Source organism: Campylobacter cuniculorum DSM 23162 = LMG 24588 (genome assembly GCF_002104335.1).
Classification (GTDB): domain Bacteria; phylum Campylobacterota; class Campylobacteria; order Campylobacterales; family Campylobacteraceae; genus Campylobacter_D; species Campylobacter_D cuniculorum.
Map to the genome: position 1 here is coordinate 1,499,459 of NZ_CP020867.1, position 56,526 is coordinate 1,555,984.

General features: G+C 30.2%; 65 protein-coding genes and 2 tRNA genes (2 of these 67 only partly in view). 31 read left to right on the forward strand and 36 right to left on the reverse strand.

All coding sequences use genetic code 11. The features are described from left to right. The 3 genes from CCUN_RS07320 to nspC all read right to left on the reverse strand — a co-directional run. Window positions 1–180 carry the 5' portion of a twin-arginine translocation signal domain-containing protein gene (locus tag CCUN_RS07320; protein WP_027305160.1) on the reverse strand. 3 nt of this gene lie to the left of the window's left edge, so only the first 180 of its 183 coding nucleotides appear in the window; its start codon is at window positions 178–180; its stop codon lies off the left edge, out of view. Next, complete coding sequence (locus CCUN_RS07325; RefSeq protein ID WP_027305159.1) at window positions 155–856, reverse strand: TorD/DmsD family molecular chaperone; 702 nt, start codon at window positions 854–856, stop codon at window positions 155–157. The genes CCUN_RS07320 and CCUN_RS07325 overlap by 26 nt, the downstream gene beginning before the upstream one ends. 434 nt (window positions 857–1,290) lie before the next feature. Next, on the reverse strand, window positions 1,291–2,439 hold the full coding sequence (gene nspC, locus CCUN_RS07330; protein WP_027305158.1) for a carboxynorspermidine decarboxylase: 1,149 nt from the start codon (window positions 2,437–2,439) through the stop codon (window positions 1,291–1,293). Between the two features lie 78 nt (window positions 2,440–2,517). Here nspC and CCUN_RS07335 point away from each other — a divergent pair, with 78 nt between their 5' ends. The 9 genes from CCUN_RS07335 (at window position 2,518) to msrA (ending at window position 9,600) form a co-directional block, all read left to right on the forward strand. Further along, window positions 2,518–2,739, forward strand: a complete 222-nt coding sequence (locus CCUN_RS07335; protein ID WP_027305157.1) for a MoaD/ThiS family protein — start codon at window positions 2,518–2,520, stop codon at window positions 2,737–2,739. Between the two features lie 3 nt (window positions 2,740–2,742). Further along, entirely contained in the window at window positions 2,743–3,180 is a 438-nt protein-coding gene (locus tag CCUN_RS07340; protein WP_027305156.1) for a molybdopterin synthase catalytic subunit, read from the forward strand. A 9-nt stretch (window positions 3,181–3,189) separates the two neighbouring features. Beyond that, window positions 3,190–4,383, forward strand: coding sequence for a molybdopterin molybdotransferase MoeA (locus CCUN_RS07345; RefSeq protein ID WP_035175625.1), 1,194 nt, complete (start codon window positions 3,190–3,192; stop codon window positions 4,381–4,383). Window positions 4,384–4,403: 20 nt separating this feature from the next. Further along, window positions 4,404–4,868 carry a MerR family transcriptional regulator gene (locus CCUN_RS07350; protein WP_051521673.1) on the forward strand — a complete coding sequence of 155 codons (465 nt, stop codon included), beginning with the start codon at window positions 4,404–4,406 and terminating at the stop codon, window positions 4,866–4,868. Window positions 4,869–5,079: 211 nt separating this feature from the next. After that, window positions 5,080–6,258, forward strand: coding sequence for an MFS transporter (locus tag CCUN_RS07355; protein ID WP_027305154.1), 1,179 nt, complete (start codon window positions 5,080–5,082; stop codon window positions 6,256–6,258). A gap of 57 nt (window positions 6,259–6,315) precedes the next feature. After that, on the forward strand, window positions 6,316–6,795 hold the full coding sequence (locus tag CCUN_RS07360) for a (R)-mandelonitrile lyase (protein ID WP_084483655.1): 480 nt from the start codon (window positions 6,316–6,318) through the stop codon (window positions 6,793–6,795). Window positions 6,796–6,812: 17 nt separating this feature from the next. Then, window positions 6,813–7,697, forward strand: a complete 885-nt coding sequence (locus CCUN_RS07365; RefSeq protein ID WP_232087686.1) for an aldo/keto reductase — start codon at window positions 6,813–6,815, stop codon at window positions 7,695–7,697. A gap of 83 nt (window positions 7,698–7,780) precedes the next feature. Continuing rightward, window positions 7,781–8,908, forward strand: coding sequence for an NAD(P)-dependent alcohol dehydrogenase (locus CCUN_RS07370; RefSeq protein WP_051521675.1), 1,128 nt, complete (start codon window positions 7,781–7,783; stop codon window positions 8,906–8,908). 182 nt (window positions 8,909–9,090) lie between these two features. Then, the gene (msrA, locus tag CCUN_RS07375) at window positions 9,091–9,600 is read left to right on the forward strand and encodes a peptide-methionine (S)-S-oxide reductase MsrA (protein ID WP_084483656.1); all 510 of its coding nucleotides are present in this window, start codon (window positions 9,091–9,093) and stop codon (window positions 9,598–9,600) included. Between the two features lie 813 nt (window positions 9,601–10,413). Here the strand turns inward: msrA and ruvX are convergent. The 4 genes from ruvX to ilvC are packed head-to-tail and all read right to left on the reverse strand — an operon-like array spanning window position 10,414 to window position 13,741. After that, window positions 10,414–10,797, reverse strand: a complete 384-nt coding sequence (gene ruvX / locus CCUN_RS07380) for a Holliday junction resolvase RuvX (protein ID WP_027305150.1) — start codon at window positions 10,795–10,797, stop codon at window positions 10,414–10,416. After that, window positions 10,794–11,570 (reverse strand): DNA-processing protein DprA, encoded by a 777-nt coding sequence (locus CCUN_RS07385; protein ID WP_027305149.1) that lies wholly within the window; start codon window positions 11,568–11,570, stop codon window positions 10,794–10,796. Before CCUN_RS07385 ends, ruvX begins: the two co-directional genes overlap by 4 nt. After that, a complete protein-coding gene (locus CCUN_RS07390; RefSeq protein ID WP_027305148.1) occupies window positions 11,560–12,717 on the reverse strand; it encodes a divergent polysaccharide deacetylase family protein in 1,158 nt (385 codons plus the stop codon). Before CCUN_RS07390 ends, CCUN_RS07385 begins: the two co-directional genes overlap by 11 nt. A gap of 1 nt (window position 12,718) precedes the next feature. Beyond that, on the reverse strand, window positions 12,719–13,741 hold the full coding sequence (gene ilvC, locus CCUN_RS07395) for a ketol-acid reductoisomerase (protein WP_027305147.1): 1,023 nt from the start codon (window positions 13,739–13,741) through the stop codon (window positions 12,719–12,721). 113 nt (window positions 13,742–13,854) lie between these two features. Between ilvC and CCUN_RS07400 the strand changes: the two genes are divergently transcribed. Then, a complete protein-coding gene (locus CCUN_RS07400; protein ID WP_027305146.1) occupies window positions 13,855–15,780 on the forward strand; it encodes an RNB domain-containing ribonuclease in 1,926 nt (641 codons plus the stop codon). A 3-nt stretch (window positions 15,781–15,783) separates the two neighbouring features. Beyond that, window positions 15,784–16,749, forward strand: a complete 966-nt coding sequence (locus CCUN_RS07405; protein WP_027305145.1) for a DNA polymerase III subunit delta — start codon at window positions 15,784–15,786, stop codon at window positions 16,747–16,749. A gap of 1 nt (window position 16,750) precedes the next feature. Here CCUN_RS07405 and hypA read toward each other — a convergent pair whose 3' ends face one another. The 14 genes from hypA to CCUN_RS07475 form a co-directional block, all read right to left on the reverse strand. After that, the gene (gene hypA, locus CCUN_RS07410) at window positions 16,751–17,095 is read right to left on the reverse strand and encodes a hydrogenase maturation nickel metallochaperone HypA (protein ID WP_027305144.1); all 345 of its coding nucleotides are present in this window, start codon (window positions 17,093–17,095) and stop codon (window positions 16,751–16,753) included. Beyond that, window positions 17,095–18,069, reverse strand: a complete 975-nt coding sequence (gene hypE / locus CCUN_RS07415) for a hydrogenase expression/formation protein HypE (RefSeq protein WP_027305143.1) — start codon at window positions 18,067–18,069, stop codon at window positions 17,095–17,097. Before hypE ends, hypA begins: the two co-directional genes overlap by 1 nt. A 97-nt stretch (window positions 18,070–18,166) precedes the next feature. Next, entirely contained in the window at window positions 18,167–18,658 is a 492-nt protein-coding gene (locus CCUN_RS07420; RefSeq protein ID WP_051521672.1) for a class I SAM-dependent methyltransferase, read from the reverse strand. A gap of 346 nt (window positions 18,659–19,004) precedes the next feature. Next, window positions 19,005–20,093: a hydrogenase formation protein HypD gene (gene hypD / locus CCUN_RS07425; protein ID WP_027305142.1), complete on the reverse strand. Its 1,089-nt coding sequence runs from the start codon at window positions 20,091–20,093 to the stop codon at window positions 19,005–19,007. Continuing rightward, on the reverse strand, window positions 20,077–20,358 hold the full coding sequence (locus tag CCUN_RS07430) for a HypC/HybG/HupF family hydrogenase formation chaperone (RefSeq protein ID WP_027305141.1): 282 nt from the start codon (window positions 20,356–20,358) through the stop codon (window positions 20,077–20,079). Before CCUN_RS07430 ends, hypD begins: the two co-directional genes overlap by 17 nt. Further along, a complete protein-coding gene (hypB, locus tag CCUN_RS07435) occupies window positions 20,358–21,098 on the reverse strand; it encodes a hydrogenase nickel incorporation protein HypB (RefSeq protein WP_027305140.1) in 741 nt (246 codons plus the stop codon). Before hypB ends, CCUN_RS07430 begins: the two co-directional genes overlap by 1 nt. Window positions 21,099–21,138: 40 nt before the next feature. Then, window positions 21,139–23,337, reverse strand: a complete 2,199-nt coding sequence (gene hypF, locus CCUN_RS07440; RefSeq protein WP_027305139.1) for a carbamoyltransferase HypF — start codon at window positions 23,335–23,337, stop codon at window positions 21,139–21,141. Then, a complete protein-coding gene (locus CCUN_RS07445; protein ID WP_027305138.1) occupies window positions 23,318–24,838 on the reverse strand; it encodes a hypothetical protein in 1,521 nt (506 codons plus the stop codon). The genes hypF and CCUN_RS07445 overlap by 20 nt, the downstream gene beginning before the upstream one ends. A gap of 58 nt (window positions 24,839–24,896) precedes the next feature. Continuing rightward, complete coding sequence (locus CCUN_RS07450; RefSeq protein ID WP_027305137.1) at window positions 24,897–25,544, reverse strand: M48 family metallopeptidase; 648 nt, start codon at window positions 25,542–25,544, stop codon at window positions 24,897–24,899. Then, window positions 25,520–26,836 carry an MATE family efflux transporter gene (locus CCUN_RS07455; protein WP_027305136.1) on the reverse strand — a complete coding sequence of 439 codons (1,317 nt, stop codon included), beginning with the start codon at window positions 26,834–26,836 and terminating at the stop codon, window positions 25,520–25,522. Before CCUN_RS07455 ends, CCUN_RS07450 begins: the two co-directional genes overlap by 25 nt. A 26-nt stretch (window positions 26,837–26,862) precedes the next feature. Further along, window positions 26,863–27,822, reverse strand: coding sequence for a UDP-3-O-(3-hydroxymyristoyl)glucosamine N-acyltransferase (lpxD, locus tag CCUN_RS07460; RefSeq protein ID WP_027305135.1), 960 nt, complete (start codon window positions 27,820–27,822; stop codon window positions 26,863–26,865). Then, complete coding sequence (gene ilvN, locus CCUN_RS07465; RefSeq protein WP_027305134.1) at window positions 27,819–28,283, reverse strand: acetolactate synthase small subunit; 465 nt, start codon at window positions 28,281–28,283, stop codon at window positions 27,819–27,821. The genes lpxD and ilvN overlap by 4 nt, the downstream gene beginning before the upstream one ends. Next, a complete protein-coding gene (locus CCUN_RS07470; protein ID WP_027305133.1) occupies window positions 28,280–29,980 on the reverse strand; it encodes an acetolactate synthase large subunit in 1,701 nt (566 codons plus the stop codon). The genes ilvN and CCUN_RS07470 overlap by 4 nt, the downstream gene beginning before the upstream one ends. A gap of 137 nt (window positions 29,981–30,117) precedes the next feature. Further along, a complete protein-coding gene (locus CCUN_RS07475) occupies window positions 30,118–31,503 on the reverse strand; it encodes a replicative DNA helicase (protein ID WP_027305132.1) in 1,386 nt (461 codons plus the stop codon). Between the two features lie 354 nt (window positions 31,504–31,857). Here CCUN_RS07475 and rpsB point away from each other — a divergent pair, with 354 nt between their 5' ends. The 8 genes from rpsB to argS are packed head-to-tail and all read left to right on the forward strand — an operon-like array spanning window position 31,858 to window position 39,123. Continuing rightward, a complete protein-coding gene (rpsB, locus tag CCUN_RS07480; protein WP_027305131.1) occupies window positions 31,858–32,655 on the forward strand; it encodes a 30S ribosomal protein S2 in 798 nt (265 codons plus the stop codon). Next, window positions 32,655–33,731, forward strand: coding sequence for a translation elongation factor Ts (gene tsf, locus CCUN_RS07485; RefSeq protein WP_027305130.1), 1,077 nt, complete (start codon window positions 32,655–32,657; stop codon window positions 33,729–33,731). The genes rpsB and tsf overlap by 1 nt, the downstream gene beginning before the upstream one ends. A 2-nt stretch (window positions 33,732–33,733) precedes the next feature. Beyond that, on the forward strand, window positions 33,734–34,369 hold the full coding sequence (locus tag CCUN_RS07490; RefSeq protein WP_027305129.1) for an ABC transporter ATP-binding protein: 636 nt from the start codon (window positions 33,734–33,736) through the stop codon (window positions 34,367–34,369). Beyond that, window positions 34,356–35,123 carry a flagellar biosynthetic protein FliR gene (fliR, locus tag CCUN_RS07495; RefSeq protein WP_027305128.1) on the forward strand — a complete coding sequence of 256 codons (768 nt, stop codon included), beginning with the start codon at window positions 34,356–34,358 and terminating at the stop codon, window positions 35,121–35,123. The genes CCUN_RS07490 and fliR overlap by 14 nt, the downstream gene beginning before the upstream one ends. Before the next feature lie 52 nt (window positions 35,124–35,175). Further along, complete coding sequence (locus tag CCUN_RS07500; RefSeq protein WP_027305127.1) at window positions 35,176–36,675, forward strand: coiled-coil domain-containing protein; 1,500 nt, start codon at window positions 35,176–35,178, stop codon at window positions 36,673–36,675. Further along, the gene (gene gmk, locus CCUN_RS07505) at window positions 36,672–37,286 is read left to right on the forward strand and encodes a guanylate kinase (protein WP_027305126.1); all 615 of its coding nucleotides are present in this window, start codon (window positions 36,672–36,674) and stop codon (window positions 37,284–37,286) included. The genes CCUN_RS07500 and gmk overlap by 4 nt, the downstream gene beginning before the upstream one ends. A gap of 1 nt (window position 37,287) precedes the next feature. Next, window positions 37,288–37,521 carry a twin-arginine translocase TatA/TatE family subunit gene (locus tag CCUN_RS07510; protein WP_027305125.1) on the forward strand — a complete coding sequence of 78 codons (234 nt, stop codon included), beginning with the start codon at window positions 37,288–37,290 and terminating at the stop codon, window positions 37,519–37,521. A gap of 9 nt (window positions 37,522–37,530) precedes the next feature. After that, on the forward strand, window positions 37,531–39,123 hold the full coding sequence (gene argS / locus CCUN_RS07515; RefSeq protein WP_027305124.1) for an arginine--tRNA ligase: 1,593 nt from the start codon (window positions 37,531–37,533) through the stop codon (window positions 39,121–39,123). A 668-nt stretch (window positions 39,124–39,791) separates the two neighbouring features. Here argS and CCUN_RS07520 read toward each other — a convergent pair. From CCUN_RS07520 to CCUN_RS07530, 3 genes are all read right to left on the reverse strand, one after another. Next, a tRNA-Ile gene (locus CCUN_RS07520) sits at window positions 39,792–39,868 on the reverse strand. 30 nt (window positions 39,869–39,898) lie between these two features. Next, window positions 39,899–39,974 (reverse strand) — tRNA-Ala (locus CCUN_RS07525). Between the two features lie 369 nt (window positions 39,975–40,343). Then, a complete protein-coding gene (locus CCUN_RS07530; RefSeq protein ID WP_027306006.1) occupies window positions 40,344–40,988 on the reverse strand; it encodes a putative metalloprotease CJM1_0395 family protein in 645 nt (214 codons plus the stop codon). 113 nt (window positions 40,989–41,101) lie between these two features. Here CCUN_RS07530 and CCUN_RS07535 point away from each other — a divergent pair, with 113 nt between their 5' ends. Next, entirely contained in the window at window positions 41,102–41,464 is a 363-nt protein-coding gene (locus CCUN_RS07535; protein WP_027306005.1) for an HIT domain-containing protein, read from the forward strand. Window positions 41,465–41,529: 65 nt separating this feature from the next. Continuing rightward, the gene (locus tag CCUN_RS07540) at window positions 41,530–42,102 is read left to right on the forward strand and encodes a YceI family protein (protein WP_027306004.1); all 573 of its coding nucleotides are present in this window, start codon (window positions 41,530–41,532) and stop codon (window positions 42,100–42,102) included. A gap of 14 nt (window positions 42,103–42,116) precedes the next feature. On the opposite strand, the gene CCUN_RS07545 is transcribed toward CCUN_RS07540, so the two are convergent. Beyond that, a complete protein-coding gene (locus tag CCUN_RS07545; protein ID WP_027306003.1) occupies window positions 42,117–43,064 on the reverse strand; it encodes a hypothetical protein in 948 nt (315 codons plus the stop codon). 383 nt (window positions 43,065–43,447) lie between these two features. On the opposite strand from CCUN_RS07545, the gene CCUN_RS07550 reads away from it, so the two are divergent. The 10 genes from CCUN_RS07550 to CCUN_RS07595 all read left to right on the forward strand — a co-directional run bounded on the left by CCUN_RS07550 (window position 43,448) and on the right by CCUN_RS07595 (window position 51,737). Further along, window positions 43,448–45,025: an ABC-F family ATP-binding cassette domain-containing protein gene (locus CCUN_RS07550; protein ID WP_027306002.1), complete on the forward strand. Its 1,578-nt coding sequence runs from the start codon at window positions 43,448–43,450 to the stop codon at window positions 45,023–45,025. Further along, the gene (locus tag CCUN_RS07555) at window positions 45,018–45,350 is read left to right on the forward strand and encodes a hypothetical protein (RefSeq protein ID WP_085296675.1); all 333 of its coding nucleotides are present in this window, start codon (window positions 45,018–45,020) and stop codon (window positions 45,348–45,350) included. The genes CCUN_RS07550 and CCUN_RS07555 overlap by 8 nt, the downstream gene beginning before the upstream one ends. Window positions 45,351–45,401: 51 nt before the next feature. Next, window positions 45,402–45,740 (forward strand): hypothetical protein, encoded by a 339-nt coding sequence (locus tag CCUN_RS07560; RefSeq protein ID WP_027306000.1) that lies wholly within the window; start codon window positions 45,402–45,404, stop codon window positions 45,738–45,740. A 57-nt stretch (window positions 45,741–45,797) separates the two neighbouring features. After that, the gene (locus tag CCUN_RS07565) at window positions 45,798–46,709 is read left to right on the forward strand and encodes a replication initiation protein (protein WP_027305999.1); all 912 of its coding nucleotides are present in this window, start codon (window positions 45,798–45,800) and stop codon (window positions 46,707–46,709) included. 45 nt (window positions 46,710–46,754) lie between these two features. Continuing rightward, a complete protein-coding gene (locus CCUN_RS07570) occupies window positions 46,755–46,997 on the forward strand; it encodes a hypothetical protein (RefSeq protein WP_027305998.1) in 243 nt (80 codons plus the stop codon). Window positions 46,998–47,300: 303 nt separating this feature from the next. Beyond that, the gene (locus tag CCUN_RS07575; RefSeq protein WP_035175878.1) at window positions 47,301–48,365 is read left to right on the forward strand and encodes a coiled-coil domain-containing protein; all 1,065 of its coding nucleotides are present in this window, start codon (window positions 47,301–47,303) and stop codon (window positions 48,363–48,365) included. A 1-nt stretch (window position 48,366) separates the two neighbouring features. Then, window positions 48,367–49,341, forward strand: a complete 975-nt coding sequence (locus CCUN_RS07580; RefSeq protein ID WP_027305997.1) for a type IV secretion system protein — start codon at window positions 48,367–48,369, stop codon at window positions 49,339–49,341. Between the two features lie 16 nt (window positions 49,342–49,357). Then, window positions 49,358–50,068: a TrbM/KikA/MpfK family conjugal transfer protein gene (locus CCUN_RS07585; RefSeq protein ID WP_027305996.1), complete on the forward strand. Its 711-nt coding sequence runs from the start codon at window positions 49,358–49,360 to the stop codon at window positions 50,066–50,068. Further along, window positions 50,028–51,233 (forward strand): toprim domain-containing protein, encoded by a 1,206-nt coding sequence (locus CCUN_RS07590; protein ID WP_157258360.1) that lies wholly within the window; start codon window positions 50,028–50,030, stop codon window positions 51,231–51,233. The genes CCUN_RS07585 and CCUN_RS07590 overlap by 41 nt, the downstream gene beginning before the upstream one ends. A gap of 303 nt (window positions 51,234–51,536) precedes the next feature. Continuing rightward, window positions 51,537–51,737, forward strand: coding sequence for a hypothetical protein (locus tag CCUN_RS07595; RefSeq protein WP_027305995.1), 201 nt, complete (start codon window positions 51,537–51,539; stop codon window positions 51,735–51,737). A gap of 1,241 nt (window positions 51,738–52,978) precedes the next feature. On the opposite strand, the gene CCUN_RS07600 is transcribed toward CCUN_RS07595, so the two are convergent. The 11 genes from CCUN_RS07600 to CCUN_RS07650 all read right to left on the reverse strand — a co-directional run. After that, a complete protein-coding gene (locus CCUN_RS07600) occupies window positions 52,979–53,191 on the reverse strand; it encodes a hypothetical protein (RefSeq protein ID WP_027305994.1) in 213 nt (70 codons plus the stop codon). Beyond that, entirely contained in the window at window positions 53,188–53,667 is a 480-nt protein-coding gene (locus CCUN_RS07605; protein ID WP_027305993.1) for a Panacea domain-containing protein, read from the reverse strand. The genes CCUN_RS07600 and CCUN_RS07605 overlap by 4 nt, the downstream gene beginning before the upstream one ends. Before the next feature lie 115 nt (window positions 53,668–53,782). Next, window positions 53,783–54,121, reverse strand: a complete 339-nt coding sequence (locus CCUN_RS07610; protein ID WP_027305992.1) for a hypothetical protein — start codon at window positions 54,119–54,121, stop codon at window positions 53,783–53,785. Then, window positions 54,114–54,524: a hypothetical protein gene (locus CCUN_RS07615; RefSeq protein WP_027305991.1), complete on the reverse strand. Its 411-nt coding sequence runs from the start codon at window positions 54,522–54,524 to the stop codon at window positions 54,114–54,116. Before CCUN_RS07615 ends, CCUN_RS07610 begins: the two co-directional genes overlap by 8 nt. 15 nt (window positions 54,525–54,539) lie before the next feature. Next, window positions 54,540–54,719 carry a hypothetical protein gene (locus CCUN_RS07620; RefSeq protein ID WP_027305990.1) on the reverse strand — a complete coding sequence of 60 codons (180 nt, stop codon included), beginning with the start codon at window positions 54,717–54,719 and terminating at the stop codon, window positions 54,540–54,542. Beyond that, window positions 54,719–54,991 (reverse strand): hypothetical protein, encoded by a 273-nt coding sequence (locus CCUN_RS07625; protein WP_027305989.1) that lies wholly within the window; start codon window positions 54,989–54,991, stop codon window positions 54,719–54,721. Before CCUN_RS07625 ends, CCUN_RS07620 begins: the two co-directional genes overlap by 1 nt. 15 nt (window positions 54,992–55,006) lie before the next feature. Continuing rightward, window positions 55,007–55,258, reverse strand: a complete 252-nt coding sequence (locus CCUN_RS07630) for a hypothetical protein (protein ID WP_027305988.1) — start codon at window positions 55,256–55,258, stop codon at window positions 55,007–55,009. Window positions 55,259–55,383: 125 nt separating this feature from the next. Next, window positions 55,384–55,647, reverse strand: coding sequence for a hypothetical protein (locus CCUN_RS07635; RefSeq protein WP_027305987.1), 264 nt, complete (start codon window positions 55,645–55,647; stop codon window positions 55,384–55,386). 1 nt (window position 55,648) lies between these two features. Beyond that, window positions 55,649–55,855 carry a hypothetical protein gene (locus CCUN_RS07640; protein WP_027305986.1) on the reverse strand — a complete coding sequence of 69 codons (207 nt, stop codon included), beginning with the start codon at window positions 55,853–55,855 and terminating at the stop codon, window positions 55,649–55,651. Window positions 55,856–56,007: 152 nt separating this feature from the next. Next, complete coding sequence (locus tag CCUN_RS07645) at window positions 56,008–56,193, reverse strand: hypothetical protein (protein WP_027305985.1); 186 nt, start codon at window positions 56,191–56,193, stop codon at window positions 56,008–56,010. Between the two features lie 10 nt (window positions 56,194–56,203). Continuing rightward, window positions 56,204–56,526 carry the 3' portion of a hypothetical protein gene (locus tag CCUN_RS07650; RefSeq protein WP_027305984.1) on the reverse strand. It continues 289 nt past the right edge of the window, so 323 of the gene's 612 nt are visible here — the last part of the coding sequence; the start codon falls outside the window, past its right edge; it ends in the stop codon at window positions 56,204–56,206.

The following is a 56,526-nucleotide window of genomic DNA, read 5'->3' on the forward strand; positions in this document are numbered from 1 at the left end:
TTGAGCCTTTATATAGTATTTTTCCCAATTTGCACTTCTTTGAAAAAGCACTTCTTTTTTCTTGCTTTTACCCTTGATTAAATCTTTTTTTTCTTCCTTACCCAAAGCTAAAGTGCTAAGTGCTGAAGCACCTGCAAGGGCTAAGGCAGATTTTTTAAGAAATTCTCTGCGATTTTTCACGATTCCTCCTTTGTTTGTTTGCTTCTCTTCTTAAGAATTCTGAACGCGATAAGTCATTTTGAACTTTTTTAGTATGAGACTTTAAAGGTTTATTAAGCTCAAAACAAAATCGTTCAAATTCTATAAATTTTATAGCTATATTAGAAATTTCTTTATAGAGTTTAGAATTTTTATGGGTTAAAACAAGTTCTAAAAACTCATCTATACCCTTGTTGATAACATTTTCAAAAAGCTCTTTGGCAAGCCCGGACTCATCAATTCTTAAAAATTCACTCATCAATAAAAAACAAAAACCTATGCTATCCTCGCTTTCTTTAAAAAGCATTTCATTGCGTCTTATTTTACTCTTCATCAAAATTTGTCTTACGCAAAGCAAGGCTTTTGAATTTTCAAAGCCCTCTTCAATATAAGAAAAAGTCGTAGGAATAGCGTCTTTAAGGCTTAAAAAAAGGTTTTCATATTCTTGACTTAAACATTGCGTAGAATTTAAATCTTTCAAATTTTCAAGTAAAATATCGAAATTTTGAGCTAAATTTTCATCAAAAAGACATTCTCTCATCAAGCTTAAGTATTTTTTTATATTCTTAAATCTCTCTTGAGAAAATGAGAAGGTAAAAAATTCTCCTAAACATTGATAATAAAGACTTCTAGCTGATTTTAATTCTTCTAAATTCATCCGCTCACCTCAATGCATTTTCAAGCTCTTTGATATATTATGCAAAACAAACTTAATATATGCTCTAAAACTTCATAAAACTAAATTCTATGATATTATTATTTGATTTAAAATAAACTGAATTTTTGTGTATTTTTTAAGATATAATAAATCTTAAATACCTTAAAATAGTCATTTAATTGTTTTTAAAGATTGATTTTTTTAAAAAAATAAAAATCAATAAAGCTCTGTAAAAAAATCATTTTATGTAATATATAAATAATATTAAAATCCATTAAATCACTATAAAACTAAGTTTTTCCAAATCGTATTAAAATGAGTAAAAATACTAAAATTATGCTTTATTTTTTTATTAAATTTTAAACAGAAAATTTTTTAATCCATTCATAATTTACTTTATTTCAAAAAGCTTTATAAAAATCTTAAATAAAGCTTTAATTTCTCCTTGCATAATCCTCATAAGAAAATTGTTTTATCAATTCAAGCTCACCTTTTTGATTTAAAAGCATTAAATTTGGGAGTTTTACTCCATTAAAAGTTGTATTTTTGACGATAGAATAATGAATTTGATCTAAAAATACAATTTTATCGCCGATTTGAAGCTCTTCTTTAAAAGCATATTCACCCATAATATCACCAGCCAAACAGGTATTTCCACCTAGTAAATAAGCCTTTTCGCCTTGTTTTAATTCTGAAATTTTTTCATTCTCTCTTGTAGCTAAAATTCTAGCACCTAAAATCTCGCTCGTATAAGGCATTATAATAGTATCTGGCATATGTGCCTCGCTTGAGGTATCTAAAATCGCAATTTGTTTTTCATTTTCAATCAAATCAATCACACTTGCCACCAAAACCCCGCACTGCCAACCCACTGCTTCACCCGGCTCTAAATACACTTGTACTCCATATTTATCAGAAAAATTTTTACAAAGTTCGATAAGTTTTTGTGTATTATAGCCCTCTTTGGTGATATGATGTCCCCCGCCGAAATTGACCCATTTGACCTTTGAAATATAAAATTTGAATTTATCTTCAAAAACCTTTAAAACCCTCTCCAAAGATTCCGCACTTTCCTCACAAAGACAATGAAAATGCAAACCTGAAACCGCATCTAAATTCGCGTTTTTTAAATCTTTGTCTAAAATTCCAAGTCTTGAGTATCTCCCACTTGGATTATAAAGTTCTTTTGGAGCTACTGAAAATTCAGGATTTAAACGGAGTCCTAAAAACTTATTTTTTGCCTTATTTTTAAATTTTTCAAATTGATTTAAAGAATTAAAGATAATATGATTTGAAAGCGAAATGATTTCATCCATCTCATCCTCTTTAAAAGCAGGAGAGTAGGTATGAATTTCCTTATCCATAAATTCTTTAGCCAATTTCGCTTCCCAAAGCCCACTACAGCTACAACCGCTAAGATATTCTCCTACAATTTTCAAAGCTCTTGAAAATGCAAAACCCTTAAGAGCTACAAGCACTTTAGCCTCGCTTTTTTCACTTATTTTGGCTAAAAGTTCGCAATTTTTTCTTAATTTATCCTCTTCTAAAATATAAGCAGGAGTTTGTTTTAAATGCTCAAACATGATTTTAATCCTTAAATTTATCTCAATTTTAAAAATAAACATTATAATAATATCAAAAAATTTTTAAAGGAAATTACAATGGTAAAAATCGAATTTTTAGGACCAATTAATAAAGAAAACATAGAAATTCAAGCCCATTCTTTAAAAGAACTTAAAGAATTTTTAAAGCAAGATGAGAGTTTGCAAGAATGGCTTGGTCTTTGTGCGGTGGCTTTAAACGATAAAATCATTTTTGATGAAAATCAACCCCTAAAAAGTGGAGATAAAATAGCACTTTTACCTCCTGTTTGTGGCGGATGATTGATGTTTGAACTCTACAAGGGAAATTTAGATATAGCAAAAATTTATAGTCGATGGTATGATTATGCAAAAGACCAAAATTGCGGAGCTTTGATTACTTTTTGTGGGATTGTGCGGGCTGAAGAGGATATTGAGGCTTTGAGTTTTGATATTTATCAACCCTTGCTTAAAACTTGGTTTGAAGAATGGCAAAAAAGGGTGGAAAAGGATAAGATTAAATTAATGTTTGCCCATTCTATTGGTGCGGTTAAAATCCATCAAAGTTCTTATTTGGCTGGAGTGTTAAGCAAACAAAGAAAATTAGGACTTCAACTCATCAACGATTTTGTGGAGGATTTTAAAGCAAATGCTCCAATTTGGAAATATGATATCATCGAAGGTAAAAAAATCTACGCGAAAGAACGTTCTTGCAAACTTCGCGGTGCAGGAATTTTAAACTAAGGATTTAAAATGGCTTTAATGTCTTATGAAAAAAGTTTAGAAATTTTAAAATCTCATCTTAATCCCTATGAAAAGATAGAAAAAATTGCTTTAACGCAATGCTTAGGACGCATCTTAGCACAAGAAATTAAAGCTCCTAAAAATCACCCTGAATTTAAGACTTCAGCAATGGACGGCTATGCCCTTAAATTTGAAGATCAAAGTAAGGCTCTAACCCTTTTAGGAAGCACTCCTGCTGGGACTATGCCACAATTTTGTATCAAAGAAGCACAATGTGTTAAAACCTTTACAGGTTCATTGATGAGTGAGGGAAGTGATACCTTAGTTCCTGTTGAAAATGTGGAGATAAAAGGGAATCAAATTTGCGTCAAAGAAGCTGTAAAAAAAGGTTTTGCGGTAAGAGAAATTGGAGAAAATTACAAAGAAGGCGAAATTTTACTCAAAAAAGGCACAAAGCTTGATTATAGTGAGATTGCTCTTTTGGCTGAACTCGGTTTTTTTCATATCAGTGTTTTTATCAAGCCTGTTGTTGGGATTTTAAGCAGTGGAAATGAAATCAAAGATTTAGGAGAAACTTTAGAAAATCCTGCTCAAATTCGCTCTTCAAATCATATTGCTTTAGCAAATTTAGCTCAAAAATTAGTTTGCAAAAGTGTGGTTTTTCCTCTTTTAAAAGACGATGAAAAACAAAGCAAAAAAGCCTTAGAAAATGCCTTAGAAAGTTGCGATATTTTAATCACCACAGGGGGCGTTTCTATGGGGGATTTTGATTTTTTGAAAAAAGCTGTAAGAGAATATGCAATCATCATCGACAAAGTGGATATAAAACCCGGAAGGCATATAAAAATTGCCTCGTTTAAAAATAAATTCATCGTTGCTTTGCCGGGTTTTCCATATTCTGCTATGGTCATGTTTAATCTTTATGTCAGAGAAATTCTAAATTTTTGGCTTTTACAAAAAAAAGATTATATTTGTCAAGCTTTTTTGTGTGATTCTTATATGAAAAAAACGCCTTATTTAGAATTTGTTGCTTGTAATATTTATTTTGAAAATGGACGTATTTTAGCAAATTTAAAAGGTAAAAAAGACGGCTCAAGTGCAATCATTAATAATCTTAACCACAAATCCGCCTTAATGATGGTGCCAAAAGAATGCACAAGTTTAAAAGATGGGGATTTAGTGGATATAATTTTTATGCCTTAATTTAAAATCAAGGAAAGAAAATGCTTTATACGATTAAACAAGTGAGTAAGATGACTAAAATTAGTGAACATACTATAAGATTTTGGGCAAAAAAGGGACTTTTTACCCATTTGCAAAGGGATAAAAACGGCGTGAGGTATTTTGATAAACAAGATTTGCAACTTGTCTCTTTGGTGCATTGTTTTAGGGAATTAGAGCTTGGTTTAGATGAGATTAAGCATTATCTCAATCTATGCTTATTAGGCGATGAAACCTTAGAACAAAGGTGTGAATTTATTAAAAAACAAAGGGATAAAGTTAAGAATATCTTGCAAGATTACTCAAAAATTTTAAAAAGATTAGACGATAAAGTTAAAATTTATGAAAAAGACATAGAAAGAAAACGAGATAGTTTCAATCCTTATAATAAAAATTATGTGGGTAAGGATTTTTACAGAGGTGAAAATCAAAATTATAAAGGAAAAAATTTCAATAAAAAAACTTAAAATATCATTTTATCTTCATATTTTTCTTCATAAAATCACTCTTTTTTTGTAATTTTTTTGTAAAAAAACTTGACTTAGAGTCGCTCTAATGTTGTATAATTCTAGCTTTTAAAAAAGGATTGAGAATTTTTTACTTAATTTTTAAAATATTCTTAATTTTATTTCGTGCGATTTCACAAAGCGAAAACAAAAAATTGAGTAGGGAGAAAAAATGCCACACAAAAATAATAATCTTTTATTATTTATCCTCTGTTTGGGTGTCTTTGGAATTCTTAGCACAGAGCTTGGAATGATGGGTATTATACCTATAGTTTCGCAAAAATTTAACATTTCCACTGCTGATGCAGGTTGGACTTTGAGTGTTTTTGCTTTAACAATAACCCTTTGTGCACCTATTGTTCCTTTACTTTGTTCAGGTTTTAATAAAAAGAAATTGATGGTCGTATCTTTAGCTGTTTTTTCACTCAGTTCTTTAGCCTGTATTTTTGCTAAGGATTTTTGGCTTTTACTTGTTTTAAGGGCAAGTGCTGCATTTTTTCATCCTATTTATATCGCTTTGGCTCTTAATATCGCAAACAGCTGCGTTGATGACCCAAAAGAAGCACCAAAGGCTGTGGCAAAGGTTTTTGCAGGAGTTTCTGCGGGTATGGTTTTAGGTGTGCCGATTACAAGTTATTTAGGCGGAGAATTTTGCTTTGAAGCGGCGATGGGCTTTTTCTTTGTTATTAACACCTTAACTCTTTTCGCAACGATATTTTTCGTGCCTCAACTCCAAAGAAGTCAAAAAATTCAATTCGCTCATCAATTTAAAATTTTAAAAGAGCCTTTATTGTGGAGTTCTATCATTGCTGTGGTTTGTTTAAATGGTGGGATATGGGGATTTTATGGCTATGTGTCTGATTTTTTGTATCAAATTTCAAATATGGATTTTACTCATATCAGCACAACGCTTTTTATTTACGGGACCTCAAATATCATTGGCAATATCATCGCAGGAAAGACTTTGGTAAAAAATGCAGATTTTACGCTTAAATTCACTCCTTTTATAATGATTTTATTCTATGCTGTGATTTTTATGAATGCAACTGAAATTTGGATTTTAATCGCTGTGATATTTTTGCTTGGAATTTTAGGCGGGATTATGAATAATGCAGCACATTTTATGATTGCTCATCCTTACCCACATGCTGCTGAATTGACAAATGGTTTATTTTTATCCGTAGCGAATATAGGGCTTTTTGTTGGGACAAATGTCTGTGGATTTTTTATCACTTTTTGGAACACAAGATATATTGCTATTGCGGCGATTTTACTGATTTTAGCTGGAATTTTAAGTATTTTTATACGCTCTCAATTTGAAAAAATGAATCAAATTGCACAAAAAACTTGACTTAGAGTCGCTCTAATGTTGTATAATATTTAAAAAATTTAAATCAAAGGAGAAAAGATGTTTCAATTTTTAAAATCTTATTTGTTTGCTTGTTGTATTGTTGCAAGTGGTGCAGCAATAGAAACTCAAAGCATAGAAAAACAAGGTTCTCATCCAAATTTTAAAGGAGATAATAAAATTTTTAGCGGTGAAGTGAAAGTTTCTATGCTGTTTGACAATAAACAATGGCGTAATTTTGGCGGAGCCTTAGTTGAATTTAGTCCCCATGCTAGGAGTGCGTGGCACACTCATCCTAATGGACAAACTTTAATCGTAACTGAAGGTGAGATTATCACTCAAGTTCAAGGAGAAAAAGCAAGCATTGCTAAAAAAGGTGATGTGATTTCTTGTCCTCCGGACATTAAACATTGGCATGGAGCAAGGAATTCTAAGGCGGCTCATATCGCACTAACAGGTTATAAAGAAGGTAAAAATGTCGAATGGCTCGAACTTGTAAGCGATGAGGAATATCAAAAAGCTTTAAAAGAAACAGAATAGTTTTGAGGAAATTCAAGATGAAAAGACGGGATTTTTTAAAAAAATCAGCTAAATTCGCCGGGGTTTTGAGTGTTTTAGGCACTCATACGCTCTTTGCGGAAAATGGAGAAAAAATGCAAATGATGACTTTAAATAATGGTGTAAAAATGCCTGCACTTGGACTTGGAACTTATGCTTTGCGTGGAAAAGAATGCGAAAGGGCAATCAAAGATGCTTTAGAATGCGGATACAGGCTCTTTGATACCGCACAAATGTATGCAAATCAAAGAGAAATAGGAAATGCCATCAAGCAAATGCCTAGAAAAGAGCTTTTTTTGGAAACTAAAATTTCTCAAAATGCGAGTTTTTCAGAGGCAAAAAATATCATTCACAGAGCCTTAGATGAGCTGCAAACTGATTATCTTGATTTGCTTTTAATTCATGATAATTATTCTAGAAGTAAAGAAATCTATGAAGCTATGCAAGAAGCCTACAAACAAGGGCTTATCAAGGCTCTTGGAATTTCAAATTTCAATGCAAATGCTTACGCTTTATTCATTAAAGAAGTTGAAATTATGCCAACAATCAATCAATGTCAAACACATTTATTTTATCAGCAAAAGGCTTTAAGAGCTGCTATGAAAGAAACAATTTTGCAAAGCTGGAGTCCTTTTATAGCGGGAAGAAAAGAAGTGTTTGAAAATGATTTAGTGCAAAATTTAAGTAAAAAATATGGAAAAACTCCTGCTCAAATCATTTTGCGTTTTTTAAATGAAGAAAATATTGCTCTTATCCCTAAAACATCACGCAAAGAAAGAATGAAAGAAAATTTAGATATTTTTGATTTTACTTTAGAGACGCAAGATAGAGAAAATTTAAGAAAACTTGACCAAAATAAGAGCTATTTTTCTTGGGTGGATTGATAAAAAAGGATGCATTGATGAAAGATATACAAAGAAGAAAATTTTTAAAAAATTCAGCTAAAATCACCGGAGGCTTAGCCGCAATGGGGTTTGCAGCTTATCCTCTTTTTGCTCATACTTCTTCAAAGTTTGTTTTTAAAGAAGGTGAAAGAATTCCTGCTAAAGGCTACGCGGCTTTTAGTAAAGAATGGAATTTTAAACCTTTTTCTTTTACGCGACATCCTTTGGGAGAAAACGATATTTTAATACAAATACAATACACTGGAATTTGCCATAGTGATTTACACGCTGTTAAAGGTGATCATGCTATGCCAAACTATCCTATGGTTCCCGGACATGAGATTGTAGGCGAGGTTGTAGCTGTTGGAAAAAAGGTGAGTAAGTTTAAAATCGGGGATTATGCCGGAGTTGGTTGTATGGTGAATTCTTGTGGTGAATGCGAGGCTTGCAAACAAAGCAAAGAGCAATATTGTATGAATGCAAAAACCATCTTTACCTATAACAGCAAAGATGTTTTTCATAATAATGAAATCACTTACGGAGGATATTCTAATAATATTGTTTTAAGTGAAAAATTTGCAATCAAAATTCCAAAAAATGCTGAGATTGAAAAAGTCGCACCTTTGCTTTGTGCAGGAATTACAACTTATTCTCCTATAAAATTCAGTCGCGTTAAAAAAGGTGATAAAGTTGCTGTAGCTGGTGTTGGTGGTTTAGGGCATATGGCTTTACAATATATGGTTGCTTTGGGGGCAGAAGTAACTTGTTTTGATATTTTACCAAGTAAAAAAGAAGCTTGTTTAAAACTTGGAGCTAAAGAATTTATAGATGTTAAAAGTGAAGAATTTAAAAACATTGCAAATCGATTTGATTTTATCATTTCAACGATTCCGTATTATTATGATTTAAACGATTATCATAAAATGCTAAAATTTGGCGGAGAAATGGCAATTGTGGGCTTACCTGCATCTAAAGAATCGCCTCACTTCGATACAAATCGCTTTATCTGGCAATTTCAAAATAAAAAAATCTACACTTCTTTAATCGGAGGCATTAAGGAGACTCAAGAAATGCTTGATTATTCAGTTCAAAATAAAATTTATCCAAAAATTGAACTTATCTCTATACAAGAGCTTAATGAAGCTTATCAAAAAATTGCTAAGGGTGAAGCAGATTTTAGGTTTGTCATCGATATGAAAAGCTTAGATTAAATTGAAATGAATATAAAAAACAATTTAACCCCTTTATCGGGGTTAAATATTTAAAAATACAATAAAATCTTGCTCAATATTTAGAATTTTAATTGATTTAAAATTTTATTCTATACTTCTTTTATTTTAATAAGGAAAATAAAATGAAAAGAATTTTACTAGGAGTGATTTTCATGCTAAGTATGGCAAATGCTACACAAAAAAGCATTATTTTAGGTGGAGGTTGTTTTTGGTGCGTCGAAGCAGTTTTTGAAAATGTGCAAGGTGTAACTCACACTGAAGTGGGATACAGCGGAGGTAAAGACAATCCGAGCTATGAAAGTGTTTCTAGAGGAGATGGGAATATAGAAGTTGCGAAAATTGATTTTGATGAAAAACAAATTTCTTTAGAAAAAATTTTAGAAATCTTTTTTAAAATGCACGATCCTACAAGTGTAGATAAACAAGGTGCTGATGTGGGGATACAATATCGTTCAGCAATTTTTTATGAAAATGAAGAGGATAAAAAAAGCATTGAAGATTTTTTAAACAAACAGCAAGAAAATTATTCTTTGCCGATTGTTACAAAGCTTTATAAGCTCAAAAAATACTACAAAGCTGAAGATTATCATCAACATTATTTCAAAAAAAATCCCAATAATTCTTATTGCCGTTTTGTGATTGCACCAAAGATTAAAAAAATACAAGAATGATAATTTTTTACATATAAAAATTTGATTTTTAATTTTTTTGTATTTAAGATATAAATAAGTTTATACTTTAAGCTAAAAAAATTTTAGAGGTTATTCACAGCCTTTTCACGCTGTGATTTTCTCATCAAAATACCAAAAAATAGCACTTTAAGTTTTGAATTTTTATAAAAAATATTTATTAATTTTTAAGCTTTTTTATGAATTTAAACTATACTACTAAAAAAGGATTATTTTATAAAAATAAAGTTTTGTTTAAGCCTATATTGAAGTTATTTTTAAGATTTAAGTAAATTAAAATCAGACTTATTTTTGTTATATACCACTTATATTTTATTGAAACAAAATATTTCATTTTAAATAATATAATAAAGTTTATATTTTACAAAATTATATAAATTTTTATTTTAAACATAAAAAGCGAACTTATTTCGCTTGAAAAAACAATCCAAACAAAAATGAAAAACAATAAAACAAAGAAACCCACTTTCGTGGGTTTTTACACAATATTTTTAAAAGTTCAATTCTATATCGTCATTTGTTTTATAATCTTTAATTCAAATTTTAATTGAATGATTAAATAAAATGAGTTATTTTTAAATATTTATATTTTTTAAGCTTCAAAAACTTGATTAAAATCCACTATAAAGCATTTTATATATACTTTTTTCTAAAATATGTTTTGTATTTTAAGATTTTTAACACAAAATAAAGAGTTTAAAAAATTAATAAATTTTTATTTTTCAGAAGTTTTGTTAATTTTAAAACTTTTTAATCTAAATGAGTTAAGTTTAATAATCTTATAAATTTTTAAAATCAAAGTGCAAAATAATCCTTTATCATCACCAAAGCTGCTAAAGAATCAAGCTTTGTATCTTTGTTTTTAGAATTGATTGTGCCAAATTTTAAAGCCTCGCGACTGGTATAACTTTCATCAACAAAGACGATTTCACCTTTAAATTCAAGTAAAGAGACAAAATGTTGGATGCGTTTTTGCATAATTTCTTCACTGCTACCACCCTTTGGGATGCCTACAATCAGCAAAGAAATTTCATGCATGAGGAGGATTTTTTTGATTTCTTCAGCAGCTTGTTGGCGATTTTTGCGTAAAATTCCTTTCAAAGGTAGGGCGATTTTTTTATCAACACAAAGTGCGAGACCTATACGTTTTAAACCTAAATCCAAAGCCAAAGCTTTCATACTAAAACCCTTATAAAAACGCCATTGATAGCGATTTTTCCTTCAAGTTCATATTCATAAACCTTTTCTCCAAAATGTTTTAAAGCCTGTTCCAAACTCACTCCTTTAGCACAAAATTCTAAGAATTCATCTTGGTTTTGCTCTTTAATTTCTCCAAAATTTAAAACAAATTCTTTAAAATCAGTGATTAATTTCGCTTTATTTTCTTTTAAAAGCCAATTTGTTCCCTCACTTTCTCCTAATCTTTGAGGTAAGACATAGAGAGGTTTTTGCATTTTTAAAGCAAGTCTTGCACTTTGCATAGAACCGCTTTGAAAATCCGCCTGTGCGATAACCACTGCTTCACTCAACGCGATAATCAAGCGATTTCTAAGCAAAAAATCGTATCTTTTAGGGGTATAATCCCATTCTTGCTCACTTAAAGCCAAAGCATTTGTATAGAGTTCTTTGATGATTCTTTCATTGCTTTTAGGATAAATGCGTCCTAAGCCGTTTGCAAAAATTCCTATACTCAAGGGCATAGCAGCTTTATTTGCGGTAATATCCACACCCAAAGCTCCCCCACTGACAACACAAATTTCAGCCCTTTTGCACAAACTTGCAAGTTCTAAAACACAATTTCTAGTATAGACGCTCATTTTTCTTGAGCCTATGATTGCAATTTTTCTTCGATTTAAAAGCTCCAAATTTCCTTTGTAATAAAGCTTTTTAGGGCTTGTATTTAAATTTTTAAAAAGATGCAAAAAATCCTTAGGAACGCTTTTATTCTCCATAAACTTCACTCAAATAGACAAGTTTAACACTTTTGAGCAAATCTTTGCTTTCTTCTAAGGCTTTAAAAGTATTTTTTTTAGGATGTCCTATTGCAATAGCAAAGCCTTCTTTATTAGCAAGATTTACAGCTTTTTGAATTTGTTTTTTAATCGCGGCAAGATTATCTTCATTATCCAAAAATATATCTCTTTTAATATAAATTTTCCCAAATTCCTTAGCAATTTTTTCTACTTTAGAATGCTCTATGGTTTTAGAATCAACAAAAATAAAACCTTTTTCGCTCAAAGCCTTATAAAGCTTCCTCATCGCTATTTCATCGCTTGTAAATAAACTTCCTGTGTGATTATTGATGTATTTTAAATCTTTGAAATTTTCTTTAAGACTCGCAATTTTTTTAGAAATTCTTTTTTCGCTGTCATTTGGATTTAAGGTATCCATTTCAACTTTTTTATAATGCAGTGCTGCCAAAGGCAAATGCACCATATAAAAATCAAATTTCAAAGCAAGTTTAGCTGTATTTTTATGCGTTTTATCGGGAGGAAAAAAAGAAGGGGTGATTTTTAAATTAAGAGCCTTTAAATTCTTAACTTGCTTTTCATTTGACATATCATCAATGATGATAGCAAGTTTTGGAGGAGTCTTTTGAAAATCTAATTGTCCGGTTTTTAAAACGTTTAAATTTTGTTCTTGTTGATTTGAATTTAAATTCTGCTGCGTTTGATTTAAATCCTTAGCATTTAAACCTGCTAAATTGTTTTGAAATTTTTCAAAACTTTGGTTTAATTCTTTAGATATATTGTTTTCAAGCCAAGTTTGATGAATTTGAATTAAAGTTGAATTCTGTTCTGATTCTTGCAAAAAAGAATTTGCTAAAGGTAAAGGACTTAAATTTTGCTCTAAATTTTCGCTTTGATTAAAATCCTTTGAAATGAATTTTTCATAATAAATCTGCTTAAAGGGATTGTCGCTCTTTTCATCAAGAGTTTGGGGGGTTGATAAATTTTGCTCTTGATGAGGAGAGTTAAAAGCAAGTTTTTGTGTGCTTTGATATTTGTTTAAAATCAATAATATCAAAGCCACACACACTAAAAAAAGTATAACAATAACCAAAAATCTTTGTATTTGGATTAAGCTTTTTTGAGACAATTTAGTTTTTATCTTTATCAATTAATTTTTTAGCACTAATCCAAGGCATCATCGCCCTTAAATTTCTACCGGTTTTTTCAATCAAAGAATCATTCATATTTTTGCGTTCAGCGTGCATTCTCGCAAAACCTGCTCGCTTTTCGAGGATAAAATCCTTAGCAAAAACACCATTTTGTATGTCTTTTAAAACGGCTTTCATTGCCTTTTTGCTCTCTTCAGTGATGATTTTAGCCCCAGTGATATAATCTCCATATTCAGCAGTATTTGAGATAGAATACCTCATATCTGCAATGCCTCCTTGATAGATTAAATCCACAATGAGTTTCATCTCGTGCAAACATTCAAAATAAGCCATTTCAGGTTCGTATCCTGCTTCAACTAAGGTCTGAAAACCCGCTTGAATGAGAGCCGTTAAACCTCCACAAAGCACTGCTTGTTCGCCAAAAAGATCTGTCTCTGTTTCAGCTTTAAAGGTTGTTTCAATGATTCCGGTTCTTCCTCCGCCGATTGCACTTGCATAGCTTAGAGCAATGTTTTTAGCATTTTTACTCTCATCTTGATGGATGGCAATCAAACAAGGTGTTCCACCTCCTAAAGTAAATTCATTGCGCACTGTGTGTCCGGGAGCTTTTGGAGCAATCATAATCACATCAATTCCCTTTGGAGCAATGATTTGTCCATAATGTATATTAAAACCATGTGCAAAAGCAATAGCCTTGCCTTCAGTTAAATTTGGTTTGATTTGAGCGTTAAAAATATCAGCTTGAATTTCATCCGGAGCTAAAATCATAATCACATCGGCTTCTTTTGTTGCCTCATCAACTTTTTTTACTTCAAAACCTGCATTTTTAGCCTTTTGCCAACTCGCTCCGCCCTCTCTAAGTCCTATGATAACACTCACTCCATTGTCTCTTAAATTCATTGCATGAGCGTGTCCTTGCGAACCAAAGCCTATAATTGCCACTTTTTTGGATTGGATTAATTTCAAATCACAATCTTTATCATAATAAACCACAACAGCCATTTATTTCTCCTTGTTTTTATTATAAAATTAGCATTATAGCGAAACAAACTATAATTTCATATTTTTTTTATAAAGTTTATGTAAGAATTTCTAAAAATTTACAGAGCAAAGCAGTGAAAGAATTTCTAAATAAACTAAATTACGGCATCAGTGCAAATGAAATTAAGGCTGAAGAAAAACAAATTCTAAGAGAACTTTTAAAAAATAATATCATCAAAGAATATAAAAATAAATTTTATCTTAATGACGGCTTTGTATTTGGAGAGCTTGATATTTCGAGTAAAGCAATAGGCTTTTTAAAATGTTTTGATGAAAACTATGAAAGAGATTTATTGATAGAAAATAAGCATTTAAAAGGGGCAAATTATAAAGATATAGTCGTTGCAAAACTCTTAAATTTTAAAAAAAAGCGTCAAAGTGCAAAAATCATTCTCATCTTACAAAGAGCGAATAAAAATTCTATTGTTATCACTAAAAAATACGGACAAGCCGTTCTTGGAATGGATATAAAAACCGGTTTAAGCGTTGCTTTAAAGGCTTCTCAAAAATCTTTAAAAGCTTTGCCTTTAGGCACCATACTAAAGATAGAAAATCAAGAAAATCGCATTTTAGAAGTCTTAGGGCATATTGATGATGAAAAAATTGATGAAAAAATCTCCCTCGCACTTTTTAATAAAAATGTTGAATTTAGTGAAACTTGCATTAAAGAATCTCTAGCAAATGGGGATTTTGTCGATGCAAATATGTATAAAAATCGTAAAGATTTAAGAGCTTTGAGTTTTTGTACTATAGACCCCATTCATGCTAAAGATTTTGATGATGCGATTTATTATAATGAGCAAGAAAATGCGATTTATGTCGCCATTGCTGATGTGAGCGAGTATGTTTTTGCCTATAGTGCGATAGATAAAGAGGCTAGAGCGAGGGGGTTTTCAATTTATTTTCCTCATATTGCTATACCGATGTTGCCCCCTGCTTTGAGTGAAAATATTTGTTCTTTAAAGCCGGATGTGGATCGTTTGGTGTATTGCTTTAAAATCATTTTAAATCAAAATTTAGAACCTATAAAAGAAGAGCTTTTTGAGGCTATCATTCATTCTAAACGTCGTTTTAATTACGATGAAGTCGATAAATTATTAGAAAAAAAAGCGGATTTAGCAGAATTTTCTTGGCTTTATAAACTCGAAAAACTCACGCGTCTTTTAAGAAAAAAAAGACTTGAAAATGCTTTTGAGTTTAAAACTGAAGAATTAAGAATGGTTTTAGATGAAAATTTAGCCTTAAAAAGCACAAATTACGAAAAATCCACGCCTTCTCATAATCTCATCGAAGATTGTATGCTCTTGGCTAATAAAGCTGCTGCAAAGCTTATTGATATAGGAATTTTTAGGAATCATCTCAGTGCGGATTTAAAAAAAATCGAAAAACTTCTCAATGAGCTTGCAAGTTTAGGAATCAATGTCAAATTTAAGTCTCATTTGCCCGAACTCATCCGTGATATACAAAGCCTAGCTGACACACTTAATCTAAGGGCAGAGCTTGATAAACTCATCATTAAAGCACAAAAAAAGGCGGAGTATTCAAGCATAAATGCTGGACATTTTGGTTTGGGTTTTCAAAGATATACTCATTTTACAAGTCCGATTAGGAGATATTCTGATTTGATTTTACACAGACTTTTGAAGGCTAAGATGAAAAAAGATGAAAAATTATTTCAATATCTGCTTTTAAACATACAGAGTACTTGCGAAAATTTAAGCCTTTTAGAAAGAGAAGCGGATAGGGTTGCAAATGATTTTTTAAGCAGAAAATTTGCAAGATGGGCTTTGAAAAATAGGGGTAAAAAATTCAAGGCTGTGATTGTAGAAAATACAAATATAACTCTAGCAAAACTTGATGATGAAATCAAAGGAGCAGAGATTATTTTAAGTGATTCTAAAATCAATTTACTTCAAAAGGTTGAAATTTTAATCACCGATGCGGATATAGTGATGGCAAAAATTTTCGGACGCATCACTCAAATTTTAGAGGAGGGATAAATAATGTATAAAAAGGATTTACAACTTTTATTGACTAAAGACAATTTTCCAAATTTTTTTCTTCTTTATGGGGGAGATAATTTTCAAATCGAGCTTTATGCGGATTTTATCAAAAAAAAATACCTTGCTGATGAAAGTTTAAAGGTGTATTTTGAAGAATATAATTTTGCTCAAGCGAGTGATTTTTTGGCTTTAGGCTCACTTTTTAGTGAAAAAAAACTTTTGGAGCTTAAATTAAACAAAAAACCAAACACAAAAGAGCTTAAAGCTTTAATAGAACTTTGTCAAAAGAATCAAGACAATTTTTTAATTTTAGAGCTTTATGATGAGAATTCAAAACAAAATGAACTTGAGAAAATTTTTGCCCATAATTTTGCAAGATTTTTCCAAATTTCAAATCCTAAAGAAGCCATTGAGCTTTTAGAGCTTAAAGCGAAAAATCTTGGGATACAATGCACACAAAATGCCCTTTTTACTCTCTTTGAAAGTTTTGATGAAAATTTATATCTTGCCGCTGCGGAGCTTAATAAATTTGAAGGTTTAGAGCTTGATGAAAAAAAGATTAAAGAATACTGCTACAGCTTGGATACAGGAAGTTTTGAGCATTTTTTCGAAAAACTTTTAAAAAAAGAACATTTAAAAACAGAGCTTGAAAAAATTTTAGACCATTCAAATGAAATCGCTTTTCTAAATTTTTTGCTCCATAATTTCTTTAGGCTTTTTAAAATCGCTTTGTATGCAAAAATTCATGGAAGAGTTGATTTTAAAGAAATATTAGCCTATGTTCCGCCTCCAAAAGTAGCACAAAGTCTAAATTTTATGGCATTTAGTTTGAAGATTGAGCAATATAAGGAAATTTTTAATTTACTTTTGACAACAGAATATGAGCTAAAAACTAATTCTAAGCTTTCTAAAAAAGAATTTCTCATCTGTGAACTCTTAAAACTTGTCCGCATTTTAAAGGGTTAAATCACTCCATCACAAGACGCATTAAATGCAAATCTTCTCCGCTAAGTATCTTAAAATCAATACTTTGGCAATGCGGACATTTAAATACATTTTCCTTTAAAATGCTTTCTTTATGACAACTTAAACATAAAATTTCAAGTTCAGCGTTTTGGATTGTAAGTTTTGCTTCTTTACAATACACACAACTTTCTTTAAAGGTTTCAAAGCATCTTTGAAAAAGCTCAGGTTCCACACCGCTTAATCTTCCTATTTTAACTTGCACTTCTTTGATGAGTTTTGCATTGTGATTCAAAGCATTTTGCTCACAAAGTTCGATTAAAGATTGCACTATGCTTAATTCATGCATTAGCAAATTCTTGGTAAAAGTTCTCCCTTTGGTGTTTCTAAGAAACGTTTTGCTCCAAAGGAATTTTCTAAAATCACGCGAGATTTTTTTTCGCCTAAAACCTTACCGATAATGCTCGCATTAGGGTTGAATTGTCTTAAAAATTCTAAGGCTTTTAATTCATCACTTTTTTCCACACAAAGCACGAAAGTCCCTTCATTTGCAAGTTCATAAGGCTCATAACCAAAAAGCTCACAAAGCCCTAAAACCTCATCTTTAATCTTTATATTTTCCTCAAAAATCAATAAATCATTTCCACTCTGCTTTGCCCATTCATTAAGCACCGCACTCAATCCCCCTCTTGTAGCATCACGCATTGCAACGACCTTAATATCCTGTTTTAAAAGCCCTAAAACCTCATCTTTTAAATTCTTGCAATCGCTTTGAATGTTTGCTTCTAAATCATTTCTTTTAATCAAAACACTCGCTCCATGTCTTCCAATATCACCTGATACTAGAATGCTTAGCCCCTCTTTAATGTTTTGAGTTTCTTTTTTAGAAATGATTTTTCCTAAAGCTGTGGTGTTGATATAAATTTCATCTCCATTGCCTTTTGGTACAACTTTTGTGTCCCCGCACACAAGCAAAACTCCGCATTTATCGCATTCTTTTTTTATGGAATTTAAAATTTTTTCAAGTTTTAAAAGCTCAAAACCCTCTTCTAAAATCAAAGCTAAGCTTAAAAATTGAGGTTCAGCTCCTACCATTAAAATATCATTCACTGAACCACAAACACAAAGTTTTCCTATATTAATCTCATCGTCTAAAAAAATAGGATTTAAAACAAAAGAATCTGTACTTAAGGCTAAATCCCCTAAAATTGCAGCATCATTACTTGCTTTTAAAATTTCATTATCAAAAATCTTAAACATTTGAGATAAAAGCTCGTTCATCTCTTCGCCACCACCGCCGTGTGCAAGTGAAATTTGTTTCATTGTGTATCCTTAATAGACTTTATTTTTATTAAAAATTCTAAAGCTAAAATTATGGTTTTAGCAAATGAAACAATTTTAGCAAAATTTATTAAAAAACTCACTTAAATTTAGGATTTTCCCATAACATTGTCAGCATATTTGGAGCCTTTGGCATTCTGGTAATTTCAAAAACGACTTTTAACGGGAGATTAAAAGGTGCTTTTCTTAAATCAAGAGCTCTGTATCGACCATTAAGACAATCAGAATTAACATTTTCAGCAATATCATTTGTAATAAGAGCGAATTTAAAACGCGATAAATTAGCGATGAATTCATTAATTTTTATATTGTTTAAATGCTGTAAAACATCTTTGCAAATCAGTAAATCTGCACTTGGAAGAGAATTAAAATTTCCATCGTAAAGGAAAAAATTGATATTTTCTTTTTGGAATCGATTGATATTTTGTTCTATCACAAAACTTGCTACATCAAAACCCTTATACTCAATACCACTAAAATCAATATTTTTAGAAAACTGCCAATCTCCACAACCACAATCAACCACCTCTGAAATTTTCTTTTCTTTAAAAAAATTTTGTAAGAAATTCACATAATCTGCACATAATTCTTCATTGCTTCCAGGTCCTGAACCGCATCCCCATAAATTAGCCCTGTAAATGCTATTGAAAACAAAATTAAGTTTGTCTCCGTTGGCTTCTATAAGTGCTTGGTAGACGAGTGAATCTTGTTCTTGAAGTTTTAAGAGTTCATTTTTTAATTGAGAATTTTGTTTTTGAAGTTTTAAAAGCTCATTTTTTATTTCATCAATGTAAATCCCCCCCCCCTAAGCCTTTTTTTGATTTTTCTAAAAATTTTCAACATTTTTTCTCCTTTCGAAATGATTTAATTTTTTAGCCTTAAATTATACTCAATTTTCATTCTTTTAAAATATCAATTCAATTGACTTTTGAGTATTTATAATAAGCTGCACAAGCTCCCTCACCTGAAACCATGCAACTTCCTATAGGACTTTTTGGGGTGCAAGCCTTACCAAAGACTTTGCAATCATAAGGTTTAGCTAAACCTCTTAAAATTTGTCCGCAAATACAGGCTTTGTTTTCATTTTTGCTCACAACTTCGCAGTCAAATTGCTTACTTGCATCGTATTTTGCAAATTCATCTTTAAGTTTTAAACCGCCTTTTTTAATCAAACCAAGCCCCCTAAATTCAAAATCACAGGGCTCAAAATAATATTTAACTAAATTTTGTGCCTTAACATTTCCCTCATAACTCACAGCTCTTTTGTATTGATTATGAACCTTAGCACTTTTAGCATTCATCTGTAAGACAATATTAAAAACACTCTCCATAATATCAACAGGCTCAAAACCACTCACAACAATAGGAGTGCGAAATTTTTCAGCCAAAGGCTCATAAATATGATAACCTGTAATCACGCTCACATGAGAGGGTCCTAAAAAGGCATCAATTTTAACATTTTCATCGCTCATAATCGCTTCAATCGGAGCTGGTACGACGATATGATTGATATGAAAAAAGACATTTTCAATCTTTTGTTCTATCACTTTTTGCAAGAGTAAAGCACTCATAGGAGTTGTTGTTTCAAAACCTATGGCAAAGAAAATCACTTTTTTTGCCGGATTTTGCAAAGCGATTCGTAAAACATCAAGCGGAGAATAAAGAGCTCTAACATCGGCTCCTTTTGCTCTTAAATCTAATAAAGACATAGAACTTCCCGGAACCCTTAACAAATCTCCCAAAGTGCAAAATATCACATCTTGCATTGAAGCAAGTTTAATGGCTGTATCAATGCGATTTCTTGGCATCACACACACGGGACAGCCGGGTCCATGAATGAAATTAATTTGCTTTGGCAAAATAGACGGCAGAGCATATTTCATAATGCTATGCGTATGTCCTCCGCAAATTTCCATAATATTAATATCTTGAGTGAGCTTCTCTTCTATAGCCTTTTTTAAAGCTAAAATGGTATTTTTATCTCTAAATTCATCGATGAAATTCATTTAACCCCAAATCTCCTTCGTCTGAAGAAATTTCTCCACTTTGCATCTTTTGAACGATTTCTTGATAGGTTTTGATGCTTTGTGTCGCGGATTCTTTATCGATTTTTTCCATTGCAACACCCACATGAATAAGCACAAAATCCCCTTTTTGCAAAGGTTCGTCAATTAAATCCAAATTCACTTTTCTTTTGACGCCCAAAGTTTGGACTAAAGCATTGTTAAATTCATCAATTTCTAAAATTTCAGAAGGTATAGAAAGACACATTAAAACAACTCCTTTTTAAATTCAAGTAATTTATACCAAAGTTCCATATTTGTTCCCGTTTTAGAATCAAGGGCAATAATATCTGCTTTAGGGCTTAAATCTTTGATTAAACGACTCGCTTCTTTTATATCAAAATCAAAATGGTGAGCCAAATCCACCTTAGTTATAAGCACTATATCCGCTTTTTTAAACATTACAGGATATTTTTGTGGTTTATCACTTCCCTCTGTAACTGAAAGCAAAACCACATTTAAATGTTCTCCCAAATCATAACTTGCAGGGCAAACCAAATTTCCAACATTTTCAATAAAAAGCAAATCACAATCTTTAATTTCTAAATGATGCAAAGCTTGATGCACCATAAAAGCATCCAGATGACAGCTTTGTCCTGTTGTGATTTGATAAGCTTTTGCACCCGCTTCACTCACTCTTTTAGAATCATTATTTGTTTCTAAATCTCCTTCAATCACAGCGATATTCATCTTGCCTTTAAAAGCCTTAATTGTTTCTTCAAGTAAAGTTGTTTTACCGCTTCCGGGTGAGCTCATAAGATTGATACAAAGCACCTTAGCTTCATTAAAATGGGCTCTATTGTGCTTTGCTTCTTCATCGTTTTTATTTAAAATTTTGCTTAAAACTTCTAAAGTTTTTTCCTCTTTTAAACTAGGATTTTCACTTTTATTTTCATGATAATGTTCATGATTATGATGAGAGATTGAGCAACCGCAATCCTTACACATTTAAACTCCTTAATTTTTTCATCATTTTACACTAAAAACATTAAATTTCACTCATCTTTATCAATTTTAAAAAATGTGCCATTTGTCCGAGTGCAATTTGACTATCATTACAAGGAAATTTCAAAGGCACAAAAAAATCAAATTTTTTTCTTTTTAAAATTTCAAGCAAGGTTTTATTTTGAAAAACACCTCCACTTAAAATAACCTTAACTTGATATGCTTCGCTCAATTCAATCATAAAATTTGCCAAAGCATTGAAAAATCCCGTAACTGCCCTGCTCTTTTCATCTTTTAAGGCTCCTAAAATCACTTCTTTAAAATTAATCTGCCCGTTTTGAAAAGAAAGCTCATAAGAAAAATCAAGATTTTTATCATAAAATTTTTCACACAAAAGTCCTATTTGAGCCTCATAAGATATTTTTTCTTGATTAAAAACAATGGCACCAAAGGCATCAATAATCCTTCCTAAAGAGCTTGTTAAAAGCGTGGATTTACAATAAATTTTTTTAAGATTGTTTTGTTTTATTTGTGGAATTTGAGCTAAAAAATCCTTTGCTTCATTTTCTAAATCATAATGCCATATCACGCTTAAAGCCAAATTTTGTAGATTTTTAATGTCGCTATTAATCAACTTAAAATTTTCAAAATGTCCTATCCTTTCATATTCTTTTAAATCTCCCAAAAAGATTTCTCCGCCCCAAATTGTCCCATCATCTCCATAACCTGTGCCATCAAAAATAAAACCCAAAACCTTTTCATCAACGCCAAATTCAAATAAAGCAGCACAAAAATGTGCATAATGATGAGAAATTTTGTAAGTTTTATAAGCTTTAAACTGCTTGACATAACTAAAATGCGGATGTTTATCACATAAAATCATATCGAACTCTAATTCATAAGTTTGTTTAAAAAAATCAAGCAAAGAAAAAAATCTTTCTTGAGTGTCTAAGCTTTTTAAATCACCTATATAGGGCGAAATGATAAGCTTATTTTGATGATAAATCACAAATTCATTCTTAAGCTCTGCTCCTAAAGCCAAAATACTTTGCTTACAATCCCTCTCATCAAGCTCGATATAGCAAGGATTTAAAGCTCTAGAAGTACGTAAAAACATCGTTTTACCCCCTATGATTTGAGCAATGCTATCATCACTTGGATTGATAATCTCTCTTTCATAATCTAAATAAAAATCAAAAATTCCCTTAAGTTTTTGAAGTAAAACATCTTCTTTAAAAATAATACTCTCGCCACTTAAATTTGCACTCGTAGCAACCAAAACACCTTCAAAATACTCAAACAACAAAAGATGAAGCGGAGTATAAGCAAGCATTATGCCTATTTTATCAATATCAGGAGCGATGCATTCAAGCTCTTGTTTTGCCTTTAAAAGCACAATAGGACTTAAAGGACTTTGAAGTAATTTTGCTTCATCTTCATCAATAAAAGCTAAATTTTGAGCTTGTTTTATATCCTTACACATGAGAGCAAAGGGTTTTTTAGGACGCCTTTTTCTTGCCCTTAATTCTTTTAAAGCACTTAAATTCAAAGCATCACACATAAGATGAAATCCGCCCATTCCTTTAACAGCTAGAATTTTTCCTTCTTTTAAAAATTTTGCACAAAGCTCAAAGGCTTTATTTTTTGAAGCTAAAATTTGCCCCTTTGTATCTTTTAAATTCACTTTAATCTCACAATGAGGACAAGAAATGGGTTGTGCGTGAAAACGGCGGTTGAGCGGATTTTCATATTCGCTTTGACAAAAATCACACATTAAAAATTCACTCATGCTTGTATTTTTTCTATCATAAGGCAAGGCTTTAATAATAGAAAATCTAGGACCACAATGTGTGCAAGTGATGAAAGGGTATAAAAATCTAGGATTTTGAGGGTTATAAAATTCTTCTTTGCATTTTAAACAAAGACTAAAATCACTAAGAATAGGTGCAGTTTTAGGGCTTTGCTTTGAGTTAGAAATGACAAAATCTTTATAGGGTTTGACTCTGGTTAAAGTGCTTTTAAGCCTATCTATCCTTGCTAGGGGTGGTAAATGAACTTTTAATTTTTCTATAAATTCATTCAGTTTAACTTCATCGCACAATAAAAATATCTCAACACCAAAACCATCATTATAAACCTCACCAAAAAGTTTTAATTGCGTAGCTATTTCATAGATTAAGGGTCTAAAACCAACTCCTTGAACCAAACCCGAAATTTCAAGTTTATATCCTAAGGGCAACATCGCTTAACTTACAATTTCTTATATGCTTTAAAGAATTTTTAAGCAAGGCTTTAGATTCAAACAAAGAACCGCTAATCACAGCGATTTCAATCTGTTTTTTATCACGCAAATCATCATTAATATCACGCAAAAAATAAGCCAAACTTTCAAGGGTCCCATAAGCAATATTTGTATTTTCAACTCCTGCGAGCATAAAACTCATAGCCGAACGCAGGGTTCTTGCATAGTCAAAATTTCCCTTTTCATCTAAGCGATAATCAATCTTAACTCCTCTTGGAATTTTAGAACCATCCGCAAGTTCTAAAAGTTTTTCTCCAGCCTTTAAAAAATCTTCATCAAGCTTGAGTATCTTGCCTAAAATACAAAATAAAGAGAAAAAATTATTATTTACAAGCGGAAATTCCTCATCTAAAAGTGGAAATTCCTTGCTAAAATTCTCTAAAAGTCTTGCTCCCACCTCATCTTTTTTAATATCCCAATAAAGCTCTTTTGAATTTTTAGGAAGCTTAAGTTTGAGTAAATTAAGCTCCTTATTGACGAGCAAAATATCTTCATAGTCTTTGCTAAGCTCTAAAATCAAAGCATTTTGTTTAAAATACGACAAAATATAAGAAAGTCTAGCGAAATTTTTATCCTCCTTGCTAAAAATCAACTCTTTGGCTTGAGTGTCTATAAATTCAAAGCCTTTAAGGACTAAAATTTGCCCTTCTAAACTCAAAAGTTCAAAATCATCAAGTTTATTTTGCAATTTTTTAACATTTAAAAATTTAAAATCCTCCTTCCAAAGCTCATGACAAAGTGCAAAACTCAATAAATCTTCAGCTAATTTGATTCTAAAATCACTGAAATTTAAATGATGATTTTTTCTAAATATTGCATTAAATCTAAGCTTAATCAAAGGTTTTTCAAGACTTGCAAGAAGCTTTAAATTTTCATTAGAGCAAACAAAAGCAGAATGGATAGCTTTAATATCGCAAGGCATTAAAAAATCACAGGTAAAATCGTCATTAAAAAGACAAAGTTCATAAATGCCTTTATGATTTTTAGTCCAAATTTTTTTCTGATTTTTCAAAATTTTTAAAGCCTCTTGCAATAAATTTTTAAAATTTTCTTTATTGATTTTTATGAATTCATTCCCATCAAAGGATAAATCAAGCTCACAAAAAACTCCCCATTCATTTTCTATCAAGGCTTGATTTTGGACATAAGAATTTGAATTTAAATGCGTAAGGTATTGAAACGAAGAATATTGCTTTCTTTGTCGTAAGGGGGTGAAATCTTGCACTTCTTTAACGTCAAATTTTCTTAAAAATACGCTATTACTCATACCATTTAAAGATTCACAAAAAGTGCTAAGCTCTGTTTGACTTCCTTTGATTTTAAAAATATATTGATTGTCTTCTCTAAGCAAACTATAATCATAATCTTTGGCATAAAATTGAAGCAGGTATTCAAAAATATCATTATGGCTTATATATTCAAAATCAAATTCTAAAATCAATATTCTAACCTTTTACATAATTTAGGGTATAAATATAGCATTTTAAAGTAAAATTAAACTAAAATTCTTTTTCTCTCATTCTAAAATCGGGCATAAATTTTTCTAAAAAAGCATAAAATTCTCTGCCATGATTTGCATGTTTTAAATGTGCAATTTCGTGTAAAATCACATATTCAATCAAGATAAGTCTTTTTTCTAAAAGCTTTAAATTTAAATTGATATAGCCTTTTTTGCTGTTGCAAGAACCCAGACGCGTTTTCATAGTTTTAATGCTTAAATGTGTGCTTTGAAGTCCTGTGATTTTTTCCCATTTTTTAAGATATGTAAGAAAAATTTTTCGAGCATTTTTTCTCATAAATTTTTCAAAATCCTGTCTTGAAGGGCTATAAATACAATCTTTTGAAAAATAGGTCTTGTTTAACTTACAATCCCAATTTAAAATATATTTTTTACCCAAAAATAAAATTTCATTTTCTTTTAAAAAAGATTTTTGCCTTTGAAACTGCAACAAAACTTTTTGCATCCAAGATTCATTTTTTTCTAAAAATTCACAGACAAAACTTTTAGGACAAAATTGAGGAATGCTTAAATGAAATTCTCCTTTTTCATTAAGCTTTAAACGAAGATTTTTAATCTTTTTTCTTTGATAGAAAAAAACGCGATTTTTAAAGAAAAAACTCTTCACACAAGAGCTTTGTTTTGCCATTTTTTACTCTTCCATCGATAAGAATTGACAAGTCCTCTTAAAAACTCATCGGCACAAAATCCAATCCAAACTCCCAAAATTCCAAGTCCAGCATAAAAACAAAGCACAAAACCCAAAGGCAAAGAAAGTCCTATCATAAAAACCAAACCGCTAAAAAATGGAAATTTCGCATCGCCACTTGCTCTTAAGGCATTGACAATAACAATATTAAAAGTCCTTGAAATTTCAAGAAAAATTGAAAGGGCAAACAAAGGAATCATCAATTTTCTAAGCTCTTCTTTTAAATCAAGCAAACTCATCGTAAAATCTTGCAAAGCATAATTGAGCACAGCCACAACTCCACTTGCTAATACACTTAAATACAAAGCCGTCCAAGTATGTTTATAGGCCACATTCACATATCTTGCTCCTACAAGTTTTCCGGTGATAATCTCATTGGCTAAACTGATGGCTTGTCCTACAAGCATGATGATTAAAGAAATTTGAAAATAAATCGTTTGAACACTTAAATTTTCTTTACCCAAACTCGCCACAAAGCCAAAAGCTATAGTATATTGAATAATCCAAAGCAAATTCTCTCCAGCTGAAAAACCGCCTATGTTTAAAATCTTACTCAAAACATTTTTTTCAAATTCAAACAATTCTTTCAATTTAAGATGAATTTTAAGCTTAAAAATCAACAGGAAAAAAAGCAAAAAAATTACAACAATGCGTCCTAAAATATTGCTCAAGCCTATACCAAAAAGCTCTAATTTTGTCCAATGAAGAGTGTAAAAATTTCCTATAAGAATGATTATATCCATTAAAAAGCTTAAAAACATCACCCAATAAGCCTTGTTATAAACCCTAATGATTCCAGCCAATACAATGCCAATTGCATCAAAAAACAAGCAAATTCCTAACATTTGCAAATAAATCACCCCATCATTGATGAGTTCTTTAGGAATCTTTAAGAGTACAAGCAAATCCTTTGCAAAAATGACAATCAAAAATCCACAAATAAGTCCTAAAAATGTATTTAAAGTTAGGCTTTGATGAATGACTTTTCGAGCCAAAATTGAATTCTTAGCTCCAATGGCTTGGGAAACAACAACACTACAACCCACACTCAAAAAACTAAAAATTGTGATAAATAAATCAAAAATTTGATTTCCAGCTCCCATAGCTCCAACTAAAAAATTAGAATATTGAGAGACCATAGCTGTATTGATGATTAAAGAAAGATATTTTGAAAATAAATCCGAAAAAATAGGAATGCTTAAATGCTTTAAAGAAAGCTGTTTTTTTGCCATGATTTTATATCAAAAGAGATGGTTTTTTAATCTTTATCTTTAAAATTCAAAGCAATTTTTGCTTGAAGTCTAAGCCAATCTTTTTGAAGCATAATAGGAAAACCCCCATAAACTCTTCCACCTCCTAAATTTTTACTCACCCCGCCTCTTGCAGCAATAGTGCTAAAATCTCCAATTTTTAAATGTCCGCTTGTGGCACTTTGTCCGCCCATCACAACACTGCGTCCTAACTCAGTCGAACCTGAAATTCCTGTTTGTGCAATAATGAGGCAATTTTGTCCTATATTACAATTATGCCCAATTTGAACAAGATTATCAATTTTTGTGCCTCTTTTGATAATGGTGCTATTAAACACAGCCCTATCAATCGTTGCACAAGCTCCAATTTCTACATAATCTTCTAAAATCACATTGCCATTATGATAAATTTTATAATGCTCTCCATTTTTGTTATGTGCATAGCCAAAACCATCGCTTCCTATCACACAATTTGCAAGCAAATGACATTTTTTACCAATTTTGCTGTCATTATAAATCACAACATTAGGGTGAATAATACTCTCATCACCTATACTTACATTATCACCTATATAAGCTCCTGCCATAATTACAACATTTTCACCTATATTTACATTATCACCTATATAGACATTTGGCATTATTTTTGCACTTTTTGCTATGTCTTGTTTTTTTTCTTTCACATTAGAAAATAAAGGTTTTGCAAAAAGCTTACTTAAAAAAGCAAAACTTAAATGCGGATTAGGACTGATTAAAACCTTAGTATCTTTAGGAACTAAATTTTCATATTCTTGTTTGATTAAAATTGCTCCTGCACCGGTATGGGGAACATCTTTAATGTTTTTCTCACCATCACAATAAGTCAGCTCTGTAAAATTTGCTCTAAGCAAAGAATTTAAAGCCGTGATTTCTAAGTCTTCACCCCTATAATCTAAACTTAAAAATTCTGCAATTTCTTTTAATTTCATTTAATCTCCATTAAAACAGAACCACTGCGAACTATATCGCTAGGGCTATATTTTTTAATTGTTTTTAAAAAATTATCAATACGATTGACATCATCAGCAACCATTAAAAATAAAAAATTTTCATTGCTATTTGCAATCGTGCCATTATAGGCTTTTAAAACCGCATCAAGTCCGCCTAAATTTTCACTCAAAGGAATTTTAACCAAAGCCATTTCTTTTTCTATAAATTCCTCACTTTCTATGACCTTATAGGTTGGAATGAGTTTGTGAAGTTGCTTTACAATTTGCTCAAAAACTCTTTCATTTCCCGAAGTTACAATATTAACCCGAGAAAATTCTCCGCCAGATAAAGGAGCAACCGTAAGAGAGTCAATATTATAACCTCTACCAGAAAAAAGTCCTACAATACGCGATAAAACGCCATGCTCATTTAAAACAATGACTGATAAAACTCTTCTCATTTTTTATCCTTTAATTTTGGCAAAATCATATTATAAATCGCTGCTCCTGCTGGAACCATAGGTAAAACATCTTCAAAACGATCAATAACTACATTTAAAAGTGTGCTTTTATCGCTTTTTAATGCTTCTTTAAAAGCCTTTGTGAATTCTTTTTTAGTGTGGATATTATAACCCTTACAACCAAAACCTTCAGCAATTTTTATAAAATCAGGTTGCAAACTCAAATCCGTCTCTGAAAAATTCTCATTATAAAACATACTCTGCCATTGACGCACCATACCCAAAAAAGCATTATTTAAAATAATATTGATTGTTTTGATACCATATTCATATGCTGTCATTAATTCTTGGATATTCATCAAAATTCCCCCATCTCCTGCGAAATTAATGACCACTTCTTCTTTAACTGCTAATTTTGCCCCTAAAGCTGCAGGTAAAGAATACCCCATAGCTCCTTGACCTCCGCTGGTTGCTAATTGTCTTGGATAATTAAACGGATAAAATTGTGCCACCCACATTTGATGTTGTCCCACATCAGTGATAATTCTTGCTTCAGGAGCAAGCTTTGCACATTCTTTAATCACCCATTGAGGTTTTAAAACCTCATCACTATCTTCATAGACTAAAGGATAAATACTATCATAACGTTTAAGAATTTCTAGCCATTCTTTACTTTGAGGAATAAATTTTTCTTTTTTAAGCTCATTTAAAAGCTCACTCACAACCTGCTCAACATCGCCCACCACCGGAAAATGAGCATTGATAATTTTTGAAATAGAGCTTGGATCAATATCAATATGAACAATCTTAGCTTGTTTTGCAAATTCACTTGTTTTTCCCGTGATTCTATCATCAAACCTTGCTCCCACAGACACAAGCAAATCGCATTCACTCAAAGCCATATTTGCAACATAACTTCCGTGCATTCCTGCCATTTTAAGATTGAGTTTATCATCACTTCTTAGAGTGCCTAAAGCCATTAAAGTTTCAACGGCTGGAATTTGAGTGAGTTTGACAAGCTCTCTAATCGATTCACTCGCATTTGAAGCGATACAGCCACCCCCTAAATAAAACAAGGGTCTCTTTGCTTCTTTTAAAAGTCCTGCAAGTTTTTTAATCTGCTTTGCATTGCCCTTAAAAGTAGGCTTGTAGGTTTTCATAACAAGTTCTTTAGAATAATCAAAATGCCCTAAAATTGCACTCACATCTTTAGGAATATCGATATGAATAGGTCCTTTTCTACCACTTCTTGCAAGATAAAACGCTTCTTTTAATACTCTGGGCAATTCTTCAATATGGGTTACCAAATAATTATGCTTCACACAAGGACGTGAAATTCCTACTGCGTCAATTTCTTGAAAGGCATCTGTGCCGATGAGAGAATTAGCAACCTGCCCTGAAATTAAAACCAAAGGAATGGAATCGCTATAAGCTGTGGCAAGTCCTGTAATGGTATTTGTAAAACCCGGACCACTTGTAACAACAGCCACTCCAACCTCACCACTCATTCTTGCATAAGCATCTGCAGCATGGACAGCGGCTTGTTCGTGTCTCACCAGAATATGCTTAAAATATTTTTGTTTATAAATTTCATCATAAATATTTAAAGCTGCACCTCCGGGATAGCCAAAAACAACACTAACTTTTTCCTCTTTTAAAGCCTCGCATATCATTTGCGAACCACTGATTTGTTTCATTGTTTTTCCTTAAAAAAATACAGATAAAATTATAACGACTTTTTTGAGTTTTTTACTCAAATTCTCAATTAAAATTTCATAAAATTATAAAATAATTACCTTAATTCACAAATTAACAAAAAATCATTTGAGCTTTTTTAGTTCTTAAATTCTTCCTCTTGAAAATTTGATTCATTTGTAACATCTGCAAAACGCGATTCTTCCTTTAAGAAAAGCACATCTATGGTTTTAACCGGACCATTGCGATTTTTGCCTATGATGATTTCAGCCTTTTCTTGTTTAAGATTAGGGATAAAAGTTCTTTGATAGGATTTATTTTCTGCTTTGGCTTTATTTTCCCGCTCTTTTTCTTCTTGTTCGCGATAAACCTCATCGCGATAGACAAACAAAATCACATCAGCATCCTGTTCTATAGCTCCACTTTCACGCAAATCACTAAGCATAGGACGCTTATTAGAGCGATTTTCTAAAGAACGATTGAGTTGCGAAAGTGCTATGATGGGTATATTTAACTCCCGAGCTAAAAGTTTTAATCCGCGAGAAATTTCACTCACCTGTAAATGCCTATCCAAAGAAGAATCACTCATCATAAGTCCTATATAATCAATCACGCAAAGTTCAATATTTTCTTGCCCGGACTTTAATCTTCTTAAAATCGAACGCACCTCATTAATGCTTGCATAACCGCTATCATAAATAAAAAAATCCTTTTTATTGAATTCATTGCAAGCATCGCCGATTCTTTCCCATTCATCATCATTTAAATCTCCTACAAGAACCTTTTGTAAAGGAATAGAAGTTTTGGCAGCAAGCATTCTTTGTAAAATTTGAGTTGCAGGCATTTCAAGTGAGAATATTACCACACCTTTATTTTGTCTTAAAACCTTTTCAATAAAATTTAAACACAAGGTCGTTTTGCCCATACCCGGTCTTGCCGCTATAATCACAAGCTCACCACCCTTAAAACCTTTTGTCGCAAAATTCAGCTCTTTAAATCCCGTATCAAGCCCTATAAGACCTTTATGATTTGTGTTTTCTGTTTTTAATTTCGCAAAATTTTCTAAAAGCTCATTTAAAACAATTTCTACGCTTTTAATGTCTTTTGAATGGGTTCTGTTGCTTAATTCAAAAAGCTCTTTTGAAATTTCATCAGTGATTTGATTGACAGAACGATCTTGGTTGATTTTACTTGGTAAAAGTTGGGCAAAGGATAAAAGTTGTCTTTTGATGGATTTTTCTTTGAGTTCTTTAGCATAAGCTACCAAATCAACCACAGAAGGAGTCGCCATAATCTCGTTTAAAACTTGCTCATCAAGTTCTTTATGCTTTTTCAAAAAACTCACACTAATAGGCTCTTGTGCGTTAATGCAAGCTATCATAGCTTTAAAAATTTCTTGGTGAGCCTTAAGACTAAAATCATTCACTTCAATATCTGAAGCTATGCTTAAATAAGCATCTTCACTATATAAACAAGCATTTAAAATTGCTCTTTCAAGGTCTAAATCAAAATGTTCTTTTTGCATTTGCATAACTTTCATTTGGCATTATTTTGCTAAAAATCCACAACTTTAGCGTGTTAATTTAATATCATAATCTTATCGAATTAACACTTAAAATTTAAGAAAATATTTATTTTTAATTATTTGAATTTATTTGAATTTATTATTTTTTAGTTTTAATAGCTCAAAAATTTTTTAAAATACAATATTTTTTCTGTATCAAAATTTTAAGAATATTTGATTTTATTTTGCGAAGTAAGAAAAATATAAACTTGATTATGATAAAATAAAAGTTTTATTTCACACACATCTATTCCTTTTAGCTTGATATATAAAAGGATGTGGAGGAAAAAAGCTAAATTATAAGGAGAAAAATTTATGGTTAGTATGAGAGATTTGCTCGAATGCGGTGTGCATTTTGGGCATCAAACAAGAAGATGGAATCCAAAGATGAAAAAATTTATCTTTGGTGAAAGAAAAGGCATTTATGTCATTGATTTGCAAAAAACTTTAAGATATTTTAGATACACCTATAATATCGTTCGAGACGCTGCAACAGAAGGTAAAACCATACTTTTTGTCGGCACTAAAAAACAAGCAAGTGGAGCCATTAAAGAATACGCTGAAAAATGCGGTATGCCTTATGTCAATCATCGTTGGCTTGGCGGTATGATGACAAATTTTGACACTATCAGACAATCCATTAGAAAATTAGAAGTCATAGAAAAAATGGAAGAAGATGGAAGTATGAAGCTTTTAACCAAAAAAGAAGCCTTAATGCTTGAGAGAAAAAAAGAAAAACTTCTTGCTTATCTTGGTGGGATTAGGTATTTAAAAACTCAACCGGATATGATTTTTGTGATTGATACAGTGAAAGAAAAAATTGCTGTGCAAGAGGCAAATCGCCTTAAAATTCCTGTTGTTGCTCCATTAGATACAAACTGCGACCCTGATTTAGTTGATTATCCGATTCCGGGAAATGATGATGCGATTCGTTCTATACAACTTTTCTGTCAAGAAATGGCTGAAGCAATCAACGAAGGAAAAGCTTTAAGAGAGCAAGATGGCACAACCGAGCTTTCAAAAGAAAATCAAGAAGAAATTAGTGATGATGAAAAACAAGAGCTTTTAGAAGAAGCAATGAGTGAAGAAGATTTTGAAGAGGAGCAAAAATAATGGCTGAAATATCTGCTGCAATGGTGAAAGAATTACGCGAAAGCACAGGTGCTGGGATGATGGATTGTAAAAATGCCCTTAAAGAAACAGAGGGAAATTTTGAAAAAGCTGTTCAACTTTTAAGAGAAAAAGGTTTGGGAAAAGCAGCAAAAAAAGCAGATCGTCTAGCGGCTGAAGGTCTTGTAAGTGTTAAAATCAGCGAAGATTATAAGAGTGCAACGGTGAGTGAGATTAATTCTGAAACAGATTTCGTTGCTAAAAATGAGCAATTCATTGCTTTAACACAAGATACCACAGCTCACATTCAAAATAAAAGTTTGCAAAATGTTGAAGAATTGCATTCAAGTGTGATTAATGGGGTTAAATTTGAAGAATATTTAAAGAGTCAAATTGCAACTATAGGAGAAAATTTGGTTGTAAGGAGATTTGCAACCTTAAAAGCTGGAGATAGGGGCGTTGTCAATGGTTATATCCACACAAATGGACGCGTAGGAGTGATTATCGCGGCTGCTTGTGAAAATGATGAGGTTGCTCAAAAAGCTCGAGGCTTTTTAAAACAGCTTTGTATGCATATTGCTGCGATGAAACCACTTTTTCTAAGCTATAAAGAACTTGATATGGATTTTATAGAAAATGAATACAAAGCTTTAGTTGCAGAACTTCAAAAAGAAAATGAAGAAAGACGCAGACTTAAAGATCCAAATAAACCTGAACATAAAATTCCGCAATTTGCGAGTCGCAAACAGCTTAATGATGAAATTTTAAAAAAGGTTGAAGAGGAAATTAAAGCTGAACTTAAGGCTCAAAATAAGCCTGAAAAAATTTGGAATAATATTATACCGGGTAAGCTTAATAGCTTTATTGCTGATAATTCTCAACTCGATAGCAAACTCACTTTAATGGGACAATTTTATGTAATGGATGATAAGAAAACCATTGAGCAAGTGATTGCTGAAAAAGAAAAAGAATATGGCGGAAAGATTGAGATTGTCGAATTCATTCGTTTTGAAGTGGGTGAAGGCTTGGAGAAAAAAAGCGAAGATTTTGCTGCTGAAGTGGCTGCACAAATTGGTTAAAAATGGAACTTTTAAGAGCGGAGCAAATCAGCCATTGTTTTGACTATCCGCTCTTTGAAAATTTAAATCTCAATTTAAATTCTAAAGATTGCATCGCTATACAAGGAAGCAGTGGTTGTGGAAAATCCACACTTTTACATATTTTATCCTCTTTATTGAAACCTAAAAAGGGTGTGGTATTTTATAAAAATCAAAAACTTTATGATTTAAGCGAAAACGAAAGGGTCAAAATACGTCGCTACGATTTTGGCATTATTTTTCAAACCCATTATCTTTTTAAAGGTTTTTCAGCCTTTGAAAATATAGAACTTGCGAGTGTTTTATCGGGCGAAAATTTGGACAAAAAACTCTTAAATCAACTTGGTATCTATAAACTTTTAAATCAAAAAATTGGCAAACTTAGTGGAGGACAGCAACAACGTGTAAGCATTGCTAGAGTGCTTTGTAAAAAACCTAAAATCATTTTTGCTGATGAGGCAACGGGAAATTTGGACTTTGAAAATGCAAAAAATGTCATTGAGCTTTTGATTGATTATGTCAAAAAGAATGATGCGGCTTTGTTTTTCGTGACTCACGATTCTAAACTTGCAAGTTTTTGCGATAGAACTTATAATTTAAATACAAATGGAATTTGTTAATTATCTTGGCGATAAAAATGTAGCGACTTTTATGCTTTTGTTTGCAAGATTGAGCGGATTGATAGTTTTTTTCCCTTTTTTTTCACACAATAACATCCCTTTGATGATTAAAACCACACTCGCATTATTTCTTACAATGTATTTGTATCCCTTAGCAAAATTAGAAATTTTACATCTTGATAGTTTTTTTATCTTGCAACTTTTAAGTGAGGTGCTTTTTGGAATGATAGCAGGGCTTATGTTGCAGCTTGTTTTTGCAATCATTATGATGGCAGGAGAGCAGGTTTCTTTTAATATGGGTTTTACGGTTGCAAGCGTTATGGATCCGAGTTTAGGCATTAATATGCCTATTGTCTCTCAAATTCTTCATCTCATCGCCTTGCTTTTTTTCTTAATGTTTGATGGACATCATCTAATGCTTTTATTTTTATCTAAAAGCTTAGGATATATTAATTTAGGAGTCTTTTATCCCAAAGAAAATTTACTCCAATACCTTAACACAGGAATGTTTAATGTTTTCATTATCGGTTTTACTATGTCTTTTCCTATTTTAGCGATTTCTTTGCTTTCTGATGTGATTTTTGGAATTTTAATGAAAACTATGCCACAATTTAACCTCTTAGTCGTGGGCTATCCTATTAAGATTGCTTTAGGATTTGTTGTTATGATTGCAGTTTTACTTGTAATGATGGAATATTTTAAAGAACTCATACTTAAAGTTTTTTCAAACATGCAAAGTTTATTCTTTATGTAAGCTAAAGATAAAATATCGTAAAATATGCAGACTTATATTTAAAGGATAAATGATGAAAATTTTACTTTTAAATGAAAACCCTATGGTATCAAGACTTATTAACCTTAGTGCACAAAAGATGTCTTATGAAGTTACAGAAGCTACCGCTTATAGCGATGAGCTTGGAACTTACGATATGATTATTGTAGATAATGATACAGAAGTGGATTTAAAAGCTTTAAAAGAAAAATGCAATCAGCTTGTTTTCTTAGCTCCAAGAGACAAAGATTATAATGTTGAAGCTCAAATTTTACACAAACCTTTTTTACCTACAGATTTTTTAAATTTATTTGGCACCAAAGCAACTAATTTTGATAATTCTATCGCGGTTGAAGCAATTGATGAATCTGATTCTTATAAAGATTTAGAGCTTAATTTAGATGATTTAGAACTCAATTTAGATGACTTGCCTGATGATAACAAAACAGAAAATGAACTAAGCTTAGAAAGCCTTTCTTTAGATGAAGAAGAACAGGCTTTAGCTAAAGAAACACAAAAGAATAAAGAGGATAAATTAGAGGATTTAAATTTAGATGAAAGCTTAAATTCAAACGAAGATTTAAATGAGGAAAAAAATGAAATTTTAGATGAAGTTCAAGTGGAAAATCAAAGTGAAATTGAAAGTGAAATTGAAAAAGACAGCGTAGAAAAAGAAATAAAAACATTTGATGAAAGTGAAGAAAATTTAGAGCAAGATTCACAAGAGACAACAGCCGAAGAAGAGATTAAAGAAAGTGAAGAAAATAAAGAAGAACTTAAAGAAAATATTGAGGACAATCAAGAGCTTAAAGAAGATTTAGCAGATACGGCATTAGAAAATCAAGAAGAAATTGCTCAAATAAGTGAAACTAAAGAAGAGGAAAAACAAGATGAAATTTCTGAAGAGGAAGCTTTTTCTGTTGAGGAACAAGAAAAACAAATAGATTTTAATGATTTGCCTCAAGATGCTGAATTCTTAGGGCAAGAAAAAGAAAGTTCTGAAGAGGAGGATTTTCTGCCATTTATCGAAGATGAAATTTCAAAGCCAAAAGATGAAATTAACGATGATTTGACCGCCCAAGAACAAATCAAAGAGGAATTAGCTGAATTAGCTGAACTTGATGATGCAGAAGATGGAAGCAAGGTTTTAGAGGAATTTAAAGATGAGCCTATTTTAAATTTAAATGATGAGAAATTAGGTATTAGCGACCAAGAGCTTGTTATACCAAGCCTTGAGTCAAATGATTTTGATAGTTTAAAAGAAAGTGAGATTCAAAAAGCTTTAGGTGAGGAAGTCAGTCAAGAGGAGACAAATGATATAGGTCAAAATCAAGAAGATTTATTAGATGAAAGTTCTAGTGTGCAAACAAATGAAACTCAAATGCAAAAAGGCGATGAAATTGTTAATGAACTAAGTCATAGCATAGCACAAACCATTGCTTCAAGTATTAAAGACGATACGTTAAAAGCTGCTTTAAAGGGTATGAATATGAATATAAACATTAAAATAAGCTTTGAAGAGGATAAGAATTGAGTTTTATTTTAGTGATTTCAGGACCTAGTGGTGTGGGTAAATCCACGCTTTTATCAAAGCTTTTTACTGAATTTAAAGATGAGCTTTATTTTTCTATCTCTTCTACAACAAGAAAGCCAAGAAATGGCGAAAAAGACGGGGAGCATTATCATTTTATCACTCAAGATGAATTCCAACAAGACATAAAAAATGGATATTTTTTGGAATGGGCTTTGGTGCATCAAAATTATTATGGCACTTCTTTGAAACAAACCCAAGAAGCTCTAAGTCAAGGAAAAATCGTCATTTTTGATATTGATGTGCAAGGTTTTCATCAGATTGTTGAAAAACTTGATGAAAAAATTGTTTCTGTTTTTATCATAACTAAAGATAAAGAAGAATTAAAAAAAAGACTTATTAAGCGAAATGCTGATACAATAGAACATTTAGAACAAAGATTAGAAAATGCAAGACTTGAAATGAAAGAACTTGATAAATATGATTATTTGATTATCAATGAGAATTTAGAGCAGAGTTACGAGGCTTTAAAATCCATTCTTATAACGCAAAAAATAAGAACAGATGGTCAAAATTTAGAGCAAATTCGAACACTATGGAATAAAGGAGAATAAAATGCATATGCCAAGCGGAACTCAATGGTTGATTATTTTGTTAATAGTCGTGTTGCTTTTTGGAGCTAAGAAAATTCCAGAACTTGCTAAGGGTTTGGGTAAAGGGATTAAAACTTTTAAAGACGAGATGAATACTGACGATGAGCTTACAAAAAACACTCAAAAAATAGAAGAAAAACCAAATCATACAAATGCCGAGCAAAATTCAAATTTAGATGAAAATAAAAAAGCTTAGGAATTTGTTTTGAAAGAGCTGATTTTTGAAGAGATAAAAAAGATTTTAAAACGAGATTTTATACTAGAAAATCCTAAAGATAAAAATTTAGCTCATTTTGCTACGCCTTTAGCTTTCACTTTGGCTAAAGAATTAAAAAAAGCCCCGTTGCTCATCGCACAAGAATTGGCTGAAAAATTTCAAAATAATGCTTGTTTTGAGAAAGTTGAAGCGGTTAAGGGATATTTGAATTTTAAAATTTCTAAAGATTTTTTAAATACTCTTGCAAATTCAGCCTTAAAAGAACCACAAAATTTCACAAAAGGTAAAAAACAAAAGCAAAGTTTTTTGCTTGAATATGTCAGTGCAAATCCAACAGGTCCTTTGCATATAGGACATGCAAGGGGAGCAATTTTTGGTGATACTCTTGCAAGACTTGCAAGGCATTTAGGTTTTAAATTTGATACAGAATATTATATCAATGACGCGGGCAATCAAATCCATCTCTTAGGACTTTCAGTTTTTTATAAGGTAAAAATTTTACATTTTAAGCAAAATTTAGAATATCCACAAGATTGCTATCAAGGAGAATATATCGAGGATTTGGCTCAAGAGGCTTTTTTACATTTTGATAAAGATTTTTTTAAAGAAGAAAACATAAATCTTTTAGCGGATTGGGCTAAGGATAAAATGCTTGAAGTCATTGTTAAAAATTTAGAGCAAGCAAGGATTAAAATCGAAAATTATGTCAGCGAAAAATCTTATTATAATGCTCTGGATTCAACCTTGCAAATTTTAAAAAAACATAAAGGAATTTATGAAAAAGAAGGTAAAATTTGGTTGGCTTCTTCGCAAAAAGGTGATGAAAAGGATAGGGTTATTGTAAGGGAAAATGGAAGCGGGACTTATCTTGCTGCTGATATTGTTTATCATAAAGATAAGATGAGTAGAGCCTATGATAAATGCCTAAATATTTGGGGTGCTGACCATCATGGCTATATCCTTAGAATGAAAGCTGCAATGGAATTTTTAGGTTTTGATTCTCATAAACTTGAAATCATTTTGGCACAAATGGTATCTTTGTTAAAAGACGGACAGCCCTACAAAATGAGTAAAAGAGCTGGAAATTTCATCTTAATGAGTGAAATTTTAGACGAAATTGGTGCAGACGCTTTAAGATTTATTTTTTTAAGTAAAAAATGCGATACACACTTAGAATTTGACATTAATGACCTTAAAAAACAAGACAATTCAAATCCTATCTTCTATATAAACTACGCCTATGCTCGAATCAATCAAGTTTTTGTTAAGGCAAATAAAAATATAAAAGATATAACTCAAGCGAATTTTGATTCTTTAAGCGATGAGGGCATTAATCTTGCCTTTGAAAGCCTTAATCTAGAAAGTGTCTTAAAAGATGCTTTTGAAACAAGAGCTCTACATAAAATTACGGATTATCTTAAAAATCTTGCTACGAATTTTCATAAATTTTATAATGAAAATCGCGTAATCGGTGCAAACAATGAGGAGGATTTACTCAAGCTTTTTGCTTTGGTGGCACTAAGCATTGAAACAAGTTTTAAACTTATGGGGCTTCAGGCAAAGAAAAAAATGGAACATTGAAAGCTTTAAGAAATAAAATTAAAAATTTATTATAAAACATATTAACAAAAATATCTCAAAGGCAATTTAAATCTAAAAAATAAATTTAATAAAACTCGATTAAAGCATGGCAAAATTCTAAGAAACTTGTTTAAAAAAATGATGATGTTAAAATTAAAATGAATTTAATGTTTATTTTTACAAATCAAATCCTTTAGAAATAATCTCAAAGTGATACTCTTATAAATATGCATTCATTTTTTGCATTAAAAAATTTATGAAAGATTTTGATATGAATTTTATATTTTATCAATCAAGGCAGTTTTATTGAAAGCTTGTTTTTAAATTAAAACCTTAAAACATATCTTAATATTCTTAAAAAAGCTATAAAAAATATTTTTGAAATTTGAATGAAGAACGCGTTTAAAAATATTTTTATTTTTTAAATGATTTTATTTAAAAAATCTTAAATATATAACAATAATGCAAAACTTTTTTAAAATTAGATTCATCTGGTTTTTGTAAATTCTTAAATACTTTATAAATTGTTAAATAAAAACCCAAAACCACCAAAAAACTCAATCAAATTTAATCTTTAAAAATACTTTGATATTTTTTTGATGTTTTTAAAGATTAAATAATAAAACATTTAACTCAAACATTAACAGACAATACACTAATAAAATATATGGTGGGACTAACAAGACTTGAACTTGTGACCTCACCCTTATCAGGGGTGCACTCTAACCAGCTGAGCTATAGTCCCTTTGGAATTTAAAAGATGAAAATTTAATTATGGTGGAGAATAGCGGGATCGAACCGCTGACCTCCTGCGTGCAAAGCAGGTGCTCTCCCAGCTGAGCTAATTCCCCTTTTGGGTATATTATAAAAACTCTAATTCTAAGATAAAAAACTAAAAAATAAGCTTAAATGACTTGGAAAGATTTGAAATTTTAATTGATTTAATTTAGCTGTGCAAGTTTATTTATAAAAACATAGATATAATTTTTATATTTTAAGCTTATATTTAAATTTTTATATGAGATATAAAGCCACTAAAATAACAAATTTTAAATCAAGCAAGAATCATAAACTGAATGAAAATGTTTTAAATAAAAATTTTAAATTATTTTTTATACATAAAAAAACAAATTGAATTTAAAAAAAGAATACGAGATTAAGTTTTTGTCTTTAATATTTTTTTAAAAAAGACATTTTATATATGATTATAGACAATCTTCTTAAGAAGCTATGCTTAAAATAGGATTTGATTCTGGCATACTATTTCTTTTATAAACATCAGCGATAGAAGATTTATATTCTTCATTTGTGTTATTATTTTCATCAGTTTCAGAAGTTTTAGTTTCTTTGTCATTGTTTACATCAGCTTCTTCTGCTTTCATCTTAACCGCTTCTGCTCTCGCTTCAATCTCCATTTTGGTAGCATTTGCGGCAACTTTATAATCTTGAGGACTTGGATCAGAAGGTGCCATAGCAGCAGCTATAATTTGTCTTGCAATTGCTATGGTTTCTTCAGGTGTGTTTCCTTTTTGCACTCTTATAGGCACTTCTCCGGCGATTGCATACATTTGATTGTCAGGTCCCCTAGTATAGCTAAAACTCGCAGGTCCGGTAAGTCCTCCACCTGCAGCTTGATGGGCGGCTTCATGTGCTTTGACATTTCTATCTGTATCTTGAAGTTCTCTTAAAACTTGAAGTTCTTTTGAATCAAGTGCAACACCATTAACCATTTGAGTTTGTTCGTTATTTTGATTTGAATCTTGTTTTTGCTCATCTTGCTGATTCTCTAAATTTTGCTTATCATCATTTGAGGAAATTGTATGATAATAATTGTTCAGCCCATAAGCAAAACCATTAACTTGCATTCAATCCTCCTTAAAATTCTATAACAGAGTAAAATTTATATTCTAATTTTACTAAAAATTAACATAAAAATTTATAAAATTTTTTTAATTTTTATTTTTGAGAGGAAGTTAAAATGTTTTATGAAAACGACTATATATACATAGAAAGAGAAGTTTCTCAAGTGCCTTGGCTTAAAATTTTTACTAAAGAAGCCTATAAAGAATTAAGCGATTGCCCTTGTGCCTTGCAAAAAGAATTATTCGAAAAAATTTTACTTTGTGAAAAAGCGTTGATTGAGTTTTATAAACCTGATAAAATCAATATCGCTTCATTTGCTAATTATGTTCCAAGAGTGCATTTTCACATTATGGCTCGTTTTAAACACGATGCTTTTTTTCCAGAATGCATGTGGGGCAAACAGCAAAGGGAAGTTAAAAATTTGAATTTGCCTGAATTTGAGGATTTTATAAGTTTCCTTAAAATAAAGCTTGATTAAACAATGATTAATTTTTCATAGATAGAATTTTTTCGAAATTTTAAATATCAAAAGGAGATTTTTAAATGAAAAAAATTTTTTTAAGTTCGTTTTTAGCCGCTTCTTTACTAAGTAGTGGGCTTTTTGCTAAGGAGTATGTTTTAGATAAAACTCATACTGATGTAGGATTTAAGATTAAACACTTGCAAATTAGCAATGTAAAAGGAAATTTTAAAGACTATGATGCTGTGATAGATTATGATCCGCAAAGTGCAGAATTTAAAAAACTTGAAGCAAATATAAAGGTTTCTTCTATCAACACAGAAAACAAAAACAGAGACGATCATCTTCAAAAAAATGATTTTTTCAAAGCTCAACAATTTCCTCAAATAACTTTTGCGATGAAAAATTATCAAAAAATTAGCAATGAAAAAGGCAAAATGAATGGAACTTTAACCATTGCAGGCGTTTCAAAAGATATTGTTTTAGATACTGAAATTGGCGGCACAGCTAAAACAAAAGATGGTAAAGAAAAAGTAGGATTTTCTTTAAGCGGACAAATTAAAAGATCAGATTTTAACTTTGCACCAGAAAGTTCAACCGTAACTTTAGGTGATGAAGTGAATTTGGATATTGAAGTAGAAGCTAACGAAAAATAAATGAAATTTTAAGCCTAAGATAAACGCTTTCTTAGGCTTTGTATAGTTTGTTCTAGATTGATTTCATTTTCTTGCCAAACGATTTTAAATTCAAGTTTAAAATTCTCATTTTCAAGTTTAAATTCTGTGTTCTTTAACAAAGATTCTAAATAAGCAAGATGTTTTAAAGCTGTTTCTTTATCCTTAAAAATCAAAACAAAATCATAATCTACGATAAAAATTTTTGCCTTAAAACGATGTAAAATCTTAGCAATTTTTTTTAAAATAAGCTTAATATAGCTTTCCTTAGCTTGTTGCAATTCATTAAAATGAAGCAAAGCGATAATGTAAAATTCTTTGCCCCTAACAAAACGATTGAGATTTTTAATATTTGGCAAAAGGGTTAAAGAATCAAAAAAAGCATTTTTATAAATATCATGCAAAAGATAAAAAATGAAAATCAAAGAAGCAAATTCAAAAAACATAAAAGCATTTTCAAAAAGAAATTCAAAATACATTCCAAAAAAAGCAAAAAACAAATAAAATTCTCTTGTTTTCAAGCATTTTAAAGCCAAAATGAAAGCCATAAAAATAAAAAAAATCAAACCAAGTTCATTCATAGGCTGAAAAAAATTTAGATTAAGAAAATGAAAATTTAAAACAGAGCTGTTAAAATTTGTATTTTGAGATAAAAACATAGCAAGAATTCCCATAAAAAATAGGGCTAAAACAGCACTGATATTTTTTTTATCAAAAATGAGTTTCGTCTCTTTTTTAAGACTTAAAAAACAAAAAATTAAGGGTAAAAATAAAGAATTAAACAAATGTGCTTGAAAAATGCTTGCATAGAAATAAACAAATCTCGCTTCAATCAAGCAAAGACTCAGGAAAAAAATTCTGGTATTTTTAAAATAAAAAGCCAAAAACAAAGCAAAAATTTCACAAATTACACTCAAAACAACCAAAAAATCAATCAAAATCAACCTCTTTTAAAAAAATAAAAACTAATTTTACTTTAAAAATGCTTTAAATAGCTTTTTATGAACTCTTTTAAATTTAAAATCCTATGCAAAGAAAATAAGGCTTAAAAATCATCAAAAACGTTTCAAGCAAAAAACAAGTTATTAAATTTTAATTTCTAAATAAACCAAAAATATATAAAAATAATTTTGATTTTATGAAATTAAAATAAAGCAATGTTTAAAAGTTAAGCTTACAAAATCCACCTTAAAAATACACATTGAGTCTTTTTAAATACAAAAATGTTTGATAATGAAAATTTGTCAAAATATAAAAATTTATTCAATGAAAAATAAATTCTAATAATTCTTATTTTTTGCTACAATACCACAAAAAAAGGAAAAATATGGTTGAAATTAAAAATCTCACTATGCGTTTTGCAAATCAACTTTTATTTGAAAATGTAAATTTAAAGCTCAATCGTGCAGAAAGATATGGTCTTATCGGTGCAAATGGTGCAGGAAAATCAACTTTTTTAAAGATTCTTTCAGGAGAACTTGAACCTAGTAGTGGAGAGGTGATTTTTGATGAGGGGCTTAGAATTGCTGTTTTGAATCAAAATCATTTTGCTTTTGAAAATTACACCATAAAAGATGCGGTAATATGTGCAAATAAAAGACTATTCGAAGCTTTAAAAGAAAAAGAAAAGCTTTATCAAAGTGAGGAATTTAATGATGAAGTGAATCAACGTTTGAGTGAGCTTGAGCTGATTACAGCTGAAGAGGATCCAAATTATGATTGTGAGCTTCGTTGTGAAAAAATTCTTAGTGCCTTAAAAATCAAAAACATCAACGCTTTGATGAGCACCTTACAAAATGCAGATAAATTTAAGGTTTTATTGGCTCAAGTATTGTTTTTGAGTGCTGATATTTTATTTTTAGATGAACCGACAAATAATCTTGATTTAGAAACGATTTCTTGGCTTGAAAACGAACTTTTAAGACATAAAGGAACTCTTGTTGTCATAAGCCACGACAGACATTTTTTAAACCGAATTTGTTCAATAATTTTAGATGTTGATTTTAAACAAATTCGTGATTTTGCAGGAAATTACGATGATTGGTATATGGCTTCAACACTTTTGGCAAAACAAGCTGAACTCAAACGCGATAAGACTTTAAAAGAAAGAGAGGAATTAGAAAATTTTATCCGTCGCTTCAGTGCTAATGCGTCTAAAGCAAAACAAGCTACAAGCAGAGCAAAAGCCTTAGAAAAGCTTGAATTTTCAGAGATTAAAATTTCAAGTCGCAGAGACCCTAGCATTGTTTTTAGAACAAAAAGAGATATAGGAAATGAAATTTTAGAGCTAAAAGGTATTTCTAAGGCTTATGAGCATAATTTGTTTTCAAATTTAGAACTTAAAATTGAAAAAAATGATAAAATTGCTTTGATTGGAGCAAATGGAGTGGGCAAAAGCACTTTAGCTCAAATCATTGCCGCACAATTAAAACCAGATAGCGGCAGTGTGCATTTAGGTGCAACGATAGAACTTGGATATTTTCCGCAAGATATTAGTAATAAAATTTGTGAAAATTTGAAACTTTATGAATGGCTTATGAGTGAAAATTTTAAAGATTTAGATGAAATTCGCAAATGTTTAGGTAGAATGCTTTTTAGTGGTTTAGATCAAGAGAAAATGGTGGCAAATTTAAGCGGAGGGGAAAAACACAGATTAATGCTTTCAAAACTTATGCTTGAGCGTCCCAATTTTTTGCTTTTAGACGAGCCTGATAACCACCTTGATCTTGAAAGCATTATCGCTTTGGGTGAGGCTTTGTATTGTTTTAAAGGTGTGGTGCTTTGCATCAGTCATGATAGAGAGCTTATTAGCTCTTTTGCAAATCGTATTTGGCATTTAAAAGAAGGTAAAATTTTGGATTTTCGTGGAAATTATGAAGAATTTTTAGGAGAGAACAATGGCTAAATTTAGAATTCAATATAGTGCTGGTTTTGGACATTTTACTCAAAACCATAAAGGTTTTGGACCTACAATTTACATTGAAGAGGTTGTGGAGTTTGATAATGGCAAAGATTATTTTGACTATTTAGATTTTTACAATGCCCATTCAAAGCCCGATGATACATATTTTCATATCAGTTTCTTAGAGGAGCGTCCCTTGAGTGAAAAAGAGATTAAAATTCGAACTGAATACCGAAAAATTCGTGATAAAAACTGCAAAAAAGCAAAAGAGGAATTTATCAAAAACAACGAGCTTGACATTGAACATTTACCAAAACATGAAGATTAAAGGAATACTTTTTGCTTGTAAATTTTTGCATAGATTTTGAAAGGAGAGATTATGCAAGTGATTTACAAGAGCTCTTATGAGTATGATGTAGAAAGCGGGACTTATAAAAGAGTTGATAAAGAAGTTGAACAATCTTCTTTTGATAACGATTTTACTAACGCTCTTGATGCAATTGAAGAAAGCGGGATTTTGCAAAGTGAAGAGTTGCAAAATGGAAATTTTCAAAACAAAACCTCGCAAGATAATGCTAGGGGTCAAGAAAATATCCAAAGTGTCTATGCAAATATGTCAAACATTTATGCTCACCGCTTTAAGCAAGAGGAAATTTCTTCAAATTTGCAACAAAATAAAAATGAAAGCATTTTAAGCAATCTTTTAAATGCAATTTAATAAAATTATGGCAAAATTCTAATAAAATTTTAAGAATTATACTTTTAAGGATAAATTATGAGTTTTGCACAATTTGTTACTTTTGACTTTGTAGAAGGGAATTACACTTTGAAATTTACACAGCGAAGTCAAAACAAATTAATTGATACGAGTTTTTCTTGCAGTAATGAAATCAATTCTATTATTTTTCCTAATTTTACAGCTATGGATTTTAATATTTTTTTTACGATTTGTTATTTTGTTTCTAAACATATTAAAGAAAATGGCGGTATAAAAACAATAAAGAGAAATAAAATTGATGTTGATATAAAAGATGAATATACACATGATTTTATAGAAGTGAGTTATAGTGATTTAAAAATCTTTTTACCTCAAATCAAAAATAAAAAAAGATTTTATAAACAAATTTATGAATTTTCAAATTATAAATTATCAAATCTTGTTTTAAATCATATAAAATATAAAGACATAAAAGAATTTAATGATGAAGGTAAAGGAGAAATAAAAATTTTTCAATTTTTTGATGTTATAATTGTTGATAATTTTAAGGAAATTTTAAAATTAAAAATTAATCCTTATGCATATTTTATATTGTCTAAATTTAATAATTTCATGTCCTTTGATATGAATGAGTTTTGCAGTTTTGAAAACAAATACACTAAGACTCTTTTTAGACTTTTAAAACAATATGAAAATGGAGTTAGTGAAACAGGTGCGGATAATCTTAATAAAAAATCAATTTATATGAATAAAGATGAATTTCAAAAATTTATAGATAATTCAAACAATTATAATTATAATGTATATGATTTAGAGAAAAAAACAATAAAGCCCTCTATTAAAGAGCTTAATTTAGGAAGCTATTCTTTCAAAAATGTAGATTATGAAAGAATCTATGCCGATAATAAAAACACTAAAATGAGAAAAGTTAAAGGTTTTAGATTTATCTTTGAAAAAAGAAATGATTAATCTTAAAATATTACAATTGAAAATTAAATTTTAAGGAGTAAAAAAATGAAAAAAATTGTTTTTTCTTTATTAGCAGTTTTAAGTTTATCTCATCTTTGTGAAGCTAAAGAAGTTCAAAGTGTGGATAAAGAAATAAAAACCGAAGAATATTATCGAACCCATCAAGATGAAGCAGAAGCTAAAAAGCAATGGTGCTCTCAAAAATCTAAAGAATTAAATGAAAAAGGACTTGTTGAGATGAGTGATATAGATTTTAAAAATTGTTTTAATAGTGGATATTTTTTCTAAGTTTTTAAAGTATTAAATCTTTTTTAAAACTTTATAGCATTTTGAAAATTTTTTTTAAAAAAATTCAAAGTGCGACTTTTTGCGGATTTACTTTTTAAAGTCAATCCCTATTCTTACTTTGTATTTGGTAAATAAAAAAATTCTTTTCAAATATTTTTAAGAAAAACTTCTTATTGCTCTATGCCTATTCTTACATTTTTCACAGCAAAAAATAAAAAACCTTTCCGCAAAAAGTCGCACTTTTTTAAAATTTTGATTTTAAATAAAATATTAAGTTTTATTAAAAAAATCAAAGGATAAAAAATGCCAAATAACAAAGACCTCGATTCCTATGAAGAAGATACTCTTTATGATGATTATGAACTTTACAATTCCTATTCTAAAAACAACACAAACACCCAAGAAAAAGAGGAAGAGGAAAAATTCGCACAATATACAAAGTTTTTCAATGAAGAGGAAAAACTCAATGAAAAAATTCAAAAAAAAGAACAGGAGATAGAGGATAAAAAAGAATTCATAGAAGAATTAAGCTCACCCTTAGAAAAAAGAGAATTTGTCAATGAAAGCATTGAAAATATCAGAAAAGATGAAAAAATCAATGAGGCTTTAGATTATAAAGAAGTTTTAGAAATGAATGAACATCAAAGCAAACAAACAGAGAAAGAACTCAATCAAACCCAAGAAAACATCAAAAATGCCCAAGAAAAACTCAAAGAGCTTGAAGAGAAAAAAGCCTATGAAGAAAAGGCTGAAGAACTTAAAGATTCAAAACATGATGAGAATTATTATAAAAAATACCTAGAGGAGCAAGAAAAAGAGCTTGAAAGATTACAGAAAGAATTAGAAAAATTAAAAGAGGAAAGGGAGAGATTACAGGATAATTTTAATAAGAGCCTTGAAAATTTACTCAATTCTACAGATTTATGTTCTTTAACCCAAACTTTAAAAGAAATGGATAAAGCACTAGCACTCTTAACAAAACAAACAAAGCAAGTGTATGAGCTTAAAGCAGAGGAGAGACAAAAGAAATTAGAAAAGGCTTTGACTCATACCCCCGAAGTTAAAGAAGTCGTTAAAGAATTCATACACGAAATGTATGAAACAGAAAAAACACTCAAAGAGGGACGCAGTCAAATGGATAAAGAAAAAGATGCCTTCATTGAACTTGATAAAATGATAAAAAAAGACAATCTTAATCTTAAGGACATTGAAAGATTAGAGCATTTCTATAAAAACATTGATGAAAAATCCCCTCATTTTAAAGAGAACTATCCTAAAAGCTATGAAAAAGGCTTAAAGACTATAAAAACAGCCAAAGAAAAGCTTAAAACTCAATTCAAAGAACAAAATCAAGGCAGGAGTTTATAAAATGAAAAAGAAAGTCTTTTCACTCATTACAAGTTTTGCTTTAAGTTTTAATGTTATGTATGGAGCAGGAATTCCTGTTGTGGATTTAGGAAGCATAGCCGAAGCGGTTAAACAATACAATCAAATGATGAAAGAATACGAACAAATGCTTAAAGACACATCAAATTTTGAACAGCAAATGTCAGAATTTGGAGTGGGTATGAATAATGTGAGTGATATTTTAGGAGATTTAAACTCAATGGTGAATTCTATGCAAAGCATATACAACGATATAACAAATATCCCTCAAGACTTCTTAGGAAATGTTGAACAAGTAACAAGGGCTTGTTCTTTTTTACAGACTCAAAGTCCCTATTTTAAACAAAAACTCAATTCCTATTCTAATGCCATTAATAACGATTTCAATCGTTGCACTTCAGGCATAAAAAACAATGCAGACATCACAAAAAGCATTGATGAATTGATGAAAAAGATTGAAAAAAGCACAGATTATGAAGAGAGACAAAGATATTATGTTGAAATTGAAAACATAAGACAAGCTCAAGCTTTTTTACAAGCTAAAGCAAATGAAGAACAGACAAATAAAATCATAGCCTTTTATGAAACCTATCATAAAAAAGACAAGAACAATCCCTATACCAAAGAAAAAATGTCAGAGGACTTAAAAAGTTTAAGCAAAGCCCTTGCTAAACCAAACAATCAAAAACAAGCTCAAGCTCTCACAAACACCATACTCATAAAGATACTTGAAATTCTCCAAAGACAATATGAATTGAATATGGAATATTCAAACGCCTTAGTCAATTTCTCTCAAAACACAGGAGCAAATCAATCTTATTCATTGAGTGAGGAGAGTTATAAAGCTGAATACGAACAACAGCCTTTTAACCAAGATTTACTTTTCTTTAAAGACGCTAAAGCCTATGAAAAAGATAAAAATGGCTTACCTGTTTTTACCATAGGTGGAAATAATTAAAATAAAAGGATAAAAAATGAAAAAACACTTTCTTACAAGTTTAATGCTTTTAGGCACTTTACAAGCAGGAAATACAGATTTACTTACAGGAGATACAGCCTTAGCGTGTGAAGCCATACTTTGCTTAAGCTCTCCTGCAATGCCAAGTGAGTGTATGCCTTCTTTACAAAGATATTTTGGTATATCTTATAGCAAACCGTGGAAGACCATTCAAGCGCGTATGAATTTTTTAAATCTCTGCCCTGTTGTCGCACAAACGCCTGAGATGAAAGCTCAAGCAGAAAGTCTCTCACAAATCACAGGCACTTGCACAGAGCAAGAACTCAATGCTCAACTTGAAAAAAGCAAACAACCTCTTGAAATCTATAAAAAATGCAAAGTGGGTGATAATGGAATAGAGTGTATGGATATACCGATTTTTGGTTACAGAATCAATCCAAAAATGACAAAAAATTGTGAAATCTTAAGTCGTATGACTTACAATGATTATCAAAACCGCTTCAAATACACTTGCAATAAACAATTCTATAAAGAATATGAATGGAATGCAGGAAAGAAAATCATTGCCGAAATCTCTCAAAGCGAATACAATGCCCTTAAGGAAAACGAACGCTTCTCTCGCACTCTTAAAGAAAGAACAGGATTTTCCTATAAAGAAATCACACATTATTATAGAGCAGAGCCTATTGAAAAACATTGCTGGGTGGATACAGGTGGCTCTAAATAAAAATGAGGATTTTATCAAACTTCCCTTTGATGAAATCCTAAGAATGAATGCGTATTTTGAAAAAAGGGATAAAACAAGTCAAAGATATAGAGTTTTCACTAATGAACAAAACGACCTTGTCATCATCAGTCGTAATGAAAAGGGTCATTATCTTTATTTTAATCCTAATGATGAAAGGGATAGAGGCAATATCTTTAATTTTGCAAAGAATAGGGGCATAAGGGTTGAGGAATTACTCAAAGGCTTTGAAAACAATTTAGAAATCAAACCCTTAGAAACAACAAACACTTCAAGGACAAAAAGCCTAGAGGAATACAAAGAAATGAAGGCTTTAGCCTTTAACAATCATTTCTTTCAAAAAAGACTCATAGACGCTCATCTCATACAAGAATTTGCAGGTTTAAGACAGGATAAATATCATAACATCAACATCCCAAGCTTTGTTTTAAGTGAGGATAAGAATTTTCTCACTCAAGCAGGATTTGTATCTTATCTCTTAAATCCTTTGAGTGATAAAGAACAGCCTCAAATTAAGATTAAAACTTTATGCAAAGGAAACAAGGGCTTAGAAATCATCAAAAACGCTTCAAGCAAAAAACAAGACATTAAAACAATCCTCATCACTGAAAGTATGATTGACACATTCTCACTCTTAGAGCTTAAAGATTTTAATCCTAAAGAATGTTTGCTTTGTTCAACAAATGGACAAATCACAAGGACTCAAAAAGAAGTCTTTGCTCATTTGAATGAGACTTTCAATCAAGCAAAAGTCTATTTAGGCTTTGATAGGGACAAAAAAGGACAAGAATATTCAGAACTCACAAAAGAAAACTTTCCTAACGCTCATATTCTTCCCCCTCAACTCAAAGATTTCAATGATGATTTAATGTGTGCAAAATATCTTAATTTAGATAATGAATGGAACATAAAAGATTGTGAAAAACTCCTCTTAGGCTTTGAAAAACATTGTCAAGTTTTCATCAAAAACTTTCACACATTCAGCCAAGAACAAAGGGCTAAGAGCTTAAAACAAATCAGCACGGAAGAGCTTCCAAAATATGAACGCATAAAAACAAAGATAAAAGCTTACATCGATACAAAGAGCCTTGAGAATTCTTACAAAGAACTCTCTTTTCTGTTAGAAAGAGAACTCAAAAGAGGGTGATAAAAGAAAAGGATAGTGAATTAAATTTAACAAAAAGCCTTAAAAAATAGGCTTTGTTTAAGCATAATTTTGTTATAATTTCATAAGTTTAAGCGGTTAATTTCTCTTGGTGGGAAAGGAGCTGATAATGGGAGATAAAATTTTAAAAATTATAATTTTATTGCTCTTATTAGCGAGAGAGCTTAATAAGCTACTCTCACAACTTTTCTAACTAGCATTATAGAATAGCCTTACTTAGCCTATGCTTAAACTAAAAATTTACGCCAAGAGAGTAAGGCTCTTGGCTTTAAAAAAGGGTTTTAAATGAAGAAAAAGAACAAAAACAAGCTTTATTATAAATTCAAATTTCGCAGAGTTACTCATAATATTATCTACAAAATTATGTGCAAAAACAATATTATGCCAACAAGCAAAATAAAAGAATACTTTCAACAATTACGCGAGAAAAAAGCTAAGCAATTGTATGAACAATCAGAAAAATACCGCCCCCTCTTTGAATCTTAACAAAACCCTAAAAATCAATAAACCTTCATAATCAAACAAAAACAGCCCTTAAATCAAAAATCTTTCTTAAAACATAAAAAGGTATTACCTAAACTAATAAAATCGATTTTAGACGCATTTCTGTAACGCTATGAGCCATTCAAAAAATAAAACCAAAACACAATTAAAAAATTTTTCATCGCGGGTGAAATATTAAGCAAATCTTAAGAATTAACAAAATTGATTCCAAAACTTTAAAAGACCCAGCCTACTGCTGTGTCTTCGTTCTTGCTTGTTTCGTAGTTGAGAGATACTAACAATAACAAAATCAAAAAGAATGCAAACAAAACAAAAAAAACAAATCAATCAAAAAAACAAAAAAGCTTAAAAGCTTATAAGCTTAATTAAAAAACAAATGGACTAAGAATTTTTTTTTTTTTTTGAAATCGCAATTAAAGTAAAAAAATAAAATTAAACTTAAAATAAAATTCAAAGTTAAAAATATAAATAATATAAATTCTTTCTTTCCCTTTTTTTATTATTTGTTATATAGGAATAAGATCCTGTCTTTTTGCGACCTTAAACGAAAATCTATTCTGTCTTTTTGCGGAAAATTTAGACTTATAATAAATGCTTTAAAACACTATATTAAGGTTGTTTAATAGGATTTTTTTAAAACTTAAAATAAAATTAAAATTTTGTTTTAAGTTTTTATTAACCATATTTAACCCTGTCTTTTTGCGGAACTTAAAAAAATATAAAAGTTTTCTTAAGGCTTAAAAACATCTATTACATAGTAATTTCACTTATTTAAGGTTAAATGAAACTTAAAAAATCAAAATCGCTTCATTTTGATAATATAGCTTTCAAAATACCATAAAATCGAAACTTTAAGTTTTCATTTTAAAACCTTAAAAAGAGATTAAAAGCCCTTAAAGCTTAAAGTAAAAACAATAAAATTTAAAAAAATTTTCAGTAAAATAAAATCATCAAAGAGCCATTTTATAGTATCTCAAAAGCTATAAAACAATAAACTTAAATCAAAATAAAAAAGTTTTCTTAAATAAAAATAAATTAAAACTTGCTTAAAAAATTCAAATTTAAGGGAGCAAATAAACTTTCTAAAAAGTTTATTGATAATAATTTATCAAAAATATTTAAGAAAAAATAAAGTTTAAAAGGAGACATTTTAAAAAATAATTAAGGAAAAAATAGAAATTTAGAAGGGGGAATTTTAAAAATAATGATATTCTTAAAAATGTTTATATCATATCTTTTATATTAGCATTTAAATAATTGATTAAAAAATTTTTGATATTTTCTGGCAAATTTGAGTCTTCAACATAGAATTTATTTTTTTGACTCAAAGTGTATAAAAGCTCTCGTATTTGTTTTTTATGCTCTTCATTCAGTCGCATTTCAAGGGCATACTCACATTCTACAAAAAGATTATGCAATCCTATAACACCACTCAAGCTAAATATCCTTTAGCTTCTTTTTTAAGCTCTTCTTTAAAAAAAGCTTTAAGCTCTTCAAAAGGTATTTCATTTGTATTATATTTATCAAAATATTTTTTCCATAAAGGCTCTTCATGGGTTTTTAAAACAAGTTCCCAAGCACTAAAAGAATTGTAGCGATTAAAAAGAAAGGGTAGCGTGTCTAAATGTTCTTTTGTGTAGAGTTTGGCATTATAATTTTCTAATTCTTTAAAATCAATGGCAAGGTTTGTATATTTTGCAAATCTATCATAAACATTTTTAACCACAGGTCCATATCTCCAAGCCTCGATTCTTTCCTCGAATAAAGGTTCATCATAGAGGGCTGAAAAATGTCCTTGTGCATAATAGAGTAGTTTTTGCATTTTAAGATTTGAAATGACTTCTCCTGCTTCAAGTTCTCTGGCTCTAAACAAAAAATATAAGGCTATATCATAGGCTTTGAGTGTTTGCATTTTTTCTCCTTTATACCCGCTATAAAGGGCATTTTATTTTAAAATATTTAAAGAATGGCTTAAAGATAAATCACATCTTGTTTCATTTTTTATTCTTTTTCCTCCTTTTCCTTATTTACAAATTTGCGAATTTTACAATATAAAATAACCATAATAATAGAAATACTAAAAATAGCAATAAAAAAAATAGAGCCAAAGCATTTCTTATGAGTAAAAGTTTTTCATTTTTATCTAATATTTCTGCAATCATATGAGTATATTGCATATCTTTTATCTCAAGCCATACAAGAGCTTCAAGTATTGTTAAAACACCAAAAAATGTCGTATTTCTATTATAAAAATATACAATGAGCGTTGCTATCATACATATAATAAGATAAGGTCTGGTTGCACATTCCATTGCACTTTCTATTATATTATGTAAATAGGGGCTTAAATCATTCATTTCATTCATTTTTATTTCCTTTTTTTATCTTTGCAATTGTTTTTAAAATCATTCTCCGCCCTAAACACAGAATGAAAGCCAAAGCTATAAGCAAGGCTATGCAAACAAGAGGTGCTAAAAAAAAGAAAATAAGATGAAAAAATCTTTTAAAACTTTCATCCATATAATGATTTATATTTAAATCTATATCATCAAAAGCCATACCAAATAAAAGAAAAATTAAACCCATAAGAACAAATGAGTAAAGAGTAAATTGAGAGAAAACTAATAAAAACTCAATTCTTCTAAAACAATACATTACGAAGCAAATCCCTGCTAAAAAAAGCATTCCCAAACTAGCATATAACAAAAAATTATATGTTAAAGCTAATAAAAAATCATCATTTGAAAAAACCATTATAATTTGTTCCATTCTTTATCCTTTTTTTTATATTTTCTTTTGTAAAATAAAATTTACAATTTCTAAAAATCCTATTTCTTTACAAGGATTTTTTAACCTATATATAACATTTTCACATTGACTATTTTCATAAATGTGTGGTTGATTGATAAAAGCTATCAAAACTATACCACACACAAAGATAAAAAGTATTGAATCGCTTTTCATCAAAACATCTTATTGAAAATTTTATGCAATAAAACGCGTCCATAATCATATAATACAATGCAACCATAACGAATATAATACAAAACAGCTAGGGCAAACATAAAAATAATGATAGTCAAAAAGGGGCTCCATACAAGTAAAAATGTTTTATTAAGTTCATCTAAACTTTCCCAATATTCATAAAAATCAGAAGGTAAAAGATAAAAAGAAAATAAAAACGCATTAATCATATAACCCAAAATAACCAATATGACCACTACTATAAACAACATTTCTCATCCTTTCTTTTATTGACTTAAATCTTTTAACATTTGATGATATTCATCAATACTTAAATACTCTTTATTTAAATCCTGCAAAAGTTCCTTAATCACTTCAGGCTCAAGCTCATCAAAACAAATTTTAATCACATTTTTAACCAACTTAGGATTTAAACAATCCTTATCCCTAAACTCATAATGACAATTTCTCCTTATTTTTGATTTGCGGTAAGTCAAATCATTTCCTAAACAAATCAGTTCTACAAATTTCTCATTCATCTTTAATCCTTTCTTAATTCTATGCTAAACTCACATTGTAAAAACACACCAAAGACCTTATTATTTGCTTTTTTAAGAATGGTTTTTTCTTTAAATTCTTTCAAACAAAAAACAAAATCACCCGCTTACAACTTAACATCCAAATCCTTATGCAAAAGTTCTTTAATCACTTTGTTTTCAGTGATTGTAGCCCCTATCTTTAATTTTGTTTTATGTTTAAATATCTGCCTCGCTAAAAAATCATTTTTAAACAAATCTTTAAAACAAAGATTGATTAAAGAGCTTAAATGGGCTAAACCTTCAAGACTATCAATTGCACCTTTACAAAGCAAAAAATGATTTAAATCGCAATAAGATTTTAAAATCTTATTTTCTTGTTCTGTTCTCATCTTAGCCTTCCCTATAAATAAAATTCTCCCTCTTCCTATCATAAAAAAATAAAGGCGGGATTTGTTCATTAATGAGCTTTTCATTCAAATAAGCCTTAAACTTTTTTGTCTTTATAACCTGCCTTAAAACAAAATCCCTGTCGCAAAACTCTAAAAAGCTTTGTGCCTCTTTCATCAAAGCTTGATAATAACTCTCTTTTTTTCTCATTTTTATATCCTTTAAAAAACATTTAAACAATCATTTAAAATAATATAAAATAAAGTTAAAAACAATTTAAAAACATTTAAAAAATATTTTTAAAACATTATAAAACAATTTTACATATATTTTAAACAATTTAAAAAAATCTTTTTAAACAATCAAATATTATTGTTTAAATACTCCCTATACTGCCTTGCCCTCTCTGCAATCTCTTCTTGTGAAATTTCAACTGAAAAGCCTTCAAGCTCTAAAAAAGCCCTGTTATCATAAAAACAAACATCAATGTGTAAAAAGTTTAAAAACCATTGCTTACAATCGAGTAAGTCCTGCAAAGTCGCCTCCATTTTCTCTCCTTTAAGCACTCAATTCTAAATCAAGAATCTCTTTAATGTTTTTCTCTCCATAGCAAATTCTTATCTCATCATCAATCAAAAGCGTATAAACCTCTCCATTGAGATAATTTTCTAAATATCCTATGAAATGAGTCTTAAAGATTGTTTCAAGCATATGCTCATATTCTTTTATCTGTTTTTCTCTGTGCTCCCTATCAAAAGAAAGTTTGAGATTAAAGAATTTTTCAATATAACTTCTCTCCACATACAAAAAACCAAAATTAGGACAAGTCAAAGTATTAGCCCTAAGCCTAATCTTTTCTTTTAAACTCATATCAACGCCCA

What these genes read in the sequence shown, in the direction of transcription:
- CCUN_RS07325 (WP_027305159.1), bottom strand. Translation starts at nt 856, where the DNA reads ATGAATTTAGAAGAATTAAAATCAGCTAGAAGTCTTTATTATCAATGT.
- nspC (WP_027305158.1), bottom strand. Translation starts at nt 2,439, where the DNA reads ATGTTTGAGCATTTAAAACAAACTCCTGCTTATATTTTAGAAGAGGAT.
- CCUN_RS07335 (WP_027305157.1), top strand. Translation starts at nt 2,518, where the DNA reads ATGGTAAAAATCGAATTTTTAGGACCAATTAATAAAGAAAACATAGAA.
- CCUN_RS07340 (WP_027305156.1), top strand. Translation starts at nt 2,743, where the DNA reads ATGTTTGAACTCTACAAGGGAAATTTAGATATAGCAAAAATTTATAGT.
- CCUN_RS07345 (WP_035175625.1), top strand. Translation starts at nt 3,190, where the DNA reads ATGGCTTTAATGTCTTATGAAAAAAGTTTAGAAATTTTAAAATCTCAT.
- CCUN_RS07350 (WP_051521673.1), top strand. Translation starts at nt 4,404, where the DNA reads ATGCTTTATACGATTAAACAAGTGAGTAAGATGACTAAAATTAGTGAA.
- CCUN_RS07355 (WP_027305154.1), top strand. Translation starts at nt 5,080, where the DNA reads ATGCCACACAAAAATAATAATCTTTTATTATTTATCCTCTGTTTGGGT.
- CCUN_RS07360 (WP_084483655.1), top strand. Translation starts at nt 6,316, where the DNA reads ATGTTTCAATTTTTAAAATCTTATTTGTTTGCTTGTTGTATTGTTGCA.
- CCUN_RS07365 (WP_232087686.1), top strand. Translation starts at nt 6,813, where the DNA reads ATGAAAAGACGGGATTTTTTAAAAAAATCAGCTAAATTCGCCGGGGTT.
- CCUN_RS07370 (WP_051521675.1), top strand. Translation starts at nt 7,781, where the DNA reads ATGGGGTTTGCAGCTTATCCTCTTTTTGCTCATACTTCTTCAAAGTTT.
- msrA (WP_084483656.1), top strand. Translation starts at nt 9,091, where the DNA reads ATGGCAAATGCTACACAAAAAAGCATTATTTTAGGTGGAGGTTGTTTT.
- ruvX (WP_027305150.1), bottom strand. Translation starts at nt 10,797, where the DNA reads ATGAAAGCTTTGGCTTTGGATTTAGGTTTAAAACGTATAGGTCTCGCA.
- CCUN_RS07385 (WP_027305149.1), bottom strand. Translation starts at nt 11,570, where the DNA reads ATGGAGAATAAAAGCGTTCCTAAGGATTTTTTGCATCTTTTTAAAAAT.
- ilvC (WP_027305147.1), bottom strand. Translation starts at nt 13,741, where the DNA reads ATGGCTGTTGTGGTTTATTATGATAAAGATTGTGATTTGAAATTAATC.
- CCUN_RS07405 (WP_027305145.1), top strand. Translation starts at nt 15,784, where the DNA reads ATGTATAAAAAGGATTTACAACTTTTATTGACTAAAGACAATTTTCCA.
- hypA (WP_027305144.1), bottom strand. Translation starts at nt 17,095, where the DNA reads ATGCATGAATTAAGCATAGTGCAATCTTTAATCGAACTTTGTGAGCAA.
- hypE (WP_027305143.1), bottom strand. Translation starts at nt 18,069, where the DNA reads ATGAAACAAATTTCACTTGCACACGGCGGTGGTGGCGAAGAGATGAAC.
- hypD (WP_027305142.1), bottom strand. Translation starts at nt 20,093, where the DNA reads ATGAATTTCATCGATGAATTTAGAGATAAAAATACCATTTTAGCTTTA.
- CCUN_RS07430 (WP_027305141.1), bottom strand. Translation starts at nt 20,358, where the DNA reads ATGTGTCTTTCTATACCTTCTGAAATTTTAGAAATTGATGAATTTAAC.
- hypB (WP_027305140.1), bottom strand. Translation starts at nt 21,098, where the DNA reads ATGTGTAAGGATTGCGGTTGCTCAATCTCTCATCATAATCATGAACAT.
- hypF (WP_027305139.1), bottom strand. Translation starts at nt 23,337, where the DNA reads ATGTTGCCCTTAGGATATAAACTTGAAATTTCGGGTTTGGTTCAAGGA.
- CCUN_RS07450 (WP_027305137.1), bottom strand. Translation starts at nt 25,544, where the DNA reads ATGGCAAAACAAAGCTCTTGTGTGAAGAGTTTTTTCTTTAAAAATCGC.
- CCUN_RS07455 (WP_027305136.1), bottom strand. Translation starts at nt 26,836, where the DNA reads ATGGCAAAAAAACAGCTTTCTTTAAAGCATTTAAGCATTCCTATTTTT.
- lpxD (WP_027305135.1), bottom strand. Translation starts at nt 27,822, where the DNA reads ATGAAATTAAAAGAAATTGCAGAATTTTTAAGTTTAGATTATAGGGGT.
- ilvN (WP_027305134.1), bottom strand. Translation starts at nt 28,283, where the DNA reads ATGAGAAGAGTTTTATCAGTCATTGTTTTAAATGAGCATGGCGTTTTA.
- CCUN_RS07470 (WP_027305133.1), bottom strand. Translation starts at nt 29,980, where the DNA reads ATGAAACAAATCAGTGGTTCGCAAATGATATGCGAGGCTTTAAAAGAG.
- CCUN_RS07475 (WP_027305132.1), bottom strand. Translation starts at nt 31,503, where the DNA reads ATGCAAAAAGAACATTTTGATTTAGACCTTGAAAGAGCAATTTTAAAT.
- rpsB (WP_027305131.1), top strand. Translation starts at nt 31,858, where the DNA reads ATGGTTAGTATGAGAGATTTGCTCGAATGCGGTGTGCATTTTGGGCAT.
- tsf (WP_027305130.1), top strand. Translation starts at nt 32,655, where the DNA reads ATGGCTGAAATATCTGCTGCAATGGTGAAAGAATTACGCGAAAGCACA.
- CCUN_RS07490 (WP_027305129.1), top strand. Translation starts at nt 33,734, where the DNA reads ATGGAACTTTTAAGAGCGGAGCAAATCAGCCATTGTTTTGACTATCCG.
- fliR (WP_027305128.1), top strand. Translation starts at nt 34,356, where the DNA reads ATGGAATTTGTTAATTATCTTGGCGATAAAAATGTAGCGACTTTTATG.
- CCUN_RS07500 (WP_027305127.1), top strand. Translation starts at nt 35,176, where the DNA reads ATGAAAATTTTACTTTTAAATGAAAACCCTATGGTATCAAGACTTATT.
- CCUN_RS07510 (WP_027305125.1), top strand. Translation starts at nt 37,288, where the DNA reads ATGCATATGCCAAGCGGAACTCAATGGTTGATTATTTTGTTAATAGTC.
- CCUN_RS07530 (WP_027306006.1), bottom strand. Translation starts at nt 40,988, where the DNA reads ATGCAAGTTAATGGTTTTGCTTATGGGCTGAACAATTATTATCATACA.
- CCUN_RS07535 (WP_027306005.1), top strand. Translation starts at nt 41,102, where the DNA reads ATGTTTTATGAAAACGACTATATATACATAGAAAGAGAAGTTTCTCAA.
- CCUN_RS07540 (WP_027306004.1), top strand. Translation starts at nt 41,530, where the DNA reads ATGAAAAAAATTTTTTTAAGTTCGTTTTTAGCCGCTTCTTTACTAAGT.
- CCUN_RS07550 (WP_027306002.1), top strand. Translation starts at nt 43,448, where the DNA reads ATGGTTGAAATTAAAAATCTCACTATGCGTTTTGCAAATCAACTTTTA.
- CCUN_RS07555 (WP_085296675.1), top strand. Translation starts at nt 45,018, where the DNA reads ATGGCTAAATTTAGAATTCAATATAGTGCTGGTTTTGGACATTTTACT.
- CCUN_RS07560 (WP_027306000.1), top strand. Translation starts at nt 45,402, where the DNA reads ATGCAAGTGATTTACAAGAGCTCTTATGAGTATGATGTAGAAAGCGGG.
- CCUN_RS07565 (WP_027305999.1), top strand. Translation starts at nt 45,798, where the DNA reads ATGAGTTTTGCACAATTTGTTACTTTTGACTTTGTAGAAGGGAATTAC.
- CCUN_RS07570 (WP_027305998.1), top strand. Translation starts at nt 46,755, where the DNA reads ATGAAAAAAATTGTTTTTTCTTTATTAGCAGTTTTAAGTTTATCTCAT.
- CCUN_RS07575 (WP_035175878.1), top strand. Translation starts at nt 47,301, where the DNA reads ATGCCAAATAACAAAGACCTCGATTCCTATGAAGAAGATACTCTTTAT.
- CCUN_RS07580 (WP_027305997.1), top strand. Translation starts at nt 48,367, where the DNA reads ATGAAAAAGAAAGTCTTTTCACTCATTACAAGTTTTGCTTTAAGTTTT.
- CCUN_RS07585 (WP_027305996.1), top strand. Translation starts at nt 49,358, where the DNA reads ATGAAAAAACACTTTCTTACAAGTTTAATGCTTTTAGGCACTTTACAA.
- CCUN_RS07595 (WP_027305995.1), top strand. Translation starts at nt 51,537, where the DNA reads ATGAAGAAAAAGAACAAAAACAAGCTTTATTATAAATTCAAATTTCGC.
- CCUN_RS07605 (WP_027305993.1), bottom strand. Translation starts at nt 53,667, where the DNA reads ATGCAAACACTCAAAGCCTATGATATAGCCTTATATTTTTTGTTTAGA.
- CCUN_RS07610 (WP_027305992.1), bottom strand. Translation starts at nt 54,121, where the DNA reads ATGAATGAAATGAATGATTTAAGCCCCTATTTACATAATATAATAGAA.
- CCUN_RS07615 (WP_027305991.1), bottom strand. Translation starts at nt 54,524, where the DNA reads ATGGAACAAATTATAATGGTTTTTTCAAATGATGATTTTTTATTAGCT.
- CCUN_RS07620 (WP_027305990.1), bottom strand. Translation starts at nt 54,719, where the DNA reads ATGAAAAGCGATTCAATACTTTTTATCTTTGTGTGTGGTATAGTTTTG.
- CCUN_RS07625 (WP_027305989.1), bottom strand. Translation starts at nt 54,991, where the DNA reads ATGTTGTTTATAGTAGTGGTCATATTGGTTATTTTGGGTTATATGATT.
- CCUN_RS07630 (WP_027305988.1), bottom strand. Translation starts at nt 55,258, where the DNA reads ATGAATGAGAAATTTGTAGAACTGATTTGTTTAGGAAATGATTTGACT.
- CCUN_RS07635 (WP_027305987.1), bottom strand. Translation starts at nt 55,647, where the DNA reads ATGAGAACAGAACAAGAAAATAAGATTTTAAAATCTTATTGCGATTTA.
- CCUN_RS07640 (WP_027305986.1), bottom strand. Translation starts at nt 55,855, where the DNA reads ATGAGAAAAAAAGAGAGTTATTATCAAGCTTTGATGAAAGAGGCACAA.
- CCUN_RS07645 (WP_027305985.1), bottom strand. Translation starts at nt 56,193, where the DNA reads ATGGAGGCGACTTTGCAGGACTTACTCGATTGTAAGCAATGGTTTTTA.